Raw genomic sequence first — 57,671 nt, 5'->3', positions numbered from 1 at the left:
GAAAAGTGCCGGCCAGCTCGGAAGGATTTTGTGTTGCTATGACAAAAAAAGGTTCCGGCAGTGGACGTGTTTCACCGTCCAGTGATACCTGCCCTTCCTCCATGGCCTCCAGCAACGCGCTCTGCGTGCGCGGCGTAGCCCGGTTGATCTCATCGGCCATCAGTACCTGACAAAACACCGGGCCCTCATGAAAGCGAAACTGCCCACTGGATGGATCGAACACCGAGCCTCCCAGAATGTCAGCTGGCAGTAAATCACTGGTGAACTGAATACGCCGAAAGGACAGCCCCATCACACCTGCCAGCGCATGTGCCAGCGTGGTCTTGCCCATACCCGGCAAGTCCTCCAGCAGCAGGTGCCCACCGCTGAGCAGACAGCATAACGCCAGACGAATCTGTTCGTCCTTGCCGAGCACGGCGCGACGGGTCTGCGCGAGGGCTTTTTGAATCTTGTCCTGCATCGAGTGTTTTCTCCTGTGCTAACGGAAGTGTAGCCCGAGTCAGAACATCAGTGTTAGCATCATCGTAACACTGTGGGTAACTGTCAGAAGTAATATTCAGGAAGCGAAACGCAGACCTGGTGGTATCGCCAGTCACTGCTGCTTTCTGTTCTGGTTATGGAGGATACGATCATGCCGCGTGGAAGCAAAGAAAAATACACAGAAAAACAGAAACGAAAGGCCGAACACATAGAAGAGAGTTATGAAGAGAAAGGCGTAGCGCCCGAGGAGGCTGAAGCCAGGGCCTGGGCCACCGTGAACAAACAAAGCGGCGGCGGTGAGCGCGCAGGCGGTTCCGGAAAACACAAAAGCGACAAACAGAAGTTTCGCGACAGAAGCGACTCTGCCAGGCAGGCCGCGGCAACCCGCCAGGGCGAAACCGAACAAGGTCGACTGGAGAACAAAACCAGAGACGAATTGATGCAAGAGGCAAAAAAGCGGAATATCCGTGGCCGCTCAACGATGCGGAAGCAGGAGTTGATAACCGCGCTTAAATCGTCCAGATGACGCCAGCTGGTATCACGATGAAATACCAAGCTCGGTGACGTATCAGGCCCAATGACATACCTAGAGAATCCGATGACAAAATTCCCGCCAATCCTCGCATGGCTGTTGCTCGTTCTGCTGGCGAGCATTAACCAGCCAGCTGCTTTGGCGCAACCGGGCCAGGGCGAAAATCCGGTCGCATCCGCGCAGAGCCTGAACCCTGAAGATATGGCGTTGCAGGAACGCCTGGCTTCGATTTTTGCCGTGCTCGAGCCCTTGCGTCGGGTCGAGGTCCAGGTGACGGGAGGCGTTGCGCTGCTGTCCGGCGCCGCGCCCAACGAAGCCCAGGCCGAGCGCGCATTGACGCTCGCATCGCAGATACCCGGCGTCGTTGCTGTCGGTGACAGTATCGAGCGCCGTCTGGATGTGCAGGGTAATGTCTCCCCGATGATGGATGCCATGCGAACCAACGTGAGGCAGTGGCTCAGGGCTTCGCCACTGGTCGCCCTGGCGGCTTTTATTTTTATCCTGATCGTCTACCTGGGCTACGCGTTGGCACGTTGGTCATCGTTATGGCAAAGGCTAACCACAAATCCGTTTCTCGTCGAACTGATCGGACAGGGTGTGCGCATTACCGCAGTAGTCGCCGCGCTGGTGGTGACACTGAATCTGCTTGGAGCGACGGCGCTGATGGCAACCATCCTGGGCGGCGCCGGCGTGCTGGGCCTGGCCATTGGTTTCGCAGTGCGTGACACCATGGAAAACTATATCTGCAGCATTCTGATGAGTATACGCCAGCCCTTCAGACCCAATGACCATGTTGTGATCAATACTCATGAAGGCAAAGTAGTTCGCCTGACCTCACGTGCAACCGTGCTGATGACATTGCAAGGCAATCAGTTACGGATCCCCAACGCGACTGTATTCAAGGCCGTCATTCTCAACTACACCCGTAATCCGCAACGTCGCTTCGAATTCGAACTCGGGGTGGACGCTGCCGACAATCCGGTGGCTGCGATGAAAGCTGGCGTTGACGCCATGAAGGCATTGCCGTTCATGCTGTCTGATCCGGCGCCCGGCGGTACCATCAAGACCATAGGCGACTCCAACATCATACTGTTTTTTACTGGCTGGATTGATCAACGCGAGACCGATTTCCTCCGCGCCCGGAGTTTGGCCATCCGCGCCGTCACCACGGTACTGGACGCAGAGGGATTCTCCATGCCAGAGCCGATTTACCGCCTCAGGTTTGATGCTGGCCAGAACACGGGCGCGCTGCCAGAACAGCTTCCGGTCAGTGCCGCCAGACCGGCGCAAACAAAGCAGGATAGCGACGCTATCGACAACTCTGCTGGACCTCGTCGCGATCCCGGACCGGATGCTGACGAACTGCTGGACACCCGACCTGATACCATTATTGAAGATATGGTCAATGAGGAGCGCGCAAGCCAGGACGAAAGCGACCTGCTCGATACCAATCGGCCCGTGGAGTAGCGGCGGGCCCGGCCACCGGGACTAACCACAGAAAGTTCAGCAAGACCTTACTTCAGCAAGCCAATCTCAGCCAGCCGTTGCAATAGATATTCATTCGCGCAGATGCTGTCCGGGTATCGGTCTGGTCGCTCAACGCTCACACAACAGGGCAGCGTACTGATGACAAAATCCGGGTTGGGATGCAGGAAAAACGGTATCGAGTAGCGCGAATGCTGCGCGGCCTCACCATCGGGATTAATCACCCGGTGAGTGGTTGACGGCAGCACATTGTTGCTCAGGCGCTGCAACATATCCCCGATATTGACCACAATGGCATCGCCGTCGGTGGTCACCGGCAACCAGCTACCGTCCGCGCGCAATATCTCCAGACCCGGCTCGCTGGCGCCGACCAGCAGTGTGATCAGGTTGATATCCTCATGCCGCCCGGAGCGGATGGAGCCACCCGAACTGCCGGAGACCGGCGGGTAGTGAATGGGTCGCAATATTGAGTTGCCATAACAGATTTTATCGGCGAAGTAGTTTTGGTCTTCGCCCAGATATAATGCAAGCGCCTGCAGCACCCGCTCACCCAGTTGCCTGAGTGCCTTATACAGCGCCAGCGAGGCAGCCCTGAAACCGGGCACTTCAACAGGCCAGCAGTTGGGGTAGAGGCTGGGGTGTGGCGGTGTCGGGCCCGCTTCCGGGCCCACATGCCAGAACTCCTTCAGGTCGGGATGACGACTGTCGCGCGCGGTTTCAATACCGAAACCGGTGTAACCGCGGGCGCCGCCCAGACCGGGCTGATGGTAGCGCTGCTTGTCAGCCAGCGGCAGCGCGAAAAACGACTTGATGACCTGGTAACAATTGCTGATCACCGTGTCCGGAATGCCGTGACCCCGGATGCCGCAAAAGCCGAACTCTGCATAAGCTGCGCCCAGTTGCTCGACAAAAAGCGCACCGTCCGATTCGAGTCGACGTATATCCAGTGTTGGCACCTGTCCCGCCACTACAGTAACCCTCAGATCAAGGAAAAGAATACGCCGGCGATGGCCGCGCTCATAAGGTTTGCCAGGGTAGCCGCCAGCAATGCCTTTAATCCCAACTCGGCAATATCGCTGCGTCGGTCCGGCGCCATGCCTCCCAGTCCACCAAGCAAAATGGCGATAGATGAGAAATTGGCGAACCCGCACAGCGCGATAGTGACAATTATCTGCGTTTGCGCACTCAGGTCATCCTTGTACTGAACAAAATCCAGGTATGCCACAAACTCATTGATGACCAGTTTCTGTCCAATAAAACTGCCCGCCAGCTGCGCCTCGCTCCAACTGACACCAAGCAACCATGCCAGCGGCTGAAACAGATATCCGAATAGCAGCTGCAACGTCAGGCCATCGACGCCAAAAAGACCCGCAAACCACCCCAGCAGACCGTTTAACAAAGCTATCAGGCCAACAAACGCCAGCACCATGGCCCCGACATTCAGCGCCAGCTTCATGCCATTGGCAGCGCCAGCTGCTGCCGCATCTATGACGTTGGTGTAGCCTGGTTCGGAGACAACTTCAGTCAGGTCATTTTTGGTAGCTTCAGTTTCGGGCAATAGCATTTTGGCCATCAGGAAGCCACCCGGTGCTGCCATAAAGCTGGCCGCAATCAGGTATTTAAGTTCTACCCCCAAGCCGGCATAGCCGGCAAGAACAGAGCCGGCAACCGAGGCCAGCCCGCCCACCATGACAGCGAACAATTCCGAGCGACTCATGGTGCTGATGAACGGTTTGACCACCAGCGGCGCTTCTGTCTGTCCGACAAAAATATTGGCGGCAGCAGACATGGATTCAGGGCGACTGGTGCCCAGCACTTTCTGCAAGGCGCCGCCGATCAGTCGAATCGCCCACAGCATGACACCCAGGTGGTAGAGCACAGCGATCAGTGAAGAGAAGAAAACAATGACACTCAGCACATGGACAGCAAAAACGAACCCTTGTGAAAAATTGCCAATCTCACCGAAGACAAAAACAATGCCGGCATTGGCGTAACCGATGATGGCAGCCACTGCCTGTGTGACCTGATACAGCACCTGTTGTCCGAACGGCAGGTAAATGACAAAAGCACCAAGAACAACCTGTAAGGCAAATGCGAGCCCGACTGTGCGCCAGTTGATGTTGCTTCTGTTAACGGACAGAACAAAGGCAACCAATAGCAACAGCGCGATCCCCAGCAATCCCGTCATGATACCTACCTTTCAAGTCACTTGGCGTATGGAGTACGCCGGTCTGTTGCCTCATGCCTGGAGCAAGCGATGAATCCTGTTTTTTACCATTTCCACGGCCGCATCATCCTGGTCTTCATGCGTTACTATCATGTCGGCGTATTCCCGCGAGGGATTAACGAAAGCAAAATATGACGGCCTCACCGTTCGCTCATACTGCTCTATCACGGACGCCAGAGATCGCCCGCGCTCTTCCATATCACGACGAATCCGACGCATGAGACAAATATCCAGCGGCGTATCGACGAACACACTGAAATCAATAATCTGCCGCAGCGGTACACTGCTCAACAACAGAATGCCCTCAACCAGAATGACCCTGACGGGCCGCACTGCCACTGAACCGGACATCCGCGTATGTCGGCAAAAATCATACTGTGGCATCTGAATCTCTCGCCCGGCGCGCAACTCAAGCAAATGACCGGCCAGCAATTCATGGTCAAACGCGGATGGATGATCATAGTTGGTCTGCACCCGTTGCTCCATCGGCAGATGAGACTGATCACGATAGTAGGCGTCTTCAGCCAGTATGGCGAGATGATCGTCACCGAATTCGCTTTCGAGCTGCTGACGCAGGGTGGCAGCAAGCCAGCTCTTGCCGGACGCCGAGGCGCCGGTTATCGCTATAACGGTAGCAGGTACGGATAGTTTGTCAGGCACAAATCTTTCAGCCCAGTCAGCGGAAAAGCGGCATTATCACCAATTATCGAACAGGAAGGTATGACAAATTGATGACATTGCGAAGCCAGACCAGACACAGCATGATCTAACAGGCTGCCAGCGAACTAAAGTCACCGGGGTCATTGACGTTGAGCATGGCCTGTATGTCCGCTCCGGTCATTTCATGGCATGAAACGTCGGTCACCCACTGCCCCGATAACCAGTTTGCCACTGATCGCTGACCACGGCCCAACGTATCGCGAATTGTCGGCAATGCTTGCTGCGGCCACATCGCCAGGCACAGGTGTTGGCGCCGCCGGCCATCGTGCAACACTGCAATGGACCTTGAGTTCGCCAGCACCGGCTGCAACAACCGGTCTGGTAATCTTTGCGGCAGCAGCGGCATGTCACACGGCACCACCACTACCGGCTGATGGCATGGCGCCTGAGCCAATGTCGCCTCCAGCCCGGCCAGTGGCCCCTGAAAACCAGCGCGTAGATCAGGACATACCTGTGCATCCATACGGTTATATTCATCATGATTGCGATTGGCACTGATCAGGACATGATCTGCACCCGGCACAGTGCAGCGCAAGCGCTGCACCAGAATTTCGACAAAGGAGTGTTCCCCGAAGGGCAGCAGTCCCTTGTCGCAGCCACCCATGCGGGAACCTTGACCGCCGGCCAGAACAATCAGCGTATAAGCTGTCGCGGAAGCTGACATTCAGAACCTCGCCTCTGCGGTTATCCAGAATTTCTGGCTATCGGTGCTGTATCGCTCGGCCTGATAATCAGCAAATTTGACCGCCAGTGTGTAACGCGAGGCAAAGGTTTTTGCCACCTGCAGATTCAACTCCTGACCCAGGTCCAGGCTGCCCGTATCTGACCGGTAATCATGCCAGACCAGCACTACGTCAGCACTGGCGACCTTGCCAGTTAACGTGAAAGCGGTATCGCGAACGCCAAAGACGGGCGTATTCAGAAATTTATCGGCCCAACCCTGAAACGCATGCAAGGTTGCCAGCGGAGTCTGCATGGCAACGCCAGCGCTTTTGTCAGCGCCCATCACCTCGTGGGACATGGCTGCACGTATGCCGCTGACCTTGACACCAGCCGTCGCCAGCATATAGTCGGCGCTGTAGGCGATGGGATTATTGCGATAGTCAGATTGCCTGGCGTATTCAACGCGGTAGTCAACCTTGACGTCAGCCGTGGCATCAAGTTCACCGGTAACAGCGAGCCCCAACGTAGCCGACGACAATACCGGCGCATCCTCGAACGCCAGCGAATAACTGTACGCACTGAGGATAAATGCCGGACCGGACTGCCAACGGGCGTTCAACAAATGATGATCACTGTCCAGTGCCTGTGGTGGATTGCCGGCATCTGGTCCGAAAATACGCTGGGTATCGTCTATCCAGGCGTAGTCCAGTTGAACATTTGGCACGGGCGCCAAACTGACAGTAACAGCATCGAAGGTCTGCTCATTCTGACGCCACCCCACACTGCCGATAAAGCGCTGATTGTCACGCAGCAGGCGCTGTCGTCCCAGTGTTGCGCTGCCTTTATCGACACGATACTGCACCGCGGCCTGATTCAGATCCACGCCATCGGGATCGGGGACGACCGGGTAGCGGGTCTTTGTGTTGCGCGTGTTGTTGAATCGTTCCTCGCCCAGGTAGCTGACATTGTCCATCTCCAAGAGCAGATTGAGATTTTTCCAGTTGCCACTGCGCCAACTCAGACGTGTACGCAACGTATTCGCTGCGGCATCACTGATAAAGCCGGCATCGTCAACCTGTTCGCTGCGCAGGCGGAATGTTACGTTAGTACTGCCCGTGGTCAATGCAGCGGTCAGACCAGTTTCCGCCTGCGCCATTGCAGAATTGCCCAGCGTAATCGCCAGTGCGGCAATAACAGTTGATAAAAAAGTAGTCTGTTGTGGCTTCATTGCTAGTCCTTTTGGCTGGTAGTCACACGATTAAAGGGTTGGCTCTGTTACTTTGCTCTTTTTTGCTGAGGGCTCTTTCTCGCTGAGGGCTCTCTATGAATCTCACGCACTAAGGGCATCCACTGTTTGTGCGGTGTTGTTGTTTTGTGCTGCCAGTGCCACGACGTCGCCGATAACCAGCAGACATGGACTTTTCAGTTTATGGTTGCGTGCGACGCGCTCGATATCGGCGACAGTGCAATAGCAGCTTCGCTGATCATCGCAACTGCCGTTTTCGATCAACGCTGCCGGGGTCGATGCGGGCATGCCGTGTTGCATCAACGCACTGCGGATTTTGCCCAGGCTGGACAGTCCCATATAAAACACCAGCGTGCGCGATTTGTCCGCCACCAGCGATTGCCAGTGGGTATGATCCTGCTCGTCGGCATAGTGTGCCGTGGTCAGACAGACACCGGATGCGATATTGCGTTGCGTCAACGGAAATCCGGCGGTCGCAGCGCAGGCCGAGGCAGCAGTGATGCCCGGTACTACGTGCACAGTGACACCAGCGGCCTTCAGACTCATCATCTCTTCACCACCGCGGCCAAACACAAACGGATCACCGCCCTTGAGCCGCACCACCGACCGGCCGGCACGGGCATGTAGCAGCAACAATGCTTCAATCTGAGATTGCGGCACCGGATGGTGTCCCGGGCGTTTGCCAACGTCAATCATCAGTGCCCCGGCGTGCGCCTCGGACAGTAATTCACTGGACACCAGCCGATCGTAGATCAGCACATCCGCCTGCCGAATCAGACGCAAACCCTTGACGCTGATCAGCTCCGGATCCCCGGGCCCCGCACCCACCAGCCAGACTTCGCCTGCCGGCAGCTTGGTTTGGTTTGCCTTGATCAGCGTCAGCATAATGATTCCTCTTTTGCGGGGGGGGTGTCGGGCCCGGCAAACTGCCCGGGGACTTCAGATTTCAGCAGTTTGTCGAGCTCCGGAGTGCAGGATCCGCAATTGGTGCCTGCTCGGGTTTTTCTGCCGATGTCTGCTGTATTGTCGCAACCCTCATGGATAGCAGCGTTTATTGTCACGTCATAAACCTGGTGGCATGTGCAGATCAATTTGCCTTTGTCACGGGTCTGGCTACCGGATGGTCTTCCCAGCATCAAGTCACGTATGGAGACTTCTGCCTGCTGCCAGCTCGCTATCAACCAGTCTTCATCGACATCAGGTACACACGTCGTTTGCATGGCAAACCAGATTTGTACCCCGTTATCATCTCGTCCAATCAGGCGCAGGGATTCGTTGTGGCTATCTTCGACTTGCGCCCAGCGAGACGCCGAGTCAGTCCATAGCGACATCAGTGTATTGGCGTCTGTTCCCTGATCACCCGCCAGTACAGTAAAATACAATCCATCCAGATAACGTGTGCACCAGTAGCTTGTTTCGGGCAATGACAATCGACGCGGCGAGATCAGGCAGGCGTACCACAGGGCGGGCAAACGTGACACTGACACCGGGGTTTGTTTAAACGCCGGCTGACCGGAAACCGGGTCACAAATGGCGGACACCAGCTTGCCCACGCGCGCACTTGATGCAAAACAGTCATTCCAGTGAATTGGCATGAACACAGTGCCCGGCGTCTGGCCGCGCTGTTCGTGCACACGTACCACACACTGACCATGACGACTGTTGACAGATGTCAAGTCCCCCGCCTGCAATCCACGCAACTGCATGTCCGCAGGATGCATCTCGACAAACGGCTCAATGGTATGCTTTTGCAGCTTGCTGCTCAGGCCAGTGCGCGTCATGGTATGCCACTGATCGCGAATACGGCCGGTGTTCAGCCACAACGGATATTCGGCATTGATTGTCTGTGGCAACGATGCAGGCTCGACCGCGATGAACTGTGCACGTCCCGATGGCGTAAAAAATTGGCCATCGGCAAACATTCTTTTTTTCGACAGTGGCCATTGCAGTGGCTGCATTTCTTCATATTGCGAGTTTTCCAATTGCGCCAGCGCCCCAATATCAAAATCGCGTGTGCCATTGTTGCCAAATGCTGACAATGCTGCATGTTCCCGAAAAATATCAGCGGCGCCCTGATAGTTGAATGCCTGTGCAAAGCCCAAACGTTTCGCGATTTCGCTGACAATCCACCAATCCGGTTGTGCGTCTCCCGGCAGCGGAAGAAACCCACGCTGCCGGGAAATGCAGCGCTCCGAATTGGTGACCGTGCCCGACTTTTCTCCCCAGGCCGCAGCCGGCAAAAGCACATGCGCCAACCGGGTGGTATCGGTGTCAGCCACGCAATCCGACACCACGACATGCTCGCAGTTCTGCAGAGCTGCGCGCACCAGATCTGCCTCCGGCATCGAAACCACCGGATTGGTTGCCATGACCCAGATGAAACGGATGTTGCCGTCAGCGACAGCGCGAAACATATCGACAGCTTTCAAACCCGGCTTTGTTGCCAGGGTCTGTGTTTGCCAGAACTTACTGACCAGCGCGTGGTGCAAGGGATTTTCGATATCCATGTGCGCCGCCAATTGATTGGCCAGGCCACCGACCTCGCGGCCGCCCATGGCGTTAGGCTGACCGGTGATGGAAAAAGGACTGGCTCCGGGCTTGCCAATGCGGCCGGTGACCAGATGGCAATACAGAATCAGACTGGCCTGGTCGACGCCGTATGCCGACTGGTTGATGCCCTGGGAAAACACCGTGACCGTTTTTGCGGTGCGTACAAACCACTGATAAAAAGTGCGCAAAAGCTCCGGATCCAGTTCGCATTTGTCTGCGATACTGTCAATTGCGTTTTCGCGTTGCCGACACTGCGCCACCAGCCCGGCGAAGTTCTCGGTGTGATTGTCAATAAATCCGGCGTCCAGTGCCGGCGAATCCAACAGCCATGCCAACAGACCATCAAACAGCCAGATATCTGACCCGGGCGCAATCTGCAGGTGCAAATCAGCCAGTTCGCTGGTAGCCGTTTGCCGCGGATCAATGACCACGATCTTCATCTGCGGCCGCGCCTGTTTGGCGGCCACAATACGCTGATAAACCACCGGGTGCGTCCAGGCCATATTGGAGCCGGTAATGACCAGCAGATCCGCCAATTCCACGTCCTGATAACAACCCGGCACGGTGTCACTACCCAGGACACGCTTGTGTGCGGCCACCGCTGTGGACATGCACAGGCGGCTGTTGGTATCGATATTGGCTGTACCGATAAACCCCTTGATCAGTTTGTTGGCGACGTAATAGTCTTCCGTCAACAATTGACCGGACACATAAAAAGCGACCGAGTCGGGGCCATACCTGGCGATCGTGTCTTGAAGACGATGCGCAACGGCGCTCAGAGCGTGATCCCAGCTTGCCTGCAGTCCATCCACTCTGGGATTGAGCAGGCGTGATTCCAGGCCCAAGGTCTCTGCCAGGGCGCTGCCTTTGACACAAAGCCGGCCGGCGTTGGCCGGATGCGTGTAATCGCCCTTCACTGACACCTCGTGGGTGTCATCATCGACGGTAACTGACACGCCACAGCCGACACCACAATACGGACAAACGGTATCAACGGCTTTCATTGCGGCACCAGCCCGGCCGGATTCAACAAAGCCTGTGGCGACGCCTGCACAGGCGCCCGATTCTCAATCAGACTCTCGTAAATACCGCTATCATCGACATCGCCGAACATCACCGCCGCCTGCAGACAATCACCTTGCCACCACAGGCGTCGATACTCCCCGGCGTTTTTATCGCGCCACGCCAGGCTGCGTTGCGACGGCGACGTCTGATGACCGGTCTCATCCAGCGTGCCCGCGGAAAAAACGTGAACACCGCTAACCTTTAGCCGGGTCGGCAACGATTGCCGCGTATACGGTTCAACATCAGTCAGGCTGGCATCGGGTCCGGATTCTGCGCATCGTTGCAGCACCTTTGCCAGCACCTGGGCCTGTTGGTAAATCGGGGCCACCAGACCAAACTGTTCACCATCGATTTCGCAACATTCACCCAATGCAAAAACACCGTGCTGGCTACTGCGCAACCAAGCATCAACATTGATGGCACGAGCAACTGACAGATTTGTTTGCCGGGCCAAAGATACTTCCGGGGCAATGCCAACGGCCATAATAACCAATTCGCAGGCCAGCAATTCCCCGTCACCGAGCTGCAAACCAGCGACGCTTTGGCCGTCCGCGGTTGCAACAAACCGTTTGCACTGCGCGTCACTGATAAAGCGAATATTGCGCGCGGCCAGCGTCGCCGCCAGATACTCGCCCGCTTCACTGTCCAGTTGCCGGTTCATCGGCCAGCCCGCGTTGTGAACCACGGTCGTTGTGACGCCCCGGTTCTGTAATGCACAGGCGGCTTCCAGTCCGAGTACGCCGCCACCAACAACAACGGCACGACGAACCCTGTCGTCGTCCGCCTGGCCAGTGCTACCAATTCGCGCCATCACCGCCTCGGCATCATCCAGCGTGCGCAGGCTGACAATACCGGAAAGATCAACACCGGGCAGCGGCAATCGTGCCGCCCGCGACCCTGTCGCCAGCACCAGCATATCCCACTTATGGCAGGCGCCGGACGCCGTGCTGGCGACACGACTGTCAGTATCAAGTGCGATGACCGGGTCACCAGTATGGACAGCAATATCTTGTGATCGGTACCAGGACGCTGAATGCAAGGGCAACAACGACGCATCAGATTCACCTGCCAACAGCGGCGACAATAGAATGCGATTGTAGGCTGACTGCGATTCCTCTCCGATCACGCTAGTGTCGAACAGACCTGGCGCCTGCAGTGAAATTTCCTGCAACAGACGCCCTGCGGCCATACCGAATCCAACAATGAGCAATCTGGGTTTGGGCCGATGCATCATGCCTCCCCCACCGCGGCCACGAAGACCCGCCCATCGCGCTCCACCACCGGGTAACTTTGCACTTTCTGCTGGTCGTCCTCCAGACACTCGCCGGTCTTCAGGCAAAAATGTTGTTTATAAACCGGCGACGCCACCACCAGACGGCCAGCGATGTCACCGGTGAGTCCGCGACTGAGCACATTCGCGTCACTGAAGGGGTCACGGTTGTCCAGCGCAAACAATCCGTCATCGGTTCTGAACACAGCGATCTGTTTGCCCTCGACGCGCACGGCAGCGCCGGTGCCAGGTATCAGATCATCCAGCGCACCGATTTCGACCCATTGAGTTGAGTTCTGCATCACACTGTCTCCAATACGTCAGCAGGTGATTTTTCGTCTGCACGCGCCGGGCGCTTCTGGCCGCGCTCACGCACATAAACAATCTGTTCGTCTGGCTGATCATCATTCAGGAAAGGTCGGAAACGTTTCAGGGCCACCGGGTCTTCGATGGTGCGCTTCCATTCACAAACATAGGTGTCGATTACTGACTGCATCTGAGATTCCAGTTCGTCAGCAATACCCAGCACGTCATTGATGATGACGTCCTGCAAATAAGCCAGGCCGCCTTCCATGTTGTCGCGCCATACCGACGTGCGCTGTAGCCGATCGGCAGTCTGGATATAGAACATCAGCAAACGATCGATATAACGAATCAGGGTCTGGTCATCCAGGTCACTGGCAAACAGCTCTGCGTGGCGCGGGCGCATGCCGCCATTGCCACACACATAAAGGTTCCAGCCCTGCTCAGTGGCGATGATACCGACATCCTTGCTTTGCGCTTCCGCACATTCGCGCGTGCAACCGGACACCGCCATTTTCAGTTTGTGTGGTGAGCGCAAACCCCGGTAGCGCTCTTCGACGTAAATCGCCATGCTTACCGAGTCCTGCACACCATATCGACACCAGCTTGAGCCGACGCAGGATTTTACGGTGCGCAATGATTTCCCGTAGGCGTGACCCGACTCAAAGCCGGCATCCACCAGGTCCCGCCATATGGCCGGCAACTGATCTACCCGTGCACCAAACAGATCGATACGTTGACCACCGGTAATTTTGGTATAGAGATCATATTTCTGTGCCACCTGGGCCAACACCAACAGTTTCGTGGGCGTAATCTCGCCGCCGGGCACACGCGGCACGACAGAATAACTGCCGTCTTTTTGCAGGTTGGCCAAAAAGTTGTCATTGGTGTCCTGCAGTCCAACATGGCGAGGATCCAGCACATAGTCGTTCCAGCATGAAGCGAGAATGGACGCAACCGCTGGCTTGCAAATATCACAGCCCTTGCCGTGGCCATGCTGTGACAGCAGCTCGGCAAAAGACCGGATGCCATGAACGCGAACCAGGTGATAGAGCCCCTGCCGGGTATAGGCAAAGTGCTCACACAGATCGTTGTTGATCTCGATACCCTGGCTCTTGAGCTCTGCATCCAGGACCTGTTTCACCAATGTCGCGCAACCACCACAGGTGGAAGAAGCACGAGTTTCTTTCTTGAGCGCGCCAATGGTGGTGCACCCGGCGCTGATGGCACTGCAAATCTCGCCTTTGCTGACATTATTGCAGGAACAGATCTGCGCTGACGCCGGCAAGGCATCAACACCAAGCATGGGCTTCTCACCCGATGCCGGGGCGATCAGGCTGATGGGCGATTCCGGCAACTCCAGCGCGTTCAAAACATATTGCAACAGTGCGTCATAGTCGCTGGTGTCGCCCACCAGCACCGCACCGACCAGACGTTTGCCGTCCTCGCTCAGCACCAGCTTTTTGTAAACACCGCTACCGGCATCTTCGATAGAGCAGACACGGTATTCAGGCGCTCCGCCCTGAGCCATGCCAATGGATCCGACCTCGACACCCAGCAGCTTCAGCTTGGTGCTCATGTCGGCCCCGGTAAACGCAGCAGTCAGGTCACCGCAAAGTTGAGCGGCCAGCTTGCGGGCCATGTCGTAACCCGGCGCCACCAATCCGTAAATCCGGTTCTGCCACAATGCCACCTCGCCGATGGCAAAGATGGCCGGGTCAGAGGTACGACACTGATTATCAACGACCACACCACCGCGCTCTCCGATTTCCAGGCCACACTCCCGTGCCAACTGGTCGCGAGGTCGGATACCGGCCGAGAACAGGACCAGATCGGTCTCCAGTTCGCCCTCAGCAAACACCAGACGATGACGGTGTGAGCTGCCGTCCTCAATACGTTGGGTGGCTTTACCGGTATGCACGGTCACGCCGAGCGCGGAAATCTTGCTGCGTAACATCTCGCCGCCACTGGCATCGAGTTGCATCGCCATCAGACGTGGTGCGAATTCGATGACATGGGTTTCCAGCCCCAGGTCTTTCAGGGCCTTGGCCGCCTCCAGGCCCAGCAAGCCACCACCAACAACTACACCGCGCCGACTGGTATCGGCAGACGCTTTAATCGCCACCAGATCGTCAATGGTCCGGTACACATGACACGCTTCGCGGTCACTGCCCTCAATGGGCGGCACAAAGGGATAGGAGCCTGTCGCCAGCACCAGAGCGTCGTATGAGTACTGGGTGCCATTGCTGCCGGTTACCACTCGGGCACCACGGTCAATAGCGACGACTGCCTCACTGCACAGAAAGCTGATGCCGTGCTGCTCAAAAAACTCGACGCTGCCCAGCGCCAGGTCGTCAGCAGTGGCACCACTAAACCACGCACTCAATTGCACTCTGTCATAGGCCGGGCGACTTTCTTCACAGAACACCGTGACCTCAAAGTCATGCTCCAGCTCAACCAGCTCTTCCAGGAAGCGCTGGCCTACCATGCCGTTGCCAATTACCAGTAACTGACGCTTGTTCATGCATTTGCTCCTCTTTCCTGCAGGCATAAAAAAGGCGCCCATCACACGACTGTTGTCGTGTCATGGGCGCCATTGCCCTGAAACCTTTATGTCACCGCCAGTGGCTTCAGAATCGCCTTTGATTCGGGCCGGGCATGTGACTTGTAGTAAGACCAGAGCAAGAGCTGTGCCAGTAATTCAAAAGCATCGGGCAATAGTATTCGAAATGGCTATTTCATTGACCTTTAGCGTTGCTGCCAGTGTCGGTGGCGCGAATTGCTCTTTGCCTGACAAGACGGATTTTTGCCTTATTTTCGAGCGCCACGCACCGAAACAAGGCAGTGAAATCGGTTGCTCAGTCACATCACCGACTCGTTGCCCGGGCACATACATTACAAAATCCCATTGCCTTATAAGGACGCACCTACCCGTATGAACAGACCAGGCTGCCTCTGGCACAGTTCATGCATTATCTGTTTAGACCGACCGTAGCGATTACCCAAAGATGGGTTACCTGCTACGTTTTAAGGGCAATGGCGTCCGCACGCGAATAACAGGCTTTTCTGTTACCGCGAGTGGGCGCTTTTTTTTTGCACGTTTATTTGATCGTTGTTGCAAACAGCAAAGGAGTATCGACATGCTCAGCACATTAAGGACATTCCGTGGTTCCGCCATTGCACTCTTGCTGACGGGCAAGCTGCTGACCGTTTCTGCCAGCGTCGCCGCCGATGTCGGTTGGCCGGAGAAAGAGGACCTGACGCTGGGTTTCATCAAGCTGACAGATATGGCACCGCTGGCAATTGCCTATGAAAAACGATTCTTTGAAGACGAGGGCCTGTATGTGACCCTGGTGCCGCAGGCGAACTGGCGGGTTCTGCTCGATGGCGTCATTGATGGCAGGCTGGATGGTGCGCACATGCTGGCCGGCCAACCCTTGGCTGCAACCATCGGTTATGGTACCGAAGCGCATATCGTGACACCCCTGAGCCTGGACCTGAACGGCAACGCCATTACCGTATCGAATGATGTCTGGTCCATGATGCGCCCGCACATACCGCAACAGGACGGACGTGTTGTCAGACCGGTGAGTGCCGAGGCCCTGAAGCCGGTCATCGACAGTTATCACGCACAAGGCAAGCCGTTTAATATGGGTATGGTCTTCCCTGTATCGACGCACAATTACGAACTCCGATACTGGCTTGCCGCCGGCGGCATCCATCCCGGCTACTACGCGCCGGCACGAGGCGACACCTCCGGCATGCTGGACGCAGACGTCATGATCTCAGTGACACCGCCGCCACAAATGCCCGCGACACTGGAAGCCGGGACTATTGTCGGCTACAGCGTGGGGGAACCGTGGAACCAACAGGCGATCTATCGTGACATTGGCGTTCCGGTTATCACTGATTACGAAATATGGCAGAACAACCCGGAGAAAGTACTGGGCATGACACAAGCCTTTATCGAGGAGAACCCGAACACTTCAATAAGACTGGTCAAGGCGTTGTTACGGGCTGGCAAATGGCTTGACGAAAACAACAACGCCAACCGTGAAGAAGCGGCCAGGATCCTGTCACGAAGTGACTATGTGGGCGCCGACTATGAGGTGATCGCCAATTCCATGACCGGCACTTTTGAATACGAAAAAGGTGAGGTGCTGCCGGTACCGGACTTCAATGTCTTTTTCCGTAACCATGCCACCTTTCCCTACTACTCGGATGCGGTATGGTTTTTGACGCAAATGCGCCGCTGGGGACAAATTGCCGAACCCAAAAATGATGACTGGTATCACCAAACGGCTGCCAGCGTCTATCGACCGGATATTTACCGCATGGCCGCCGAGTCGCTGATTGCCGAGGGCAAAATGACGGCAGAAGATTTTCCAGACTTCGCCGATGAAGACGGCTATCGACCCGTACAAACGGAATTCCTTGATGGTATTCCTTATGACGGCCGCCAACCCAATGCCTATTTGCAATCACTGGCAATTGGCTTGAAGGACGAAACACTTTAAGGGATTTCAGCATGCTGGACAGTAACAAACAAACTGGATTTACCGCTATGGCTACTCGACTGAACAAACTACGCAGCGCCATGCCCGTGTCGCTGAACATTGACCTGGCGCCGGGCTCGAAACTCGCCACACTGATGCGCGCCTGGTTGCTTTCACTGGTGGGATTGATAGTGTTCGCATTGCTGTGGCAGGGAGCAGCCAACAACATTGACACCTCGCTGGGCAAATTCCCGGGCCCGCAAGAGGTATTGGAGCAAAGCAAAAACCTGTATAGCGAGTACCAGCGCGACCAACAAAATGAACGTGATTTTTTTGCCCGACAGGAAGCGCGCAACGCGGACCGGCTGGCCAGTGATCCGGATGCCGATGTAAGCATCCGCCCCTATACCGGTCGCCCTACCTTTGTTGATCAGATCGGGACCAGCCTGCTCACTGTGGCATTTGGTTTTGTCATTGCGATGATCGTTGCCATACCTTTGGGAATATTCTGCGGTCTCAGTCAGGCCGTCTATAGCGCGATCAACCCTATCGTGCAAATATTCAAACCGGTGTCACCCCTGGCCTGGCTGCCACTGGTCACCATGGTCGTCAGCGCCCTGTATGTCACGGAGAGCACTCTGTTCAGCAAGTCATTTATAACCTCTGGCGTTACGGTTGCGTTGTGCTGCCTTTGGCCCACCGTCATTAACACCACGGTTGGAGTCGCCGGCGTCGACAAAGACCTGATCAATGTCAGCCGGGTCATACGCCTACCACCTTTGCAGCACGTCAAAAAAATAGTGTTGCCATCTGCCATACCCATGATCTTTACCGGCATGCGTCTGTCGCTGGCAACCGGTTGGATGGTGTTGATCGCAGCGGAAATGCTGGCACAAAGCCCCGGACTGGGAAAATTCATCTGGGATGAATTTCAGAACGGCAGTTCAGACTCGATGGGCCGCATTATGGTGGCCGTTCTGGTCATCGGTATTCTGGGATTTATTCTGGACAAACTTATGCTGATGGTACAACGCTACGTCAGCTGGGATAAGACCAACACTTTGCGCTGAACGACACCCGGTATCAGGAGATATGAACATGCAAAATTATCTGGAACTCAGTAACGTCGGCATTGAATTCAAAACAAACAACGTCCCGTTCAAGGCCCTGGATCAGGTCAACCTGAAAGTATCCAAAGGGGAGTATATTTCCCTGATCGGACACTCCGGCTGCGGTAAATCTACCATTTTGAATATCGTCGCGGGTCTGTATCAGGCCACAGAAGGCGGCGTCATTCTGGAGGGTCGACAGGTCGACTCGCCGAGTCCGGACCGGGCGGTGGTTTTTCAGAATCACGCGTTACTGCCCTGGCTGACCGTATACGATAATGTGGCACTGGCGGTAAAACAGGTATTCAAAGGTAAAAAAAGTCGTGCAGAAATGCATGACTGGATTACTCATAATCTTGAACTGGTACATATGACTGACGCCAGGGACAAACGGCCTCATGAAATATCCGGGGGCATGAAACAGCGCGTGGGCATCGCACGGGGACTGGCAATGGAGCCCAAAGTGCTGCTGATGGATGAACCATTTGGCGCGCTGGATGCCTTGACTCGCGCGCACCTGCAAGAGGAAGTGATGCGCATACATGCCACGCTTAACAATACGGTCATCATGATCACGCATGATGTCGATGAGGCAGTGCTGCTTTCCGACAAGATTGTAATGATGACTGTCGGCCCGTCAGCCACCATTGGCGAAGTCCTGCATGTCGAGTTGCCGCGACCGCGCGACCGTCTGGCGCTGGCCAAGGACGCTGACTACAACAACTACCGGCAGGCCGTGCTGCGCTTCCTGTACGACGGGCACCAGGCCACTCACTGACCCTGCCAGACCGCCGCCATGTCGATCACCGAGCGGGCGACGTCAATCAGTCGCCGGCTCTGATTCATTGCCATGTTCCTGAGTAGCTTGTGCGCTTCCTCTTCACTCATCTTCCGGTGCGTCATCAGCAGCACTTTGGCGCGCTCCAAAAGCTTGCGCTCCTCCAGGGCCGCGCGCGCCTCAGCCAACTCATTGTTTATTTGTTGCAAACGCTGTGACTGATACTGCAACAGATCCATCATGGATTTACCCGCAACCGTCACATCGGAACCGTCGTTCAGCAATGGTTTGGCCCGGACCAGCACAAAAGGTTCCGAGCTGAAGCCTGCGTGGCTGCCCAGGCTTCCCAGCGCCAACTGATTCTGGTGCAGACAGGTCCGCGCCTGCGCGAGCCTGTCGATACACAGCTGCGACAGGTAATGTTCCAGCGCATCCTCTACCTGCTTCATGGCATCAATGCGCGATGTCATCAGGGCAAACCACCGGTCTGCCAATTCCGGTCCGCGTGTCACTGACCCAGCAGGGGCAGTGGCACTGCGACGCATGCGCTCGATTTCCAGCAATTCCGGCGCTTGCTGCAGTGTTGCCCAGCGGGCGGACGACTGCTCATCAGCGAATTGCAGGAATATCTCGAAACAACGTTCCTGCGCCTCTATCAAATGCACAAGCAAGGCGCTGCGCTCGCTATCAAACCGCTGGCTGGCAAATCCGGCGGAGCCCGCTGCTCTTTCCTGGCCTGCCAACTCCTTGCCCTGCATCAGATTGAACATGGCCACTAAGGCTCGTGCAATCTCCGGGTCAGCAGCGATATCAGCGGTCTCAAACACAATCAACAACAATGCCTGTATCACAGCACTGTAAGCCTGCGTTACCAGCACTGCATCCAGTTGTAATGCGCTAACCTTGGCGCGCAGCACGTCCAGTTCCGACAACGCATGCACGGCATAGGCCAGTCCGTTGAACATGCGGGTGCCGTCAGCCAGGTGCTCAAGATGGCCATCAGCGGCGTTCAACGTGTCCTGAAAGGCACCCCTCTCGATATCGGTTTGTTCGCGGATACGCGCAATTTCCTGCCCGAACCGGTTACCGCCCGAACCCAGAAACAGATTCGACGCACCACGCTCTCGTTGCAGGGCGTGCACCAAATTGCCGCACGCTACCACCAGTTCGCACAGTGACAACAACGATTGCAGGTTTCGGATCTCACATTGTTTTGAGGCGGTCAGATAGTCGGCTGCCGTCCTGAAGCCGCGTTCCGAGGCAGTTTTATCCATAATCATCGAGCTGGCCCTTTATGTCGCAAATTGCGGGGCCGCCGAGCCAGCATCCATGTTCTGACTCTGCGGACCGGTTTTAAAACACTCATAAAGGCTCAAGCAAGATGCAGGCCACTCGGCCTCCACTCAAGGCGCTGGCGTATACGATTCATGAATACCGGTTCTTGCTTCCAGGGGTGCACCAATGTTCAGGTATTGGCTGTTCTCCTCAGTGTAGGCCGGCCACTGGACCAGACCCTCGACACTGGGATCACCGGTCCTGGCAAATTGCGCCCAGAGCGAAGACGCCTGGTCCGATACCGTCATATCCACGGCATCGGTTATGGGCTCGCGGGAGGTACAACCACCGCCGGCAGACAGGAATAACATTGTCGGTGAATCCACTCCCGTTGGCACCGAGCCAAACACGTACGGGAGCTCCAGACCGTGGAACGCCACACAGTATTCGTCGCGCCAGGTTTTCGGCAGTTGCGAAAAGCTGTAAACGTAGGTCGGCGAGCTCGCGGTCGCGCTGTGCAGATTGGCCATCAATGGCACGCTACTTTGCAGCATGCTTTCCCCCGCATTGGCGCCAACAATCAGGGGCACATCACTTTGATTGCCCGCACGGAACACATTGTGCACGGTATCCGGAATGACATACCCGTCGACTACAACATTCGCTCTGAAACCAACCTCTTCGCTGGAGGCCGCGGCAATGATGTCCTGCCAGCTCAGCGCGCGCATGGCCGCCAGTACATCATCCTGGTCGGCAACACCCAGGGCTTCCGCCAGACGCTCACCGGTAGCTTCTGCCTCGTCCAGCATGGTCACCCGTTGCTCGGAAACCAGCGCAGAACCGCTCTGCACAATCGCTTTATGAAACAGGCCCGAGGCCAGCGGTGTTGCCATCTGCGAAATGGTCTTGGTGCCACCACCGGATTCACCAAAAATCGTGACATTACCGGGGTCGCCGCCAAACGCGGCAATATTGGCCTGTACCCACTGCAGAGATGCTGCCAGATCCAGTGTGCCGTAGTTACCCGACCCGCCATTTTCTGCTTCCGCAGTCAGCGCCGGATGCGCCAGATAGCCGATCGGTCCCAATCGACTGTTGACACTCACCAGCACCACACCCTTGCTGGGCAACATGGGATGGTTATAGATCGTGGAATTGCCGGTGCCGGTGGTCAAACCACCGCCATGGAAGAACACCATGACCGGGAGTTGAGCATCGGTGGATTCTGCCGCTGTCACTACATTCAGGTACAGGCAGTCTTCACTGATGGCACTGCCCTCACCCATACTGCTGTCGCCCTGAGGACAACGATCCGCCCATTCGGTGGCATCACGCACCCTCTCCCAGGCGGTGGCGGGCTGCGGTGGCTGCCAGCGCAGTTCGCCCACAGGCGGCTCCGCGTAAGGTACGCCACGGAAGATGCGTGCTGATGCATCCACAGCCTCATCTGTAATAGTTTCACCGCGAACAGCACCCCATTGGGTATACACCACATCAGCCACAGTTTCTGCCAATACCGGGTCGGCCGCCGCAGCGCCTCTTTCTACGGTCATGCCGGCCGGTTCCGGCGCAGGCTGCTCCGGGGCCTCTGAGTGTTGTTCGTCACAGGCGCTCAGCATTGCCGCCAGCACCACCGCGGTCATCATTGGACGATTCCAGTTTTTCATGGTCTTCACCTATGAATTGTCGTGATTTTAGTATCGATGACACCATTATTCAGTGTTGCGGAGGACATCACAAGTTGGTCTGAGCAGACCACCGGACAGGGCATCCCGGAACCGGCGGCATTTTCGAGGTCTCCGCCAATAATCATTTGCTATGGTCACGCAAGGAAAACGCGGGTTTCCCCGAGGTCACCGAATTGAAACAACGGGTGCGTGATGTTATCGCCCCTGAGCACTACCTCGGTCATGTGGACAGGAAAAAAGGTGGGTAATGATAAAAAGCTCAGCGTTTCCTGGCCAATAATCGCGCCAGGGCAACAACGCTGCCGTCGGGATCCGTGGTCACGCCCTCGGAATAATCAATCATATCCAGATCATCGGCGACGCTCGCCAATGTACCCGGCGCAACTCGAAAACGCTTGCTGCCAGGACCTGTCACGGATACGTCGGTCTGTAAATGCACTTCCGCCAGCACATAACCACCCTTAACCAGATGTTGAGTAGCCGCTCGCAGCAGAGCGATATCAAGATACCGGATCATGATGATCAGCCCGTACTGATCCGGGCGCACAGGCAAGCCAGCGTCCAGATCGTGTTCGTACCAGCAAATATTATCCAGCCCTTCATCGTCGGCAGATGTTTTGCCTCGCGCGAGCCCTTCGGCAGCGATGTCGACGGCGTCTACCTGATAACCTTGCCTGGCCAGAAACAGGGCGTTGCGACCAGCGCCGCAAGCAAGATCAAGGGCACGGTGCAACGGCGGCGCAAGTGTCGGCAAGTGCTGCTGCAGATACACAGATGCGTGATGGCGCGAAGCATAGGCACCTTCACGGTACTTGCGCTGCCATTTTTCGCGATCTTCATGACTCACAGGTGAACCTCCACAGAAAGCCCGCTACTGTCCCCTTGGTAGCAGCATCGAGCCTATTCACGGTATCATCCCGCCAAACGTTTTCACAGCGACCACGTATCAGGCACAGGAGACTTTATGTCCTACACCCTCAAGATCAACGGACAAAACCACGAACTGGATGTGGACGGCGATATGCCGCTGCTCTGGGCCGTACGCGATCACCTGAAATTTACCGGCACCAAGTTCGGCTGCGGCATGGCACAGTGTGGCGCCTGCACCCTGCATATTGACGGTGTGGCGACCCGCAGCTGTGTTCTGCCCGTGGCAGACGCCGTCGGCAAGGAAATCACCACGATCGAAGGCCTGGCTTCTCCTGCAGCCAGGGCAGTACAGACGGCCTGGGTTGAGCTGCAGGTGCCACAATGCGGCTACTGCCAGTCCGGTCAGGTTATGTCAGCCACAGCTCTGCTGGAGCAGAACAATGCCCCCAGCGACGCCGATATCGACTCAGCGATGTCTGGCAACATCTGTCGTTGTGGCACTTATCCGCGTATCAAGGCAGGTATCAAGCTGGCCGCCGATCAGATCAAGAACGCCGGAGGTGTCGCCTGATGAATACAAATCGATTTTCTGTCAACAAGCAAAATGCCGACGTGGATACAGGACGCAGAACCTTTCTTAAAGTCGCTGCTACCGGTTCAGCAGGACTTACGCTGGGTATCAGCCTGAGCGCTGGCGCTCAGTCCCGGGCAGTCGCCGACACCGCATTGGAGTACAACGCATTTGTCAGCATCACGCCTGACAATGCGGTTCGCATTTATATCAAGCATCTGGAAATGGGCCAGGGTGTTTACACCGGGTTGGCTACCTGCGTGGCAGAAGAGCTGGACGCCGACTGGGCGCAGATTGTCTGTGAACACGCGCCGGTAGATACCGCCAAATATGCCAACCTGCTGATGGGCCAACAGGGCACCGGCGGCAGCACCGCCATGGCCAACAGCTTTATGCAGCTTCGCCGCGCCGGTGCCGCCGCCAGGGCCATGCTGGTGGCGGCCGCAGCCCAGCGCTGGCAAGTGCCCGCTGACGATATCAAGGTCAGCCAGGGCATCGTATCCCATGCGTCGCACAGCGCCACATTTGGTGAATTGGCGATTGATGCTGCCCGACAAACGCCGCCCGCCAATGACAACCTCAAATTAAAGACACCCGACCAGTTTCAACTAATAGGCAGTGAGTCGACGCTACGCAAGGATGTCGGCAAACACAACGGTACCGCCATTTACACACAGGACGTGCAACTGCCCGGCATGTTGACAGCGGTGGTGGCGCATGCGCCGCGTTTTGGCGCCCGCGTCAGATCCTTTGATGCCACAGCGGCCCTGGCACGCAAGGGCGTGCACCAGGTCTTTGAAATCGACACCGGCGTTGCCGTCGTCGCGGACGACTACTGGTCGGCCACCAAAGGCAGAGAACTGTTGCAGATTGAGTGGGATGAAACCCGCGCCGAAACCCGCAGCAGCGAAACCTTGTTACAACAATACCGTAGCCTGGTGGAAACCGGGGGTACAATCGCCGAGCAACACGGCAACGCCGTTACCACCCTGACCAATGCCAGCGACACGATGGAACTGGTTTTCGAGTTTCCATACCTGGCGCATGCGCAGATGGAACCGGTCAACTGCGTCGCGCAGGTCAGCGGCAACAGCGCCGAACTATGGTATGGCTGCCAGAGCGCAACCGGCGATCAGATGGCGGTGGCACAATTGCTGGGCGCTCGCCCGCAGGATGTGAAGATCAACACGGTATTTGCCGGCGGCGGTTTTGGTCGACGAGCCAATCCGATGGCGGATTATGTGCTGGAGGCGGTACGCATCGCCCGGCAGGTGCCGGATACAGCAGTGAAACTGGTGTGGTCGCGCGAAGATGATATGCAAGGCGGTTTCTACCGCCCGGCCTATGCCCATAAGCTCAGTGCGGCGCTTGATAGTCAGGGTAACCCCACGGCTTTTCGGGCACGCATTGCCGGTCAGTCGATCATGGCAGGCACTTCCATGGCTGCGATGATGGTGTCCAATGGCATCGACAATACCTCGGTGGAAGGCCTTACCGAGTTCGCCTACGACGTACCAGAGCGCCAGGTCGAACTTCACACCACCGATGTCGGCATACCCGTGCAGTGGTGGCGTTCAGTGGGCAATACGCACACCGCCTTTAGCAAGGAAGTATTCATCGACGCACTGGCCCGCAAGGCTGATATTGACCCGATTGAATACCGCCTGTCACTGCTTGGCAACAACCCGCGCGAAACCGCGGTATTAAAACTGGCTGCAGAGAAAGCCGGCTGGGGCACTCGCGAACTGCCCGAGGGCTGGGGCCGGGGCGTTGCCGTGCATACGTCGTTCGGATCGACAGTTGCGGAGATCGCCGAAGTCTCGGTGCAAGGCAACAACTTCAAAGTGGAACGTGTGGTGGCGGTGATTGATTGTGGTATTGCCGTCAACCCTGGCGTTATTCGCGCGCAGGTTGAGGGTGCCATCGCCTATGGTTTGTCCGCTGCCTTGCAGGATGAACTGACACTGACCGATGGCGTCGTTGATCAGAGCAATTTTCACAACTACCAGGTACTGCGAATGAACGCGATGCCGATAGTCGAGACACATATTCTACCGTCAACCAATGCGCCCTCCGGTGTTGGTGAACCGGGTACCCCACCGATAGCACCGGCGGTGGCCAATGCGCTGGCAGATGCCACCGGACAAAGGCTGACACGTCTGCCGCTCCGGCTGGCGTAAGGCATGACCCTGAAGGTACTGCACACCTCCGACTGGCACCTTGGCCGTAGTCTCTACGGCCAGCGTCGCTATCCGGAGTTTGATGCGTTTCTGGCATGGATGCTGGACACTTTGCGCGATCAACAAGCAGACGTGTTGCTGATCGCCGGCGATATCTTCGACACTACCGCACCTGGCAATCGTGCCATGCAGCAGTACTACCAGTTTCTGCGTCAGGTGGCCGACACCGGTTGCCAACATGTGGTGATCATTGGCGGCAACCACGACTCACCGACATTTCTGAATGCACCGCGCGACATTCTGAAAATGCTGAACGTGCATGTGGTTGGTGCCAAAACCGATGATCCCGCGGAGGAAGTGCTGCGTCTGGATGACAGCAACGGCGCACCCATGCTGCTCGTGTGCGCCGTGCCCTACCTGCGTGATCGTGATATTCGCACGGCAGAAGCTGGCGAAACCATCGACGACAAAGAGCACAAATTGCTGGATGGCATCAAGGCCCATTACCAGGCGGTGACCGCGGCCGGCGTGCAGCAGCGTCAAGAGTTGCAGAAGCAATTTGCATCTGACATCCCGCTGATTGGTATGGGGCATTTGTGGGCGGCAGGTGCGCGCACGGTCGAGGGTGATGGTGTACGTGATCTCTATGTCGGATCACTGGCCCATGTAGGCACCGATATTTTTCCGGATTCGCTGGACTATGTGGCGCTGGGTCACCTGCACGTGCCGCAGGCAGTCGGCAACCACACCCATATCCGCTACAGCGGTTCTCCCCTACCCATGGGTTTTGGCGAAGCCATGCAACAAAAGTCCGTTTGCGTGATTGGTTTTGACGGTCACCAACCCGAGCTCAGCCTGCTTGATATACCCTGCTTCCAGCGATTACGTCAGCTCACTGGCAGCCTGGCGAGCCTGCAAACTGAGTTGCAGGCGCTACTGGCCGATGGCGAAGCAACCTGGGTGGAGATCATCTATACCGGTGCCGATATTGTGCCGGATTTGCGCGAGAAGCTGCTGGAAGCGTTGGCAGAGGACACCGGCGGCCTGATTACTTTGCTGCGGGTAAAAAACCAGCGTATTACCGCACGCACACTGCACGCGCAGGATACGGAACAAACGCTGGATGACCTGAGCCCGCAGGATGTATTCCGGCGCTGCCTGGATGCACACGAAGTGCCTGACGAGCAACGGCCGGAACTGCTGCACCTGTATCAGGATATCCTCAGGCAGGTGCAGGAGGCAGACCGGCAGGCGGACTAGCAGCCTGCCAGGCAACATTACAGCGCCGGATAACTCTCCAGCATTTCTGTGAATGCATTACTGATCTCGGGACGCGCGCCATCTTCATGCATATATTCACCGGGCAATACCGTATGAATGCGATTGATGCGACCCGCCCAGACCTCACGGCCGGTATCGGATTCACGCATTTCCACGACAATATTGGCCACATAGCGCAACATTGGCTCCCCTTCTATTCTTCGCTCAAAGGGATCTATCTCCTCCTGCTCGGGATTCAGGTTCACGTGACGATAGGACATTGTTACAGTCAGGTCATTAAGTCGATCATTGCGTACCAGGCCTTTTTCCTGCAAGGCGGTATCAAACTCAGCGACCATGTAGTCGCTGAGAAAGCCCGGCATATCCTGCAGCTCAAGACCGTAGGCGCGATAGTTGTCATAGTTACCCGGGCAACACAGGGTTACGGTGTGGCCAACCTGCGGGCCGCCTGATACACAAGCAGCCAGCAATAAGCCTGCCACCATCATAAGTAGGGTCTGTCGGAGGATCTGCCGCATAGTGATTCCTTAAGAGCATTGTCGATTATTCCACTTAACAATACACTGCGCTTCGGCACGCCAATATGCGCCAGATCAACTGTTACGCTTTTAGTTCTCCGCCTCCTGCTGTTCGTAATGTTCCTGCCAGCGCCGACCAGCCAACGCCCCGACAATGGAGTAGTTGCCCTCGTGGCAGGCGTACTCATAAATATGACTGTGCGGCGGCAGACGCCGCATCGGCACCTCTGCCGTCCACGGCCGCCCGAAGACCTGGTCATCACTCATGATCACCTGGTAAATAATCTGGCCGTCGGCATCAAACCTGAACTTCTCGGTTGTCGTCAAAGCACCGGTTGATCCGCGGAATGACTGCTGTGGATGAATATTGCGGGTGCTTACCACCAGGGTATCGCCCTCCCAATGCCCGACTGAGTCACCCATCCAGCGATGGATGGCTTCGGGTTGATGCTCATCATCGATACGGACAATACGCACATCGTTGACCATCTCTGCCATGATCATCAGATAATCGGCGGTCTGCACAATACGGTAGTTGCTGTTGTATGACATGGGCAACATGGGCGGACCGGCAGTAGACAATACCGACAGCAGACAGCGTTCACCTGCAGGGCGCAATTCAGGGCCGTCATAAGCTTCCACGTGCGGCCGCGCAAGCTGCTGTGACACCCAGTCCCGGCCTCGACCATTCTCTGCATAGGGAATCTTGCCGTCGGGTGGATCAATGACCAATGACGTGCGAAATTCACCATCCACATGCGCCACATAACCGGTCGAAAAAAACCAGTCGGCCTCCAGACGGATCGGCGCACCCTTGGGTGGTGGACCACGATCAGGGTCCAGTCTCTCCTCAACAGTAAGGTCAGTGAGGCCGGCAGCAGACCCGGGGCGCCAGGCGGCAGCCTCCTCCGCTGTCATGGTCTGGCGGCCAGAAAATTGCGCCGGGCGTTCGACCGGCGTTTCTGTCTCATTGGTCCACAATCCCTGGAAATCCGGCCGGCCCTCATCGGTGCGCGGGATCTGGGCATGCGCCAGGCTGCTGCCAGCCAGACTGCCACTGATAAGCAGTGCTGCGTTGATCAGGAACGACGTGGATGATTTTACGCGACGCATACATAAGTCCATGGTTTGGCGGCTAGGCAATGTCCGATTGTAACCAGATTGGCGCACTTCGGGATTGTCAATTTGTCACAAAATGCCTGAAAGCTCACCGATAATTGATATGCATCAAATCGGGGCGAGCGCCAATAACGAAGACAACTCCGGGTGCCATAAAAACTCCCTTTGCCGCTATACCGTTCGTCCTGTATGGCCTCAATCCTGTATAGTCACTTCTGGCCGGCTATCAAGCTGGCACCGGTCTGAATACAATTGCATGAGGCACAACACACGATGCGGATCCTGGCTATCCGGTTCAAGAACCTGAACTCTCTGGCAGGCGAATGGGAAGTGGATTTCACTGACCCGGCCTATACCAGTGATGGCATATTTGCTATCACCGGTCCGACCGGGGCCGGTAAAACCACGTTACTGGATGCCATGTGCCTGGCACTGTACCGGCAAACCCCTCGACTGGGCGACATTACCGCAACCAGCAATGAAATCATGACCCGACAGACCGGCGAGTGCTTCGCCGAGGTCACTTTCAGTACACAAAACGGCAACTACCGGGCACACTGGTCGCAGCATCGGGCACGTAAACGACCCGATGGCAAGCTGCAGGCCGCCAGACATGAAATCGCCGATACCGACAGCGGCAAGATCATTGACAATAAATTTGGCACCGTCGACCAGCGCATCGTCGAGATCACCGGCATGGATTTTAGCCGCTTTACCCAGTCCATGCTGTTGGCGCAGGGTGGCTTTGCGGCATTTTTGCGCGCCGGCGCCGATGACCGCGCGCCGATCCTGGAAAAGATCACCGGTACCGCTATTTACAGCGTCATATCCATCAGCGTACATGAACGCCGCCACCAGGAAGAGCAACAATTGAACGTGCTGCTGGCCGAGCAGGAAGGCATGCGACTGCTATCACCAGAAGTGGAGGCCGAACTGCGAACCGACGAGTCTGCGCTCGCGGCACAACTGAGCATTGAAGCTGAGCTGGCCAATTCGCTACGCGAACAGCATCAGTGGCAACAGCGTTGCCAGCAGCTGCAGCAACAGGAAACCAGACTTGCGCAGGAGCTGGTGTCCTGGCAACAACAGGACGACGCCTTTGGCGACCAGCGCGAACAACTGATGAATGCCACACGCGCGCTGGAGCTCAACGCGATGCACGCTACGCTGACAAATCTGCGCAAGGCACAACAGGATGAAAAACAGACGTTGACGCAAAGCCAGGCGAAGCTGCCGGAGCTCGCTGCACACCTCGAGAAGCAGCAGACACAGGTAGAACACCTGGGCAAAACCCTGGCGGACGCTGAACTGCAACTGGGCAGCGCCCGTCCGATACTGAAAAAGGTACACGTGCTCGACAGCCGCCTCGCTGACAATCGGCAAAACCTGCAGTCACAACAGAGCATGCTGGATCAGAAACTGGTCTCATTGCGTCAGCACAAAGCCAACTTTGACCTGGCAACGCTAGCCGATGACCAACAAGCCGAGCAACATTATCAACGTGCGCTGAAAGCCGCCGAACAGGCGCAACAACAGCTCGACAACATCGCACAGGGCAGCAGACCGGCACAATGGCGTGAGCAGCGTGACGAACTCGGCGATCAGATTACCCGCACCGATACCCTGCAACAGCGCCTAGGGGAGCGCACACAGCAGCTACAGCGACTCGAAGACCTCGCTTCCGACGTACAACGCAATCAGGCAGAGCTGGTGCGCAGTTCCGACACATTGACACAAGCAGAAAAAATACTGACTGCTCACAAAGCCACACTTAAATCCCTGCAGGACCAACGGGTCCTGCAACAACGTATCATTGACCTGGAAACCCTGCGCACTGAACTTGAAGCTGGCGATCCCTGTCCGTTGTGCGGCGCCAGCGACCACCCGTTCGCGGAGCATGCACCGGACACCGACATCAATAACCTGTCACAACAGATCCGGGCGCAGGAAGAGCAGGTCAGCGCCAGCGAGCAGGAACGCAGTGCAGCGCAAACCGCACAGGTTCAGCAAAGCACAACCATCAGAAATCTTGATACCCAACGCCAGCAGCTTGAACACACAGGACAAACTCTGACGCAGGAAATTCAGGCTTTGTGCCTGCAACTGAACGTCCCCGACAATGCTGAAGCGGTGGCAGAACGTCAGCAGGTCCTGCAAAAACGCAAACTGGAAATCACCAGAACACTGCAGCAAATTGATGACCTGGAGGCCGCGCTCAAAACCTGTGAGCGTGATCAGAACCTGGCAAAACTGATCAGGGAAGCGGTTGCTGTGCGCAACAGCCTGCAGCAACAGCAACAAAAGCTGGATGCCCTGCACACTGAACGCTACGCCCTGCTGCAGGACAGGGATCCGGATAAGGAAGAGGCCCGGCTGCAGGCGCTTGTCGACAACGCACAACAGTCTGTGACAACAGCCCGACATCAACTACAGCAACTGCAAAATCAGCACCAGCAGCTGCGACAACACATTGAGACACATGAAAACAGTATCAGGCTGCGCGCGGAAAATCTGACACAGGCAGAGCAGGCGTTTTCAGAAAAACTGCAACACCAGCATTTCCCGGATGAACAGACATTTGTCAGTGCCCAACTCCCCGAGTCCGAACGCAAAGCGCTGGAAGCCAGGTCACAGGCCTTACTGCAACAGGGTATTGAGCTGCGCAGCGCGCTGTCGCGAACGCGTCAGGAACTGGACGCAGAAATGACCCGGGCGCTTACTGATGAGTCGCCCGAAGAGCTTGAGCACCGATGGCAGGCACAGGAAGCCGTGGTCAGCGCTTTACGGGAGAAACTGGGGGCATTGCGGCAACGCCTGAAAGACAACGATGACACCCGCGCCCAACAAAAGTCGTTGGCGACCAGGATCGATCAGCAGAAAAGCGAAACTGAACGTTGGCGCCGATTGCATATTCTGATCGGCGCCAATGATGGCAAGAAGTTCCGCAACTTTGCCCAGGGACTGACCTTTGAACTGATGATTCAGCACGCCAACGTTCAGTTGCAGAAAATGACGGATCGCTACCTGTTGCAGCGTGATCAGCAGCAACCACTGGACCTCAACGTCGTCGATAACTACCAGGCGGGTGAGGTGCGCTCAACAAAAAATCTGTCGGGCGGCGAAAGTTTTATTGTGTCACTGGCGCTCGCGCTGGGGCTGTCGCGCATGGCCAGCCATAATGTCCGGGTAGACTCGCTGTTTCTGGACGAAGGCTTTGGTACGCTGGACGAAGACGCACTGGATACGGCGCTGGAAACACTGAGCAGCCTGCAACAGGAAGGCAAACTGATCGGCGTTATCTCTCATGTGGCGGCTCTGAAGGAGCGCATCGCCACGCAAATCAATGTGGCGCCGCTGGCTGGCGGGCGCAGCACCATCAGCGGGCCGGGGTGCCGGGCGCTCGCATGAACGGCGAAACCGTCACTGCAACAGCGGATACATGGAGCCCAGCAACAACACTGCCATGCTTATATTAAAGAGCCGGGCACGACGTGTATCCTGCAGAAACCGTCGCAACGATGCACCAAACAGATTCCAGGTGCTGATGCACGGGATGCCGACAACGGCAAACAGGAGCGCAATAACCGCCAGACTGCTCAGCATGGTTGCCGGTTGTGTGTAGGTGGCGATGGCAGTAATCATCATCAACCAGGCCTTGGGGTTCACCCACTGGAACATGGCTGCTTGCCAGAAAGTCAGCGGTTTCGCGACTTTAACCTCACCCGCGGCTGGCAGCACCTTGGTCGGACGCACCAGTGTCCATGCCAGATAGACCAACGCCAGACCGCACAGAACTTTCAGCACGACATCAAGCCAGGGGTAGCGAATCAGTAACTGCCCTATTCCCAGCGCCACGGCCAACAGCAGCACCTGACAACCCACGGTGATACCAAGAATATGCGGCATGGAGCGACGAAAGCCGAAATTGGCCCCCGACGCCAGCAACATCATATTGTTGGGGCCCGGTGTTCCTGTCATCACCACAACAAAACCAACCAGGGCCAGCAGCTGTTCCAGCGGCATCACGTTCTCCTCCAAACCAGACCGTGGCCGCGGCCAGGGAACCTCTGAATAAATCTAAGGTAACTCTGGCATTCAGGTACCCAGGCGATAACGCAGCTTCACCACCAGTTGGCTTGCCAGGGGATCGTTCCAGGCGTTGTCAAACTGCTCATTGAAGTTGATCAGATTGTCGCGCTTGTTGCCATTGCGGTTATACACAATAAACAGATCCGACAATGGCGCCAGTTGCCATCGATAACGCAGCTGAAAATTCATCTGCGAAATCGAGAAGTCACCGGGTGTCCGCGCGTGCTGATCGACTTCCACCAGGTCCCGGTTGCGCGTCGGCGCATCGGCCGGCAGATTAAAGTAGCGATCACCGGCGGCCTTGATACCGACCCACTGCAGACCGGCACTGAGTTGCTGTTTCGCGGTCAGGTAGTATTCGAAGCGGAAACTGGTTTCCCACTGGCTGGTCTCAAAAGCCGTAAAGTTCTGCCCGCCCTGGTGCAGCAGCCAGCCATCACGATCCTGATATTTGACATCACCGGTCAGGTTGATATTGGGAAGCGGGCGCCAGTTCAGACCCGCTTCATAGGCCTCGCTGTAACCTCCTGCCAGTTCAATCGATCTGCCGACCTGACTGTACACGCTGACTTCCCGTGCGGTATTTGTCGTATACCTGGCGCTGTAATTGGTGCGTTCACGGGTCGAGAAAGTACCGTTACCAAAACTGTTCAGGTCATCGTAGCGCTTGGGGAAATGCTGCAGGTTGATATTGACCCGGTCCAGGTTGTTCAGTGTTATTGCAGTACTGATCACCGGTATCGCATTGTTGGTGCGATCGCCCTGCAGGTTTTCTTCATAGCGCAGAAACGATGACACGCGCAGGTCTCGCACACGGGTCAGGCCGGTTTTCACCCATTCGAAGCGGTACCAGGCTTCCTTGGCATTGTTACGATCCTGATAACCGAAATCGTTGACGTCGAGATCTTCATCGAAATAGGTCAGATGCAAGGTGTGGGTGAAGCCCTGTTGCGGTGAGTAAACGATGTCGGTGAAGGCGCCGAAACCCTGGTCACCATCGTCCACATCCGAGGTCACTACCTGACCATCAAAACTCCAGATGCCACCTTGAGTCAGGTAGCGAAAATCGATTGCATGCACCTGGGCGTCTGAATCCGGATGCGCAACCAGCGTGCCGATGTAACCGATACCGCGATACGCAGCTCCGGTATTGCCACCCTGATCTTCATACAACAGGCGGAATGCCGTGAAATCCCGTCCTTGCTGCTCAATGCGCTGGCCGGGCAGGCGATACAGAGTGTCGTCTTCGGAGGCAGCCAGAACACCGTAGCGGAAGCTGCCGATCTGTCCGGTTGCCTTGGCTGCGCCTAGCAGGTCGGCGGTCTGGATACGCTCACGAGCTGGCAGTGAAATACCGTCAGGCAAGTCCGGGGAACGAGGGCGTCCGCCGATTCGGCGCGTGTTCAGGATACTGAAGCGTTTGCCGATGCTGCCATTGGAGCGCGAAGTGGTGTTAAAGATTTCCTGACCTTCCTGGAAAAACAGCCGTTTTTCCGGGAAAAATACTTCGGTCGCAGTCAGGTTGACCACCACATCATCGGCTTCGGCCGAGCCGAAGTCAGGATTCAATGTGGCCGTCATCTGGAAGTTGCTGGAAGGACGCCAGAATACATCGACACCGGCGCGATGTTCCCAGTCAGCGTCAATTTCATCATAGGTGGAGGCAAAAGACGGGAACAGGCTCCATTGCTGTTGCGGGTTGACACCTTCCAGCTCAAGCAAAGGGAAATTACTCAGGAAGATAGGGTCCGACTTGGCAATGGGTGGCCATGCCCAGTTCTGGTTCAGGTGAGCAACCACACGCTCGGCGTAGAAACCGATCTGCCGCCTCCCCTCGCGTCCCGGCATCGCCAGCTGGCCCCAGGGAATATAGAACTCGGCACTCCAGCCATTGTCATTTTCGTTGGTTGCGCCATACCAGGCGCCGTCCCACTGACTGTTGTACTGGCGCTCGGGCAGAATTGTGCCGTCAAGCTGATTGTCACCCAACGCCAGGCTCATCCAGTAACCATATTGACCTTCACCGGAGGTATCCAGCGTAATGGAGACACGATCACGACTCACCTCACGGTTGTCACGCGCCGTGATGCGGCGCACCAGGGTGTCCGCCGGCTGTTCCATATCAACAGCGATATAAACACCGTCCTCGGTGTAAAACACCTTCATGGCAGTATCGTAAGGCGCCCGCGCCAGGGTTTCCGGCTCCACCACCCACATGCCGCTTTGTGCCGGCACCTGTGCCCAGACCGCCTCATTCAGCTGGCCATCAAGGTTGATCTCGACATCTTCTGGCAGGCGTTGCAGTGGAATGACCATTTCTCTGCCGAAACGTGCCTGCACGCCGGACGGGGCCGGATTAATGCCATTAATACCCGGTTGGGCCTGGGCAGCGGCATGAAGACAAAAGGACGACAGTCCCACAATCGAGAGTCGGAGCAAGGAGTTCAAAACGGATTACCTGTGGTTGTTATTCGGGTGACAAAAATGTAACCGCGGGAGTATAACGGCAACAAATTGTGATGGCATCAATGTTTTGCAGTAAAGTTTGACAGATTGTAATCCCGGGCACCAATGTCAGCGTTGCACGGGCGCCTTGTAAGGCAGGGATTATTGGTCAATAATCGGATGAAGACACTGTTTTTAGCGGGAGAATAACAATGATGAACCGACAGAAACCGACGTTTGCCGCCTTATCCCTGGCCATTGCATTGATCAGCACTCAGGCCCTGGCCCAGGACGACCTGCCACGCACGCCTGATGGTAAACCCGATCTGCAGGGCGTATGGAGCAATGCCACCCTGACACCGCTGACCCGTGACCGCGAGCTGGGAGAAACCCTGGTGCTCAATGCTGATCAGGTGCGTGCCATGGAAGGTGGTCATCAGGAGTTTCTGGAGGCGGAATACGCCGCCAGCGACCCCGACCGCGAACCCGGCGCCGGTGCTCAGGGCGGCGATGACGGTGACACCAATGACGGCTACAACGAATTCTGGAAAGAAGTCGGTGATCGCATTCAGGTCATCAACGGTGAACCTCGCGCCTCCATCATTGTTGACCCGGCCAACGGCCAGATCCCGTTTGCCGGCGACCCGCGCGCCCGCTTTGCCCGCGCGCCCGGCGCCCCGGCAGCCAATGATGGCCCCGAAGGACGCCCGCTGTCCGAACGCTGCCTGATTTCCTTTGGCACACACTCCGGTCCACCCATGTTACCGGTGATGTATAACAACAATTATCAGATTGTGCAGACCGAAGACTACGTCATGATCCTGGCCGAAATGATTCACGATGCCCGCATTATTCGCATTGATGATGAACCCATGCCGCACATGCAGAAATGGATGGGGGATTCTGTCGGGCACTGGGAAGACGACACCCTGGTGGTCTCCACAACGGGTTATCACCCGCAACACACAGTGTTTGGCGCCTCGGAAAATCTGACCGTCACCGAGCGCTTTGAACGGGTATCAACATCGGAAATCGTTTACACCTTCACCGTAGAAGACCCGACTGTCTTCAGTCAGCCGTGGACCGGTGAACTGTTGTTCAATGCCAAGTCAGCAGACGAACCAATGTATGAATATGCCTGCCACGAAGGCAACTATGCCCTGCCCGGGGTGCTTGCCGGTGCCCGGCGCGCTGAAGCCGAAGCCGCGAATCCGTAACCCGGGAATACGGGAGTGCTGGAATTATATGCCAGCTTTGAGCTGACCGCCTTCAGCACTGCCATACGCGAACTGTGGTGGGTTTTCCCCACCATACTCGTGTTTCACTCCCTGAGCATGGGCCTGATGGCCGGCATAGGGGTGGTCTGCGCGTTGCGCGCACTGGGTTTTGCCCGGCAAATTCCACCGCCCATGCTGCGCAAGTTTCAGCCGCTGCTCTGGTTCGGACTGGGCGTCGCCGCGACATCGGGTTTATTGTTACTCGCCGGCTATCCGGCCAAGGCATTAACCAATCCCCTGTTTTTTATCAAACTGCTGATGCTTGCCGCGGCTATCGGGCTGACGCTGCGACTGACCGCACCAGCGCAGCGCTTGCCGGCCCGGGGGAAATCACCGGCCCGTTTACTCGCCCTGTTCACAATCGCGCTTTGGTTCGGCGTGATTGCATCGGGCCGCTTTCTGGCCTACACCCACAGCATATTGCTTGCCTCCTGGCTGGTGGGAGTGCCCTGATTATGGTCGAATTTCTCAGCAGCATCGGCCACAACATCGGCATTTTTGCGTTCATGAACACGCAATGGGGCTGGCCCGCTATTGAATCACTGCATTTTATCGGCTTGACGCTGTTGCTGGGGACCGTGGGTTTGTTTGATCTGCGCCTGCTCGGTGTTGGCCGCGGCATCGAGATCGCCGCCCTGCACTCCCTGGTGCCCTGGGGCGTTGCCGGATTCTGCCTGAACGTCACCACCGGTTTTATGTTTCTGGTCAGCGATCCGGGGCAGTATGTCTACAATCCGGCGTTTCAGATGAAGCTGCTGGCCATGTTGATTGCGGGCACCAATTTGTTGGTGTTTTATACGCTGCTGGCGCCGCAGGTCCGCGCCCTGCCCAACGCTGTTGTGGTGCCCCGGTCGGCACGGCTGGTAGCGCTGGTGTCGTTGCTGTGCTGGATCGCTGTCATCAGCTTCGGGCGTCTGATTACCTTCTACCGGCCGCCGGAATTCTGGTGCTTCTGGTGCCTGTGACGTCAGGCAGGTTTTGTCGCGACCACAATGGCATTAAAGCTTTCCCCGGTCCAGGGGGTCAGGCGTTCATAGTCATGCTCCAGCAGGATTGGCTCAAACCCGTGGGCGAGCAACATCTGCTCCAGTTCCGGCAAGGTAATCGCCGTCATGGTGTGATGGTCGTGCCATGTCTGCGTGGTATCGCCTGTCTCACGGCGAATGCACAGGTGCAGGTCAAGCACCTCTCCCTGACCCCGGTAGTGCCATCCCGACGTAAAAATGAGTTCACCATCAACGGTCTGTTCGCGGGTCACAACATTGTGCTGCCTGCGTGCACCGTTGGCATCAACGGCGTTGAATACAAAAACGCCGCCGGGTTTGAGCGCCTGCCAGGCCCGCTTGAGGGTTTCAGTAAAATGGCTGAGTGGATGGCTGTAATGAATTGAATACAAAAAACAGGTAATCAGATCAAACCCGGCCACCTGATCAAATGCCGCCAGATCGCACAGCAACAGCTGCGCCTGTGGGCATCTTGCCCGGGCCTGCGCCAACATTGCCGGACTGTTGTCGAGGCCGGTGGGCACAAACCCCAGACGTGTCATTTCCTGCAAATGTTGCCCGGTACCGCAGGCAAGATCCAGGTAGTCCCGAGCGCCGGAACGCGCAAAACCGTCAAAAACGCGGGCCGCAAATGCGCATTGGCCGGCGTAGTCTACCTGCGCGCAGAACTGATCGTAATAACTCGCAAGATCCGCATACAGCGCACCATTGCCGATTTGCTTTGCAGCGGGGGTTGCGGTTTTCTGGTTTCCTGTATCAGACATGCTGGCAGACTCATGGCGTTCACGACGGGAAAAACCCGCGCAGATTACACCAGACCCGACCATAACGCACCATACCAATCGCCGCCAAAAGCCTTATACTCACGATGATGACACACAGACAAAGTCAGGGACGAATACAGGTCAGTCAATGAACCCAGCAGGAACCGAGAATACCACTCCGCAGTCGGCTGCAGTGCCCATACAGCCGGGTTTCATGGTGTTGCAAAGCAACCGGCTGGAGCAGCTTCGTCAGGTGACCGTCACCTGGCTGGGGCGCCACCCGCTGACGCCGCTGGAAAACGAAACCCTGCTGGTGCAAAGCAACGGTATTGCCCAGTGGTTAAAACTGGCGCTGGCCGCAGATGCCGACGCCGAGGAACCCGGCTGTGGCATCGCTGCCGCCATGAATATCAGCCTGCCCGGCCGTTTCCACTGGCAGGCCTACCGTGCCGTGCTGGGCAACCTGCCGGAAACATCACCTTACGACAAGACCCTGCTCAGCTGGCGTCTGTTACGTCTGCTCCCGACCTTGCTGGCGGAACCCGAGTTTGAGGCCCTGCATCACTTCCTCAGCGAAGACAGTAGCCAGCGCAAGCAATTCCAGCTCGCTCAGCGTCTGGCCGACCTATTGGACCAGTACCAGATATACCGTGCTGACTGGCTACAGGATTGGGCCCGGGGGGTAAACCGGATTACCCGCAATAATCAGCCGATTGCGCTCCCCGGTGAACAAAGCTGGCAGGCTGAATTATGGCGACGGTTATTGCACGATATCGCTCCCGAGGCGCGCAACAGCGGTCGTGCCCAGGTGCACCAGCAGTTTCTGGAAGCGTGTACAACGTTGACGCCGGAGACACGGCCGGTAAATCTGCCACGCCGCGTGGTGGTGTTTGGCATATCTTCGTTGCCTCGCCAAAGTCTGGAAGTGTTGGCGGCAATCGCTCGCTGCACCCAGGTACTGTTGTGTGTGCACAACCCCTGCACGCACTACTGGGGCGACATCATCGAGCCGCATATGGCACAACGCCTGTTCGCCAAACCTTACAAGCGGACATCCCCGCGGGCCGACCTGCCAGCGATCACCGAGACCAGCGCGGTCGATGAGCTGTTTCTGCGCGGCAACCCACTGCTGGCAGCCTGGGGCAAACAGGGTCGCGACTATATTCGCCTGCTCGACGAGCATGATGAACGCGCCGCCTACGAACAGATGTTCCATGACAACAAACTCAACATAGATCTGTTCGAAGAGCCCTGCGAAGATACACTGCTGGGGCGCATCCAGAGCGACATTTTTCATTTACGCAGTATCGACGAAGCCCGCGCCGCCAGCGCAGGCATTGACGTCGGCCAGGGTCTGAGCTTTCACATCGCGCATAGCACACAGCGCGAAGTGGAAATTCTGCAGGACCACCTGCTCGGGCTTTTCGCCAACGACCCGACCTTGCGCCCCCGGGACATTCTGGTGATGGTTCCGGACATCAATCAGTTCGCGCCACATATTCAGGCGGTGTTCGGTCGCATCAATCGTGACGACAACCGTTTTATACCATTCACCATCTCCGACCAGGGCAAACGCCACCAGGCGCCGATTTACCTGGCCCTGTCCATGCTGATGAATTTGTCATCGTCGCGATTTGCTGTCAGCGAGCTGTTGGACCTGATGGACGTGCCGGCACTGCAAAAAGCGTTTGACCTGGATGTTGCGGACAAAGCCCTGTTACACCGCTGGGTGGAAGGTGCCGGCATACGCTGGGGTCTGAACGCGGAGCAGCGCGTCGTGCAAGGCATGCCCGCCGCACTGGACAGGAACGCACTGGAGCAAAACACCTGGCACTTTGGCCTGCGCCGCATGCTGCTCGGCTACGCGGTAGGCGATAGCGATGCCTGGCAGGATATTGAGCCCTTTGCCGAAGTCGGCGGCCTCAGTGCGGCGGTAACCGGCAAACTCACGCACTTGCTGCGGGTGCTGGAACATTACTGGCACCTGTTCCGTCAGCCCGCGGACGTCCATACCTGGAGCACCCGCATCAGCGCCCTGCTAAACGAATGTTTTGTGGCGGCAGACGATCGCGACGCGATGTTGATCAGTCGCGCCGAACAACGTTTGCAAAGCTGGACGGATGCCTGTGCACAAGCCGGTTTCAGTGATGTCTTGCCCATTGAAGTGGTGAGCGAGTTTTTCCTCGAGTCGCTGGACGAACTGGACCTGAGCCAGCGTTTTCTGGCAGGCGCGGTAAACTTTGCCACGCTGATGCCGATGCGTGCCATCCCCTTTCAACATATCTGTCTGCTGGGCATGAACGATGGCGACTACCCGCGCCAGGTCACCTCTGTTGATTTCGACCTGATGCGACAGGACTATCGACCGGGAGACCGGTCGCGGCGCGAAGACGATCGATATCTGTTCCTGGAGGCGTTGCTGTCTGCCCGCCAATCGCTGAGCATCAGCTGGGCCGGACGCAGTATCCGTGACAACAGCGAGCGCCCCCCGTCAGTGCTGGTCGCGCAGTTGCGTGACTATATCAAAGACACGGTCACCAACGGGCAACAGGCACTGGACAACATCACCCACGAGTATCCGTTGCAGCCATTCAGCGCTGCCTACTTCAACGCCGGTTCCACGCTGACGACCTATGCCGCAGAGTGGACACCGGACACCGGAACAACGCCGGGCACACGCTCTGAATGGCTAGCGTCCGATGAAAACTCACCGCAGGTCATCGGCCTGCAGGCGCTCAGCGCACTGCTGCGCAACCCCGCGGCAGTATTCTTTGAAAAGCGTCTGGGCGTAGTGTTTGCCAGTGATGAGTTGACCGGAGATGATCATGAGGCGTTTGCCATAAATGGCCTGAGCCAATGGCAGATACAGGACCAACTGATTCACGACGCACACCGGCACTTACGCACCAGCGCGCCAACACAGGACCTTGATATTGAAGCCTTGCTGGACAATCTGATCAGCAAACAACAACGTCAGGGTGGCTTGCCAATGCCGCCATTTGCGGACCTTTACCATACGACGTTGACGCAACCCTTGATAAAACCATTGCAGCGCTGCCATGACCTGATCTGCGCCAGTACTGAGGTAGAATCGCTGCCCGTTCAGGTCGGCCTTGCCGATAACACGCTGTTACTGGAAGACAGCATCACCGATGTCCGCAACAACGCCGATGGCAGACGCTTGCGTTACGTCATGTTAAGCGGCCAGATCTGGGCCGGCAAAAGCGGTGGTCCGGGCAAGACAAAAAGCAAAGTCAAATGGCATTACCTGGCACGACACTGGCCTGCCCATCTGGCGGCACAGTTACACGGCCCGGTGACCACGCACGTGCTGGGGCCGGCCACCAACGAAGTGCTGGCACCACTGGATGCCGGTACCGCGCAGCGGATACTGGTTAAACTGCTCACCTTGTACCGGCAGAATCTGCAACAGCCATTGGCCGCGGAGGTCAAAACCAGTTGCGTGTATCTCACTGCAGATCCTGACAAGGCGCCTCTGAGCGCGGCGCAAACGGAGTACGAAGGCAGCTACAGTGCTACCGGCCAGGTGCAATCCAGCGAAGCATTGTCACGCCTGTGGCCGGATTTCACCGACCTGCTTGGCGGCCAACTGCCAGGCGCAGCACCCTCATCCGGGGCCGATGCTGTTACCAGTGCATTTGTCAGACACAGCACTGAGTTGTATCAGGATCTGATCCAGCACTGGCAACTGCATCGCGAGCACATCCGGTCTGACGAGGAGGTCGAGTCATGAGCCAGCCTCTGGATATCCGCAGCTTTCCGTTGCGCGGCAGTCAATTGATCGAAGCCAGCGCCGGCACGGGCAAAACCTTCACCATTGCGCTGTTATACGCCCGCCTGATTCTGCAGCACGGTCACGAGTCGGCATTCCCGCGAGCACTGAGCCCGGAAGACATTCTTGTCGTCACCTTCACCGACGCCGCTACCCAGGAACTGAAAGACCGCATTCGCGCCCGGCTGTCGGACGCGGCGCGTTGTTTTCTCAACCCGGAAGAAACCGGCGACGACGTCCTGCGCGCCCTGCGCGACGACTATGACACCAGACAATGGCCACAGTGCGCGCGTTTACTCAGTCTGGCGGCACAGAGCATGGATCAGGCTGCGGTATCGACAATCCATGGGTGGTGTTATCGCATGTTGCGCGAGCACGCCTTCGACAGTGGCAGTCTGTTTCAGCAGACCCTGGTCACCAATCAACAGGACATGTTGGCTGACCTGATACGCGACTACTGGCGCCAGCATTTTTATGTCCTGCCAGCGGCTGCTGTGCATATCATTGCGCAGGAATTCGGTGATCCGGACGCGCTACTGCATGCAGTGCTGCCGCTGATAAACAAAACCAACACTGAGCTCACGTTCGCCGGCCACGCACTGCCGGACATCACCGACCTGCAGCAAGCGCTGTCTGCTTTTGCCAAACAGGCACAGGAAATCGCCCGCCTGCAGGACCGCGCCCGCGATGCATGGTCTCAAGGCAGCGCCGAACTTGAAGATTTGCTCGATACCCTGCAACCGGTACTGAACAAAAACGCCTATGCTGAAGCCAAGAATCAGGACGACTTCGCTGGTTTGAAACAGAGCCTTGCCGCTTGGGCACAGGGCGAAGAGGCACCAGCACGCATGCCTCGCTTCGCACAGAATCAGTGGAAACTGACCGGGGGTAAAAAAGCCCCGGACCAGCCGCGACATGCTGCACTGGCAGCGATTGCCGACTGGATGGACGCGGTCGAAGCGGCTGCCAACAGCACTGGACCCGACGTTCGCGCCGTGGTGCTCAGCCATGCCCGCCGCTGGCTGGAATCAGCGCTCCAGAAGCGCCTGCAGGAAAAAGCCGAGCTGGGTTATGACGACCTGTTGCTGCAACTGGATCGCGCCCTGCAGGGCCCGCTCGGCAACAAGCTGGCCGCGCAGATTCGCAGCGATTATCCGGTCGCCATGATTGATGAGTTCCAGGATACCGATCCGCTGCAATACCGTATCTTTGACAAGATCTATCAACTCGGCAGCAACCTGCAGGACAGCGCCCTGATCATGATCGGCGATCCCAAACAGGCCATTTACTCTTTTCGCAATGCCGATATTCATACCTACCTGGCAGCACGTCGGGCGACAGTCGGACGCCATTTCAACCTGGGCACCAACTATCGTTCAACCGCTGGTGTAGTCGACGGCATCAACTATCTGTTCCGGCAGGCCGAGGCCTTTCCCGAGGGCGCCTTCCGGTTCCGGAAAGAGGATCTTGATCCACTGCCATTTCTGCCGGTAAACGCCAACGGTCGGCAGGAAGTCTTGCTGATCAGTAACAAACCCGCACCGGCAGTCACCCTCTGGCATCTGGGTGCCAGCAGTGACGACAGCGATGACATTGAGGACCGCATAGAAACCATCGCCGTGACGCGCTTCCGCGAAGACATCGCCTTGCGCTGCGCCAGCGAAATCGCCAGCTGGCTGCACGACACTGAAACCGGCTTCCGGTCCGACACCGGATTTGTCCGCTTGCGCCCGCAAGATATTGCCATCCTGGTGCGCCATCGCGGGGAAGCTGATGAAATCCGCGCAGCCCTGCAAGTCTATGGCCTGGCCAGTGTCTACCTGTCTGACCGGGAATCCGTATTTGCCAGCGCCGAGGCCGCAGATGTTCTGCGCTGGCTTCGTGCCTGCGCCGAACCGTCGGATGAGCGTAAATTGCGGGCGGCACTGGCCACTGCTTCACTCGACCTGCCACTGACACGGCTGGAACGACTGAATCGGGATGAATTGGCGTGGGAAGCGGAGACCGAACTGTTCCGCCAATTGCACCGGCTCTGGCAAACCCAGGGCGTGCTGCCCATGCTGCGTCGACTGATGCAGTTCCACCGCTTGCCACAGCGTCTGGTCAATGCCAGCGGCGGCGAACGCAGTTTGACCAACCTGCTACACCTGGCGGAGTACCTGCAAAAAGCCAGTGTGCAGCATGAAGGTGAACAGGCCCTGATTCGCCATCTGGCTGAGCAGATACACAATCCGGGCGACGAGGAAGTGTTACGCCTGGAAAGCGACAATGATCTGATACGCGTGGTCACCATTCACAAGGCAAAGGGTCTGGAATACCCGCTGGTATGCTTGCCGTTCGCGCCTGCCCTGAAACCGATCGACAACCGGGTCAAACAGGTAATGATCGTCGGTGACGACCAGGGACAGACCCGGCGACTGGAAATCGCCGGCAGCAAGCTGGATGCGGATGCCTGGCAGCAGGCTGACCATGAGCGCCTGTCCGAAGATATGCGGCTACTGTATGTCGCATTAACACGCGCCCGCCATGGGCTTTGGCTCGGCGCCGCGGCCATCAGTATCGGCAACAGCCCAAAAACGATCAACCACAAAAGCGCCCTGGGTTATCTGATGGGCGGCGGTGAGCCGCTGCAAGCCATTGATGTCGCCAATGCCCTGCAACGTTGGGATGAGGGCTGCGACAATATAAAATTGAAAGCTGCACCGACAGTCCGTGACCCGGACGCTTTTCTTCACGCCTCGTCAGCGATACCGGCAAGCGCTATCAAACCGGCGCTGGTGTGCCATCGCAGCCCGGTCGAGAACTGGTGGATAGCCAGTTACTCGGCGTTAAAAACCGGTGCCGCCGATCCTCGTATCAATGTCCTGTTCCCGCGTGAACCGGAAGCGCCACAGGATGACCAGGCGCAGGAAGAGCATGCGACCGTCCGCGAACAATTGTCTGCCGGCGATGACAGTGCGCGCCGTGAATTTAGCCGCCAGGCACCTGGTCTGCACGGTTTTCACCGCGGCCCCAAACCGGGCACCTTCCTGCATGGCCTGTTGGAATGGGCAGAAGCCGAAGGGTTTGCCAATGCAGTAGACAACGATGAGGCGCGGCGGCTGATGCTGGATCTGCGCTGCACCCAACGTGGCTGGCAGGACGATGTATCACGCCTAGACAGCTGGCTAACAGATTTTCTGAACACACAATTTACTCTGCCCGGGCAAACCCCTTTGCAATTGACTGCGCTTCACGCGCAACAGGCCGAAATGGAGTTTCTGTTTGCCAGCCACCAGGTAGCCGTGCAGGAACTGGACGCACTGTGCCAACGTTTTATTCAACCGGGCACTGCCCGGCCGGCGCTGCTGCCGGCAAAACTGAACGGCATGATGAAAGGTTTTATCGACCTGGTGTTTGAACATCAGGGCCAATATTACGTTGCCGACTGGAAGTCCAACTATCTGGGACCGCGCGACAGCAGCTATACGGCACAGGCGTTGGCACATGAAATTCTGCACAATCGTTATGACGTACAATACGCCATCTATCTGCTGGCCCTGCACCGCCTGTTGCGCAACCGCCTGCCTGACTATGACTATGAAAAGCATGTGGGCGGCGCCCTGTATTTCTTTTTGCGTGGCCATGCTGCTCCGACCCAGGGCCTGCTGGCTGACAAGCCTGCGCTTGAATTTATAAATGCCATCGACATGCTGTTCCGCACCGGACAGTCCGCACAGTCCGCACAGTCCGCGCCGGAGCAACAGGAGATCGTGATCTGATGACAGCACAGTTTGATCCCGGAACGCCGGCATTGCCCACTGATAGCAACTCGGTTCTGGCTGACACCCGGCAGTTCCTGCTTATTCTTGACGATTGGGCACGTGCAGGCTGGATACGCTGGCTGGACGCCGAATTCGCTGTATTCCTCCACCGGCAGGTACCGGAGGCCTCTTCTGCATTGCTGCTGGCCGCGGCGTTGACCAGCCATCAGAATGGCCATGGCCATGTCTGCCTGGATATCGGGTTTTGCCTGGCTGAACCCGATCGGGCGTTGTCGCTGCCTCCCGAGTCTCCGGCACACCAACCGGCGCTCACACCACAACAGTTGCTGGCAAGCCTTACTGTCGACCAATGGTTATCCGACCTGCAACATACGGCTCTGATCGGCGACAACAACCAGCCTCTGGTGCTCGATCACAGTAGTGGCAGAGCGCTGCTATATCTGCGGCGATTCTGGCACTACGAACAAACGCTGGCCATCAATATCCGGCAGCGCCTGATGTCGCCACCGGCTATTGACGGGGACAGACTGGCAAAGACCATCTCTGGCGTTTTCAACCGGTTGTCTCATAACAAAGCAATCACAGACGAACCCGATAAAGCACGCACCGATTGCGACTGGCAAAAGATCGCCTGCGCCCTGGCCACACGAAACCGTTTTGCCATCATTACCGGAGGCCCGGGCACCGGTAAAACCACCACCGTAGTCAAGTTGCTGGCAGTGCTGCAGGAAATGCATGAGACGAGCTCAGGTCAGCTCTTGCGGATCAGGCTGGCGGCGCCCACCGGCAAGGCAGCAGCACGTCTGAGTGTATCCATCACGTCACAGTTGGCACAGCATGATCTGCAGGACATATCGGGTGAGGTCAGTACCGTGCATCGCCTGCTCGGCCCCATTCGTAACAGCCGCTTCTTCAGACACCATGCCGCCAATCCGCTGCCGGCAGATGTTGTGGTAGTTGATGAAGCCTCCATGGTTGACGTGGAACTCATGGCCCTGTTACTGGACGCCCTGCCCGAAAAATCCCGCCTGATCCTGCTCGGTGACAAGGACCAGCTTGCTTCTGTCGAAGCCGGCGCCGTGCTGGGCAGCCTGTGCCAGCGTGCCGGACAAGCGCACTACACACCGCATACTGCTGCCTGGATAACACATGTCACCGGACAGGTTGTGCCCGAATCCATGATCGACACCAACGGCAGTGCACTGGACCAGTCCATCACCATGTTGCGCTACAGCCATCGTTTTGGTGCCATACCGGGGATCGGAAAGTTGGCTCAGGCGGTTAATACCAGCGCCGGTAGCCGGGCGCTAAATGCCTTCTTTGACGGCAGCTTCGCCGAATTGAACAGACTTAAAACCAGCAGCACTCAGGACCCTGCGTTTGCCCGCCTGATCTGCAACGCGGAGACTGGCTATGGTCACTATCTGCAGCGAATACAACAACACCCGGCATCCGACGCAGACCCGGATCAATGGGACGCCTGGGCACTGAGCGTTATCAGGGCGCACGGACAGTTTCAGTTGCTGGCGGCTTTGCGCAAGGGCGAGTTCGGTGTTGAGGGCTTGAATGAACGTATAGCAGCAATCCTGCGCAACGCCGGTATGCTGTCAGCGCCGCGCGATGAAGCTATATGGTACGCGGGACGCCCGGTGATGGTGACACGTAACGATTACAACCTTGACCTGATGAACGGCGATATTGGGATCACGCTGCCCTTTCCCAGATCAGTACCAGAGGGTCTGGAATTGATGTTGCGAGTAGCTTTCCCCGGTGCCGAGCCGCACACGCCGGTACGCTGGATACTCCCCAGCCGGCTGCAGTCGGTGGAAACTGTGTTCGCGATGACTGTCCATAAGTCGCAGGGTTCGGAATTTGCGCATACAGCATTGTTATTACCGCAATATGAAAATCCGGTGCTGACACGGGAGCTGATTTATACTGGCATTACCCGTGCAGCCCGACAATTCACACTGATTGATGATAACCCGAACATCTTGCCACAAGCCGTCGCCAGTAGCGTTTTCCGGACCAGTGGCCTCCTGCATGCCATTAACAGCAAGTCATTGGCAGAAGGTCACTGACCCGGCTGATCGCTCAGACGCCTTCTGCGGACTGGATTTCCCCGGCAATTCGCTGCACGTCATCCAGTACCCGCAGCACATTGCCGCCCCAGATCTTGGCAATGTCTTCCTCGCTATAACCGCGGCGCACCATCTCCAGCGTCACGTTGAAGGTCTCTGACGCATCGCCCCAGCCGGTGACACCACCACCGCCATCAAAGTCACCACTGATACCAACATGATCGGCACCGATCAGATCCACCATATAATCAATGTGATCAACAAAATCACTAACATCCACTGGCGGGGCAACCGCATCGACCTCGGCGGCAATGCGGGGCGCAACCAGCGCATTAATATCAGCCAACTGCTGCTGATAGGTATTCAGTGCCGCCGGCTCCAGCGCTCGCACGTCGGCAGATTCCAGCAAGGTGAAACCGAGGTCGTCTGCCACGTCAGCCCGCAAATTGCGCAGAGCCTCTGCATAGGCTCGCTGCTTCTCGGAATCCACGTAACTGCGGAAAGCAACTGCCTGAACCACACCACCGTTGTCGCGGATCGCCAGCAGCTCATCATCATAGAGGTTACGACTGACACTGGGGTCCAGTGCCCTCGCGGACGAATGTGATGCCATCACCGGCGCACGCGACAGTTCAATGGTTTCTTTGTTGGACTCATACGATGGGTGTGAAACATCAATGATGATGCCCCATTTGTTCATTTCGGCGATGGCCTGCCGCCCCAGATCGCTGAGACCATTGTGCAGCCAGACATCATCACGCTCGCCGGTATTGGAGTCGGCAAATTGACTGTGGCCATTATGCGACAGCGACGCGTACCGCGCACCCAGCTCGTAGTAGCGACGCACATTGCTGATATCCATACCCATCGGGTACGCATTTTCCACGCCGATCATGGCGACCTTTTTGCCACTGTCGACAATGCGGCGCACATCGTCCGACGTGTAGGCCAGTTCGATCTGATCTGGTGCAATTTCAGTCACCAGACGCTGAATTGCACTGAATTTGTCCATGGCATTGGCTTCAGCTGCTGCGAAACCTTCGTCAGTGAGCGGCCCCTGTCCTGTGTAAACCACGAACCAGGCGACATCCATACCGCCGGCCTGCATTTTGGGCAGGTTGACCTGCGTATCGAGATCCTGAATATAGTTGGTATCGGGTGCAAAATTCGCAGTATTGATATCAACATGAGTGTCCATGACGATGACACGCTCGTGAATACCGCGAGCGCGCTCGATCAACCCGGCCTCGCTTTCGGCGGCGGACTCACTGGTTACCGGCGCGGCGGCAGCGGGCTCAGGCGTGGTGGTGGCGGGCGTATCCGCTGGACCACAGGCCGCCAGCAGGACTGACGAGGCAAACACTGCCGCCAAAGCCAGGCGCGAATGCAAAACAGCCCGCGAACGCGTTGTATTACCGATTGCTCGGTCAGATAGTTTTATGACGTTGTCAAACACAAGTATTACCTCCGGAAAATGAATCGGGAAATCGTTTTTTCTATCAGCCCAGGGGCTGCCAGCCACCTGCCAGTATCGGCACCAATCCAGGCACCGGCGGATTATAGAGATACACCCAGGCGGCCCCATGGCGGGTGTTAAACAGGCGTCGATCATACAGGCCACGGGCCGGGGCCTCGGGCTCATACTCTTCCAGTACGTCAAGCGCCTGCAACTGTTGTGCCGTCACCGAAAACACCTCCACCTCGACACCGGATGACGGTTCGGCTTTGGCACCCGGATAGGGGCCCAGATCGTACAGCGAAATCGTGTGCAGGGTATCGCTGCCCAGGTACGTCGCTGCCTGCAAATAATGGTTATTGCTGAGCCCTCGTTTGAGGGTTCCGTACACAGCAACCAGCGTAGACATGTTTACTTCTCTGTGGGATAGTTGGGCAAAACAAGCACCCCGATACAATAAAGAAGAACACGCGGGAGAACAAGCATGTCGAAAGACTTCATGGCAGCGTCATTACTGGCTGCGGTGTTTGCAGTAAGCCTGGGAGGCACCGGCTCAACGGCCAACGCACAGGGCGGGGACATTCCTCGGACAGCCGACGGCAAACCGGATATGAATGGCCTGTGGCAGGCGCTGGGCAGCACTTACTGGAACCTCGAACCCGGTGCCGCAAAGGCCGGCCCCGATTACCGCATGGGCGCCAACGGCGCCATCCCCGCCACGCTGGGCGTCGTCAAAGAGGGTCCGATACCCTATACCCCCGAAGCGCTCGAAACCCGAAACCGGAATGCCGGAGACTGGGCTGCGCTCGACCCGGTGGGCAAATGCTACATGCCCGGCGTGCCCCGCGCCAACTATATGCCCTACCCGTTCCAGATTGTGCAATCTCCCGAACACACCGTCATGGCCTACGAATTCGCCAGCGCCATGCGTATTGTGTATATGGATCAACCGGATTTCGACGGCCCGGTACCAGCCTGGATGGGTCATTCACGTGGCCACTGGGAAGGCGATACGCTGGTGATACGCGTCACCGATTTCATGCCCTACACCTGGTTTGATCGCGCCGGCAACCACCACAGCGATCAGCTCGAAGTCATCGAGCGCTACACGCTGGAGAATCCCAACCTGATCATGTATGAAGCTGAAATCCGCGATCCCGAGACCTTCACCCGCCCCTGGACACTGAGTCTGCCGCTGTACCGGCGCATGGAAGAAAACGCACAGTTACTGGAGTTCAAATGTGTGGAATTTGCTGAAGAACTGATTTACGGCTACCTGAACAAGGATGCGCCACCAGACCGGGAGCCGCCCCGCGGCATGCCCTTCACCATTCAGGAACCGGTCACCCAATAATTCGGACGTGGAGTACATCATCATGAAACCATCGTTGCAGCAACCGGCCCTGTTAGTGCTGCTATGCGCCAGCAGTTTCTACAGTTTCGCTCAGGACTCCGACTGGCAGGTCCCTCGCACCATCAACGGTCACCCCAACCTGCAAGGCGTCTGGGCCAACAACAGCAGCACGCCACTGGAGCGTCCGGAATTTTTTGGCGACCGCCCCGAACTGACCGCAGAAGAATTCGCCAACCTGCGTGCGCAAGCTGAAGAAATCGCAGCCAGCGGCGGCGATGCGCTATTCGGTGACGGATTTCTCAATGCTGTGGTATCGGGCGAAGTCGAATCCTACGACCCCGCCACGGGCAACTACGACGCCGCCTGGATGGTTGACCGCAACCTGGAAAACCGCACCTCACTGATTGTCGACCCGCCCAACGGCCGCATTCCGCCCATGACCGAAGAAGGCCGCGCCCGCATGCAGGCTCGCGCCGCCGACCGCCCTGGCGCCACTGACTCCTACCTCGGCCGCCCGCTGCAGGAACGCTGCATCACCTGGGGTATGCCCTACATCATGGCCGGCTACAACAGCTACTACCAGATCGTGCAAAGCGAGAACTCCGTCGCCATCATTCAGGAAATGATTCACGACGTCAGAATAGTACCGCTGAGTGACAAACCCCACGCTGATGAGCGCATCGAACTGTGGCACGGCGATTCCCGCGGCTGGTGGGATGGTGACACGCTTGTTGTGCAAACCAGAAACTTTTCCGATGACAGCACGTTTCGCGGCGCCGGCGCCAACCGCCTGTTCACCGAACGCTACACCCGCACCGCCGACGACGTATTGGAATATCAATTCACCGTCGAAGACCCCACCACCTGGGAACGCCCCTGGACCGCGGTCATCAACTACACCGCCAGCGACGGCCCCATCTACGAGTACGCCTGCCACGAAGGCAACTACGCATTGATGGGCATCTTATCCGGAGCCCGTGCCGCAGAACGCGACGCACAGAACAATTAAGAAAGGAATCAAACACTAAAGCCGGCAGAGGGTGCCAGTGTGGAGGGTGTATCGCCTCGAAGCGCATGTCGCGAGAGCCGATCACCCTGTGCGATGACCTCGGATCCAAAGCCAGCTGACACCCGATCCACTCTAGCATCACCCTCGCAGAGGACGTCAGTGTGTAGGGCGTATCGCCTCGAAGCGCGTGTCGCGAGAGCCGATCGGCCTGTGCGATGACGTCCGATCCACCACCAGCTGACGCCTGACCCACTCAAGCATCACCCTCGCAGAGGGCATCAGTGTGCAGGGCGTATCGCCTCGAAGCGCATGCCGCGAGAGCCGATCACCCTGTGCGATGATGCCCGATCCACTGATTCTGCAAGGGATTTACCGCGCAAGCTCCCTCGGCATCCGGAACACAATATTCTCCTCAACCCCGGGCACCTCCAACGGCGCCTGCCCCGAAATCTCCCGCAACCGATCAACCACCTGCTGCACCAGAATTTCCGGCGCCGACGCCCCCGCCGTCACCCCGAACCGCTTCTTGCCCACAAACCACTCAGGTTTCAGATCATCCACCCGGTCGATCAGATAGGCCTCACAGCCCATACGCTCCGCCAGCTCACACAAACGATTGGAATTCGAACTGTTCGGCGAACCCACAACCAATAACAAATCCGACTCCAACGCCAATTGCTTGACCGCATCCTGCCGATTCTGGGTGGCGTAACAAATGTCCTTTTTACGTGGCCCCTCGATGTGCGGAAAGCGGTCGCGCAACGCGTCAATGACCTTGGCAGTATCATCCATCGACAAGGTTGTCTGTGTCACATAAGCCAGCCGTGCCGGATCATGAACCTCGAGTTTCTGAACATCTGCAACCGATTCTACCAAATAGATACTGCCACCCTTGTTGCTATTGTACTGCCCCATGGTGCCTTCCACTTCCGGATGACGGGCATGGCCGATCAACACACACTCACGGCCTTCAGCGCTAAAACGCATGACTTCAAGATGAACTTTTGTCACCAGCGGACAGGTGGCATCAAATACCTGAAATCCGCGTGCAGCGGCTTCCTCCTGAACCTGCTGAGAGACGCCATGAGCGCTGAATATGACGATTGGCTGCCGACCCAGGCTATCCTCTATCGGCACATCATCCAGCTCGTCGACAAATATTGCGCCGCGCTGGCGCAAGGTATCCACGACAAACTTATTGTGCACCACTTCATGACGCACGTAGATGGGCGCGCCATAAACATCCAGTGCCCGGTTCACGATATCAATCGCCCGATCCACACCGGCGCAGAATCCGCGCGGGTTCGCCAGCCTGATTTCCGCATCAGGCGAAACCTCGACATCAAACAATTGCACTGCACTCATGTTTGTCTCCTGAAGTCCGGATCGCCGCTACGACGACACGGCACTGCCCGGTCTTAAAGCTGAATTTTGACGGCGTCGGTGCCAGGCGCAATGACCGACAGGATATCTGCGGTAAACAGAATTTCGCGTCCGGCCAACGGGTGATTAAAGTCTATCACCACATGCAATTCGCCGATTTGCCGGAGCACACCGGGTATCTCATTGCCACCGGCATCGGCGAAGGATACCACAGTGCCTTCCTCTACCGGATCCGTGGTATTGGCCAGCAGCCCGGCGAAACGTTGGCGGGGGAAGGACTGCACATTCTCCGCATTGACCGCCCCGAACGCCTGGTCCGGCGGCAGCACCACTGACACCGATGCACCCTGCCCCGCACCCATCAAGGCCGCTTCAAAGCCCGGCAGCAGATTACCGTCACCGACCCTGAAAGTCGCCGGTGCCTTGCCGTAGTTACTGTCTATCTCGGTGCCGTCGGGCAATGCCAGCGAAAAATGCAGGGTAACGCGAGCACCCTCACAGACCACAGCGTCAGACTTGCCCGGTGCGGCGGTGTCATTATCCGAATCATGCATAATGTCGCTGCTCACCATCGCCACTGATATTGTCCACACAGCGACCGCACAATTCAGGGTGCGATGCATGGGTGCCCACATCCGGTCGGTGGTGCCAGCATCGTACACACTTCTCGTGTGCAGACGGCGTTACCTGCAAACGCAACCCGACCAGTTCAGTCGCCACCGTTTCGGCGTCATTGCTGTCAGCGATAGGCCGCAAGCTTGCCGCAGACACAATCAGGACGAAGCGCAGCTCATCCTGCAGCGCCGACAGGCGCTTCAACAATGCGTCGTCACAATACAGCGTTACCTCGGCGGACAGAGCGGCACCCACCTTCTTCTCCGCGCGTTGCTTCTCCAGCTCCTTGTTGACCGCAGTTTTGACCTCGATCAGCTCGCGCCAGAATGCATCGCTAAAATCATTACGCACCGGCAACACTGGCAGGCCTTCGTCAAATTGCGCCAGGAACACCGAATCGCTGCGCTCACCGGGCACGAATTGCCAGATCTCATCGGCGGTAAAACTCAGGATCGGCGCAATCAGCCGCACCAGCACTTCCGTGATGTGATACATCGCGGTTTGCGTTGAACGGCGCGCCAGTCCGTCAGACTTGGCGGTATACTGCCGGTCCTTGATGATATCCAGATAAAAACTGCCCAATTCGATAACACAGAAATTATGAACTTTCTGGTATACATTCAGGAACTGATAGTTCTCATAATCCTGCTTCACCTGCTCACGCAGTTGTTGCGCCTGACGTGTGATCCAGTAATCCAGCGCCAGCATATTCTCTGGCGCGACGGCATCAGTAACCGGATCGAATCCGTTCAGGTTGGACAACAGGAAGCGCGCAGTATTGCGGATACGGCGGTAAGCATCAGCGACACGTTTCAGGATCTCCGGCGACACCGCCATCTCACCACGATAGTCAGTCGCCGCTACCCACAAACGCAGAATATCGGCACCGTACTCCTTGAATACTTCCTGCGGGGAAATCGTGTTACCGATGGATTTCGACATTTTGCGACCGTCAGCATCGACGGTGAATCCATGTGTCAGCACCTGCTTGTACGGCGCTGTGCCATTCATGGCAATTGCTGTTTTTAATGAGGACTGAAACCAGCCGCGATGCTGATCAGAGCCTTCCAGGTAAAGGTCAGCCGGATAGCCCAGACCCTCACGCTGTTGCAAGACAGAGAAATGCGTAACACCAGAATCGAACCAGACGTCCAGGGTGTCGGTTACTTTATTGTAGTGACGGGCATCATCACCGAGCAGATCTTCAGCACTGGCCTCAAACCAGGCATCAATGCCTTTTTTCTCGATGCGCTGTGCAACCTGTTCGATAAGACCAGCCGTGTCCGGATGCAGCTCGCCCGTTGTCTTGTGCACAAACAACGTGATGGGCACACCCCAGGTACGCTGACGCGACACACACCAGTCCGGACTGCCTTTTAACATCAACTCGATACGCGCCTGCCCCCATTCCGGCACCCACTTCACACCCTTGACGGCGGCAAGCGATGCATCCAGCAGGCCTTTCTCGGTCATGCTGATAAACCACTGCGGCGTGGCACGGTAGATCAATGGTGTTTTGGTGCGCCAACAATGCGGATAGCTGTGACGGATTTTCTCCATCGCGACCAGGGCGTTTTCGCGTCGCAGTATGTCCAGTATCTGCTCATCTGCCTTGTATACATGCACACCAGCCAGCTCGCCGGCCGCTTCGACGAATACGCCGTTTTCATCGACCAGATTCAGCGTACCCAACCCATAGGTCTGGCCGGCGATGAAATCTTCCATGCCGTGATCCGGCGCCGTGTGCACAGCACCGGTACCCGCGTCAGTGGTGACGTGATCGCCCATCAATACCGGTACCTGACGATTGACAAAGGGATGCTGCAGGCGCTGGCCTTCAAGCACTGCACCCTTGGCAATACCCAGACGCTCGACATTGTCGCAGCCATAACGCGCCATGACTTCGTCCTGCATATCGGCGGCAATGATCAGCAACTCTGCACCTATCGCAACGTCAACCGTGCAGCGCAACAGGGCATATTCCAGGTTTTCGTTCAGGCAAACCGCCTGGTTTGAAGGCAATGTCCAGGGCGTTGTAGTCCAGATAACAAGGGAGATGTTGTGACCGGCCGCTGTCTCTTCATTCACGGCAAACGCGGTCAACCATGACGCTGGCTCCAGCACCGCGAAACGGACATCAATGGCAAACGAGGTTTTGTCCTGATACTCAACTTCCGCTTCGGCCAGTGCCGAGGCACCGACGACACTCCAGTAGACCGGTTTGAACCCTTTCACCAGATGGCCATTGCCTGCAATGCGCCCGAGTGCTCGAACGATATTGGCCTCGGTATCAAAGTTCATGGTCAGATAGGGATTGTCCCAGTCGCCAAAAACACCGAGGCGAACAAAATCCTGCTTCTGATTTTCCACCTGCTTCGCCGCGTAGTCACGACAGGCCTGACGAAATTCAGCGTGACTGATCTTTTGCCCCGCCTTGCCTTTTTTCTTTTCCACATTGTGTTCGATGGGCAAACCATGACAGTCCCAGCCGGGCACATACGGCGCATCAAAACCGGCCAACGTCCGCGACTTGACGATGATGTCTTTCAGGGTTTTGTTGACTGAGTGACCCAAATGCAGATCACCGTTGGCGTAGGGCGGACCATCATGCAGAATGAACGACGGGCGACCGGCGCTGCTTTCGCGAATCCGACGATACAGGTCCATGTCTTGCCAGCGGGCCAGCATACCGGGTTCCCGCTGAGCCAGACTGGCTTTCATGGGGAAGTCGGTAAAGGGCAAATTCAGAGTCTGTTTGTAGTCAGTCATCTCGTCTCACTCATGGAACAGGTTGTTCCTGTCATTCGTCAATTTTAGCGTCCGCTATTGTGTTGTCTGAACGCAACTGTAGTCTTTGTTGCAACTGCCGGAGCCCGCCATTGCGCTCATTGATTGCCGCCCCGGCTTATTACTGCCTGAAGCGTGAGAAGTATTGTTTAACCTCCTCCACATCCAGCGCAATACGGGATTTGAGCGCTTCGAGCGACTCAAACTTTTGTTCCGGCCTGACCCGGTGCCGGAACGTCACCGATACCCTGGCACCATAGATGTCCTGATCAAATTCCAGCAGATGCACTTCCAGCAGCGCTTTGCCGGCCTCCTTTACCGTGGGGCGATAACCAATATTGGCCGCGCCAACAGCATCCATGCGCTCGCCCTCGCCGAGGATGATCTCCACGGTACAGGCGTATACACCGTGCAGTGGAATATTGCGTCTGTTCAGGGCCAGGTTACAGGTCGGAAACCCAAGATCACGCCCCAATTGCTGCCCCCGTACCACGGTGCCGGAGATTGTATACGGCCGACCGAGAACCTCTGCCACCCGGTCGAAGTCCGCTTTGGCCAGACACTCACGCACGTAGGTGCTGCTGACACGCACACCATCCGATTCACAACTGGCGGTTTCCACCACATCAAAACCGGCCTTCTCACCATAACGACACAGCAACTGAAAATCGCCGCCACGCTGATAACCAAAGCGAAAGTCATTGCCCACAATCAGGCATCGCACATTCAGGCCAGCCACCAGCACATCGTTTACATAAGACTCGGGGCTCAGCCGACTTAGCTCGCGATTGAACTCCAGCAGGTAAACATAATCAACGCCCAGGGCACGCAGCAATTCGATTTTCTCACCCGCCTCACTCAGACGCGGCGGACAGTCACGGGGATCTCTGGCAAAAAACTCCTCAGGGTGAGGCTCAATAACAATCACCACGGAGGGCACAGCATAAGCAGCCGCTTTTTCCAGCAACTGACCCACAATCCGCTGATGCCCCAGATGGACACCATCAAATTTGCCGATCGTCGCCACGCAGCCAGTATGCTGCTGCAGGAAACCTTCAGTACTGTGGATGACTTTCATTGCCGGAAGCTGCCGAAAAACGCGGATTATAACGCGTCAGGCCCCAGCTTCCCACCGCCACTTGCCACTGTTCCTAACACAAGCCAGACCCCGACCCGCCGCTGCCCCGCCAGAGGGCTCCAAAGCATGGGGTGTATCGCCTCGAAGCGCATGCCGCGAGAGCCGATCACCCCAAGCTTTGGCGCCCGATCCACTGACCAAAGCCCGATCCACTGACCAGAGCCCGACCCACTGCCCAGCCCCTGACCCATCAGAGGGCTCCAGAGCATGGGGTGCATCGCCTCGAAGCGCATGTCGCGAGAGCCGATCACCCCAGGCTTTGGCGCCCGATCCACTGACCAAAGCC

Annotated in this window: 43 protein-coding genes and 1 pseudogene (1 of these 44 running past the window's edge); 18 read left to right on the top strand and 26 right to left on the bottom strand. The window is 57.0% G+C overall.

Annotated features, from left to right (window positions below; translation table 11 throughout):
• Positions 1–460, bottom strand: the 5' end (the start) of a protein-coding gene (locus tag ENH71_RS10595; RefSeq protein WP_294135532.1) for an AAA family ATPase. It extends 491 nt beyond the left edge of the window; 460 of the gene's 951 nt are visible here — the first part of the coding sequence; the start codon lies at positions 458–460; its stop codon lies off the left edge, out of view.
• Positions 461–631: 171 nt separating this feature from the next.
• Between ENH71_RS10595 and ENH71_RS10590 the strand changes: the two genes are divergently transcribed.
• Positions 632–1,006, top strand: coding sequence for a Rho termination factor N-terminal domain-containing protein (locus ENH71_RS10590; protein ID WP_294135535.1), 375 nt, complete (start codon positions 632–634; stop codon positions 1,004–1,006).
• Positions 1,007–1,078: 72 nt separating this feature from the next.
• Positions 1,079–2,479 (top strand): mechanosensitive ion channel domain-containing protein, encoded by a 1,401-nt coding sequence (locus ENH71_RS10585; protein ID WP_294135537.1) that lies wholly within the window; start codon positions 1,079–1,081, stop codon positions 2,477–2,479.
• Between the two features lie 47 nt (positions 2,480–2,526).
• On the opposite strand, the gene ENH71_RS10580 is transcribed toward ENH71_RS10585, so the two are convergent.
• From ENH71_RS10580 to nirB, 10 genes are all read right to left on the bottom strand, one after another.
• Positions 2,527–3,453: an isopenicillin N synthase family dioxygenase gene (locus tag ENH71_RS10580; RefSeq protein ID WP_317622408.1), complete on the bottom strand. Its 927-nt coding sequence runs from the start codon at positions 3,451–3,453 to the stop codon at positions 2,527–2,529.
• 23 nt (positions 3,454–3,476) lie between these two features.
• Positions 3,477–4,685, bottom strand: coding sequence for a NupC/NupG family nucleoside CNT transporter (locus tag ENH71_RS10575; protein WP_294135541.1), 1,209 nt, complete (start codon positions 4,683–4,685; stop codon positions 3,477–3,479).
• A gap of 51 nt (positions 4,686–4,736) precedes the next feature.
• Positions 4,737–5,384, bottom strand: a complete 648-nt coding sequence (gene udk, locus ENH71_RS10570) for a uridine kinase (RefSeq protein WP_294135543.1) — start codon at positions 5,382–5,384, stop codon at positions 4,737–4,739.
• Between the two features lie 106 nt (positions 5,385–5,490).
• Positions 5,491–6,108 carry a molybdenum cofactor guanylyltransferase MobA gene (gene mobA / locus ENH71_RS10565; RefSeq protein ID WP_294135545.1) on the bottom strand — a complete coding sequence of 206 codons (618 nt, stop codon included), beginning with the start codon at positions 6,106–6,108 and terminating at the stop codon, positions 5,491–5,493.
• Positions 6,109–7,335 carry an alginate export family protein gene (locus tag ENH71_RS10560; RefSeq protein WP_294135547.1) on the bottom strand — a complete coding sequence of 409 codons (1,227 nt, stop codon included), beginning with the start codon at positions 7,333–7,335 and terminating at the stop codon, positions 6,109–6,111.
• A gap of 102 nt (positions 7,336–7,437) precedes the next feature.
• Positions 7,438–8,238: a uroporphyrinogen-III C-methyltransferase gene (gene cobA, locus ENH71_RS10555; RefSeq protein ID WP_294135549.1), complete on the bottom strand. Its 801-nt coding sequence runs from the start codon at positions 8,236–8,238 to the stop codon at positions 7,438–7,440.
• Positions 8,232–10,907 (bottom strand): nitrate reductase, encoded by a 2,676-nt coding sequence (locus tag ENH71_RS10550; RefSeq protein ID WP_294135550.1) that lies wholly within the window; start codon positions 10,905–10,907, stop codon positions 8,232–8,234. Before ENH71_RS10550 ends, cobA begins: the two co-directional genes overlap by 7 nt.
• Positions 10,904–12,202, bottom strand: coding sequence for an NAD(P)/FAD-dependent oxidoreductase (locus ENH71_RS10545; protein WP_294135552.1), 1,299 nt, complete (start codon positions 12,200–12,202; stop codon positions 10,904–10,906). Before ENH71_RS10545 ends, ENH71_RS10550 begins: the two co-directional genes overlap by 4 nt.
• The gene (nirD, locus tag ENH71_RS10540) at positions 12,199–12,540 is read right to left on the bottom strand and encodes a nitrite reductase small subunit NirD (protein WP_294135555.1); all 342 of its coding nucleotides are present in this window, start codon (positions 12,538–12,540) and stop codon (positions 12,199–12,201) included. Before nirD ends, ENH71_RS10545 begins: the two co-directional genes overlap by 4 nt.
• On the bottom strand, positions 12,540–15,065 hold the full coding sequence (nirB, locus tag ENH71_RS10535) for a nitrite reductase large subunit NirB (RefSeq protein ID WP_294135557.1): 2,526 nt from the start codon (positions 15,063–15,065) through the stop codon (positions 12,540–12,542). The genes nirD and nirB overlap by 1 nt, the downstream gene beginning before the upstream one ends.
• 616 nt (positions 15,066–15,681) lie before the next feature.
• On the opposite strand from nirB, the gene ENH71_RS10530 reads away from it, so the two are divergent.
• From ENH71_RS10530 to ENH71_RS10520, 3 genes are read left to right on the top strand one after another with little or no spacing between them, the layout of a single operon-like run.
• Positions 15,682–17,058 (top strand): CmpA/NrtA family ABC transporter substrate-binding protein, encoded by a 1,377-nt coding sequence (locus ENH71_RS10530; RefSeq protein ID WP_294135559.1) that lies wholly within the window; start codon positions 15,682–15,684, stop codon positions 17,056–17,058.
• A gap of 47 nt (positions 17,059–17,105) precedes the next feature.
• Positions 17,106–18,107 (top strand): ABC transporter permease, encoded by a 1,002-nt coding sequence (locus tag ENH71_RS10525; protein WP_317622409.1) that lies wholly within the window; start codon positions 17,106–17,108, stop codon positions 18,105–18,107.
• 28 nt (positions 18,108–18,135) lie between these two features.
• The gene (locus tag ENH71_RS10520) at positions 18,136–18,924 is read left to right on the top strand and encodes an ABC transporter ATP-binding protein (protein WP_294135561.1); all 789 of its coding nucleotides are present in this window, start codon (positions 18,136–18,138) and stop codon (positions 18,922–18,924) included.
• Here ENH71_RS10520 and ENH71_RS10515 read toward each other — a convergent pair.
• On the bottom strand, positions 18,918–20,204 hold the full coding sequence (locus ENH71_RS10515) for a nitrate regulatory protein (protein WP_294135563.1): 1,287 nt from the start codon (positions 20,202–20,204) through the stop codon (positions 18,918–18,920). The genes ENH71_RS10520 and ENH71_RS10515 overlap by 7 nt on opposite strands.
• A gap of 123 nt (positions 20,205–20,327) precedes the next feature.
• Positions 20,328–21,866, bottom strand: coding sequence for a carboxylesterase/lipase family protein (locus tag ENH71_RS10510; RefSeq protein ID WP_294135565.1), 1,539 nt, complete (start codon positions 21,864–21,866; stop codon positions 20,328–20,330).
• Between the two features lie 107 nt (positions 21,867–21,973).
• On the opposite strand from ENH71_RS10510, the pseudogene ENH71_RS10505 reads away from it, so the two are divergent.
• Positions 21,974–22,135: pseudogene (locus ENH71_RS10505) on the top strand (Rdx family protein); the annotation flags it as partial.
• An 11-nt stretch (positions 22,136–22,146) separates the two neighbouring features.
• Here ENH71_RS10505 and ENH71_RS10500 read toward each other — a convergent pair.
• Positions 22,147–22,734 (bottom strand): methyltransferase domain-containing protein, encoded by a 588-nt coding sequence (locus tag ENH71_RS10500; protein ID WP_294135567.1) that lies wholly within the window; start codon positions 22,732–22,734, stop codon positions 22,147–22,149.
• 117 nt (positions 22,735–22,851) lie between these two features.
• Between ENH71_RS10500 and ENH71_RS10495 the strand changes: the two genes are divergently transcribed.
• Genes ENH71_RS10495 through ENH71_RS10485 form a run of 3 tightly spaced genes read left to right on the top strand, consistent with a single transcriptional unit; the run spans position 22,852 to position 26,768 of the window.
• Positions 22,852–23,328, top strand: a complete 477-nt coding sequence (locus ENH71_RS10495; protein ID WP_294135569.1) for a (2Fe-2S)-binding protein — start codon at positions 22,852–22,854, stop codon at positions 23,326–23,328.
• Positions 23,328–25,508 (top strand): xanthine dehydrogenase family protein molybdopterin-binding subunit, encoded by a 2,181-nt coding sequence (locus ENH71_RS10490; protein ID WP_294135572.1) that lies wholly within the window; start codon positions 23,328–23,330, stop codon positions 25,506–25,508. Before ENH71_RS10495 ends, ENH71_RS10490 begins: the two co-directional genes overlap by 1 nt.
• Positions 25,509–25,511: 3 nt before the next feature.
• Positions 25,512–26,768: an exonuclease SbcCD subunit D C-terminal domain-containing protein gene (locus ENH71_RS10485; RefSeq protein ID WP_317622410.1), complete on the top strand. Its 1,257-nt coding sequence runs from the start codon at positions 25,512–25,514 to the stop codon at positions 26,766–26,768.
• A 17-nt stretch (positions 26,769–26,785) separates the two neighbouring features.
• Here the strand turns inward: ENH71_RS10485 and ENH71_RS10480 are convergent, their stop codons facing one another.
• Complete coding sequence (locus tag ENH71_RS10480) at positions 26,786–27,307, bottom strand: DUF4136 domain-containing protein (protein ID WP_294137802.1); 522 nt, start codon at positions 27,305–27,307, stop codon at positions 26,786–26,788.
• A gap of 90 nt (positions 27,308–27,397) precedes the next feature.
• Positions 27,398–28,420 carry a hypothetical protein gene (locus ENH71_RS10475; RefSeq protein WP_294135577.1) on the bottom strand — a complete coding sequence of 341 codons (1,023 nt, stop codon included), beginning with the start codon at positions 28,418–28,420 and terminating at the stop codon, positions 27,398–27,400.
• A 279-nt stretch (positions 28,421–28,699) separates the two neighbouring features.
• On the opposite strand from ENH71_RS10475, the gene ENH71_RS10470 reads away from it, so the two are divergent.
• A complete protein-coding gene (locus ENH71_RS10470) occupies positions 28,700–31,834 on the top strand; it encodes an AAA family ATPase (protein WP_294135580.1) in 3,135 nt (1,044 codons plus the stop codon).
• 12 nt (positions 31,835–31,846) lie between these two features.
• Here the strand turns inward: ENH71_RS10470 and ENH71_RS10465 are convergent, their stop codons facing one another.
• A complete protein-coding gene (locus ENH71_RS10465; protein ID WP_294135583.1) occupies positions 31,847–32,449 on the bottom strand; it encodes a LysE family translocator in 603 nt (200 codons plus the stop codon).
• 72 nt (positions 32,450–32,521) lie between these two features.
• On the bottom strand, positions 32,522–34,963 hold the full coding sequence (locus ENH71_RS10460) for a DUF5916 domain-containing protein (RefSeq protein WP_294137798.1): 2,442 nt from the start codon (positions 34,961–34,963) through the stop codon (positions 32,522–32,524).
• Positions 34,964–35,172: 209 nt separating this feature from the next.
• Here ENH71_RS10460 and ENH71_RS10455 point away from each other — a divergent pair, with 209 nt between their 5' ends.
• The 3 genes from ENH71_RS10455 to ENH71_RS10445 are packed head-to-tail and all read left to right on the top strand — an operon-like array spanning position 35,173 to position 37,202.
• Positions 35,173–36,177, top strand: coding sequence for a hypothetical protein (locus tag ENH71_RS10455; protein ID WP_294129720.1), 1,005 nt, complete (start codon positions 35,173–35,175; stop codon positions 36,175–36,177).
• Between the two features lie 15 nt (positions 36,178–36,192).
• Positions 36,193–36,690, top strand: coding sequence for a hypothetical protein (locus ENH71_RS10450; protein WP_294129722.1), 498 nt, complete (start codon positions 36,193–36,195; stop codon positions 36,688–36,690).
• Positions 36,691–36,692: 2 nt separating this feature from the next.
• Positions 36,693–37,202, top strand: a complete 510-nt coding sequence (locus tag ENH71_RS10445; protein ID WP_294129723.1) for a DUF6644 family protein — start codon at positions 36,693–36,695, stop codon at positions 37,200–37,202.
• 2 nt (positions 37,203–37,204) lie between these two features.
• Here the strand turns inward: ENH71_RS10445 and ENH71_RS10440 are convergent, their stop codons facing one another.
• The gene (locus ENH71_RS10440) at positions 37,205–38,005 is read right to left on the bottom strand and encodes a class I SAM-dependent DNA methyltransferase (protein ID WP_294137795.1); all 801 of its coding nucleotides are present in this window, start codon (positions 38,003–38,005) and stop codon (positions 37,205–37,207) included.
• Between the two features lie 148 nt (positions 38,006–38,153).
• On the opposite strand from ENH71_RS10440, the gene recC reads away from it, so the two are divergent.
• The 3 genes from recC to recD are packed head-to-tail and all read left to right on the top strand — an operon-like array spanning position 38,154 to position 47,643.
• A complete protein-coding gene (gene recC / locus ENH71_RS10435; protein WP_294136579.1) occupies positions 38,154–41,759 on the top strand; it encodes an exodeoxyribonuclease V subunit gamma in 3,606 nt (1,201 codons plus the stop codon).
• Positions 41,756–45,559: an exodeoxyribonuclease V subunit beta gene (recB, locus tag ENH71_RS10430; RefSeq protein ID WP_294136577.1), complete on the top strand. Its 3,804-nt coding sequence runs from the start codon at positions 41,756–41,758 to the stop codon at positions 45,557–45,559. The genes recC and recB overlap by 4 nt, the downstream gene beginning before the upstream one ends.
• Entirely contained in the window at positions 45,559–47,643 is a 2,085-nt protein-coding gene (gene recD / locus ENH71_RS10425; RefSeq protein ID WP_294136575.1) for an exodeoxyribonuclease V subunit alpha, read from the top strand. The genes recB and recD overlap by 1 nt, the downstream gene beginning before the upstream one ends.
• A gap of 13 nt (positions 47,644–47,656) precedes the next feature.
• Here recD and ENH71_RS10420 read toward each other — a convergent pair whose 3' ends face one another.
• Together ENH71_RS10420 and ENH71_RS10415 are read right to left on the bottom strand one after the other, a co-directional pair.
• Positions 47,657–49,099: a dipeptidase gene (locus ENH71_RS10420; protein WP_294136573.1), complete on the bottom strand. Its 1,443-nt coding sequence runs from the start codon at positions 49,097–49,099 to the stop codon at positions 47,657–47,659.
• 43 nt (positions 49,100–49,142) lie between these two features.
• A complete protein-coding gene (locus tag ENH71_RS10415; RefSeq protein ID WP_294136571.1) occupies positions 49,143–49,508 on the bottom strand; it encodes a gamma-glutamylcyclotransferase family protein in 366 nt (121 codons plus the stop codon).
• A 75-nt stretch (positions 49,509–49,583) separates the two neighbouring features.
• Between ENH71_RS10415 and ENH71_RS10410 the strand changes: the two genes are divergently transcribed.
• Both ENH71_RS10410 and ENH71_RS10405 read left to right on the top strand, forming a co-directional pair.
• Positions 49,584–50,453 (top strand): hypothetical protein, encoded by an 870-nt coding sequence (locus tag ENH71_RS10410; RefSeq protein ID WP_294136570.1) that lies wholly within the window; start codon positions 49,584–49,586, stop codon positions 50,451–50,453.
• A 22-nt stretch (positions 50,454–50,475) separates the two neighbouring features.
• Positions 50,476–51,462 carry a hypothetical protein gene (locus ENH71_RS10405; RefSeq protein WP_294137794.1) on the top strand — a complete coding sequence of 329 codons (987 nt, stop codon included), beginning with the start codon at positions 50,476–50,478 and terminating at the stop codon, positions 51,460–51,462.
• A 369-nt stretch (positions 51,463–51,831) separates the two neighbouring features.
• On the opposite strand, the gene ispH is transcribed toward ENH71_RS10405, so the two are convergent.
• From ispH to ENH71_RS10380, 5 genes are all read right to left on the bottom strand, one after another.
• On the bottom strand, positions 51,832–52,827 hold the full coding sequence (ispH, locus tag ENH71_RS10400) for a 4-hydroxy-3-methylbut-2-enyl diphosphate reductase (protein ID WP_294130822.1): 996 nt from the start codon (positions 52,825–52,827) through the stop codon (positions 51,832–51,834).
• A gap of 53 nt (positions 52,828–52,880) precedes the next feature.
• The gene (locus ENH71_RS10395) at positions 52,881–53,399 is read right to left on the bottom strand and encodes an FKBP-type peptidyl-prolyl cis-trans isomerase (protein ID WP_294130823.1); all 519 of its coding nucleotides are present in this window, start codon (positions 53,397–53,399) and stop codon (positions 52,881–52,883) included.
• The gene (gene ileS / locus ENH71_RS10390) at positions 53,392–56,229 is read right to left on the bottom strand and encodes an isoleucine--tRNA ligase (RefSeq protein WP_294130824.1); all 2,838 of its coding nucleotides are present in this window, start codon (positions 56,227–56,229) and stop codon (positions 53,392–53,394) included. Before ileS ends, ENH71_RS10395 begins: the two co-directional genes overlap by 8 nt.
• A 139-nt stretch (positions 56,230–56,368) precedes the next feature.
• Positions 56,369–57,325 (bottom strand): bifunctional riboflavin kinase/FAD synthetase, encoded by a 957-nt coding sequence (gene ribF / locus ENH71_RS10385; protein WP_294130825.1) that lies wholly within the window; start codon positions 57,323–57,325, stop codon positions 56,369–56,371.
• A gap of 26 nt (positions 57,326–57,351) precedes the next feature.
• Positions 57,352–57,671 (bottom strand): hypothetical protein (locus ENH71_RS10380; RefSeq protein WP_294137792.1); only part of this gene is annotated, 320 nt, incomplete at its 5' end.

This window comes from Pseudohongiella sp. (genome assembly GCF_011050365.1).
Taxonomy (GTDB): Bacteria; Pseudomonadota; Gammaproteobacteria; order Pseudomonadales; family Pseudohongiellaceae; genus Pseudohongiella.
Note: the sequence above shows the minus strand (reverse complement) of the source record. Positions and strands in the feature narration are given on the sequence as shown.

Bases quoted from the DNA above. Each gene is read 5' to 3' on its own strand.
- ENH71_RS10590 (WP_294135535.1), top strand. From the start codon at position 632: ATGCCGCGTGGAAGCAAAGAAAAATACACAGAAAAACAGAAACGAAAG.
- ENH71_RS10585 (WP_294135537.1), top strand. From the start codon at position 1,079: ATGACAAAATTCCCGCCAATCCTCGCATGGCTGTTGCTCGTTCTGCTG.
- ENH71_RS10575 (WP_294135541.1), bottom strand. From the start codon at position 4,685: ATGACGGGATTGCTGGGGATCGCGCTGTTGCTATTGGTTGCCTTTGTT.
- mobA (WP_294135545.1), bottom strand. From the start codon at position 6,108: ATGTCAGCTTCCGCGACAGCTTATACGCTGATTGTTCTGGCCGGCGGT.
- ENH71_RS10560 (WP_294135547.1), bottom strand. From the start codon at position 7,335: ATGAAGCCACAACAGACTACTTTTTTATCAACTGTTATTGCCGCACTG.
- cobA (WP_294135549.1), bottom strand. From the start codon at position 8,238: ATGCTGACGCTGATCAAGGCAAACCAAACCAAGCTGCCGGCAGGCGAA.
- ENH71_RS10550 (WP_294135550.1), bottom strand. From the start codon at position 10,907: ATGAAAGCCGTTGATACCGTTTGTCCGTATTGTGGTGTCGGCTGTGGC.
- ENH71_RS10545 (WP_294135552.1), bottom strand. From the start codon at position 12,202: ATGATGCATCGGCCCAAACCCAGATTGCTCATTGTTGGATTCGGTATG.
- nirD (WP_294135555.1), bottom strand. From the start codon at position 12,540: ATGCAGAACTCAACTCAATGGGTCGAAATCGGTGCGCTGGATGATCTG.
- nirB (WP_294135557.1), bottom strand. From the start codon at position 15,065: ATGAACAAGCGTCAGTTACTGGTAATTGGCAACGGCATGGTAGGCCAG.
- ENH71_RS10530 (WP_294135559.1), top strand. From the start codon at position 15,682: ATGCTCAGCACATTAAGGACATTCCGTGGTTCCGCCATTGCACTCTTG.
- ENH71_RS10525 (WP_317622409.1), top strand. From the start codon at position 17,106: ATGGCTACTCGACTGAACAAACTACGCAGCGCCATGCCCGTGTCGCTG.
- ENH71_RS10520 (WP_294135561.1), top strand. From the start codon at position 18,136: ATGCAAAATTATCTGGAACTCAGTAACGTCGGCATTGAATTCAAAACA.
- ENH71_RS10515 (WP_294135563.1), bottom strand. From the start codon at position 20,204: ATGATTATGGATAAAACTGCCTCGGAACGCGGCTTCAGGACGGCAGCC.
- ENH71_RS10510 (WP_294135565.1), bottom strand. From the start codon at position 21,866: ATGAAAAACTGGAATCGTCCAATGATGACCGCGGTGGTGCTGGCGGCA.
- ENH71_RS10495 (WP_294135569.1), top strand. From the start codon at position 22,852: ATGTCCTACACCCTCAAGATCAACGGACAAAACCACGAACTGGATGTG.
- ENH71_RS10490 (WP_294135572.1), top strand. From the start codon at position 23,328: ATGAATACAAATCGATTTTCTGTCAACAAGCAAAATGCCGACGTGGAT.
- ENH71_RS10485 (WP_317622410.1), top strand. From the start codon at position 25,512: ATGACCCTGAAGGTACTGCACACCTCCGACTGGCACCTTGGCCGTAGT.
- ENH71_RS10480 (WP_294137802.1), bottom strand. From the start codon at position 27,307: ATGCGGCAGATCCTCCGACAGACCCTACTTATGATGGTGGCAGGCTTA.
- ENH71_RS10475 (WP_294135577.1), bottom strand. From the start codon at position 28,420: ATGCGTCGCGTAAAATCATCCACGTCGTTCCTGATCAACGCAGCACTG.
- ENH71_RS10470 (WP_294135580.1), top strand. From the start codon at position 28,700: ATGCGGATCCTGGCTATCCGGTTCAAGAACCTGAACTCTCTGGCAGGC.
- ENH71_RS10465 (WP_294135583.1), bottom strand. From the start codon at position 32,449: ATGCCGCTGGAACAGCTGCTGGCCCTGGTTGGTTTTGTTGTGGTGATG.
- ENH71_RS10455 (WP_294129720.1), top strand. From the start codon at position 35,173: ATGATGAACCGACAGAAACCGACGTTTGCCGCCTTATCCCTGGCCATT.
- ENH71_RS10445 (WP_294129723.1), top strand. From the start codon at position 36,693: ATGGTCGAATTTCTCAGCAGCATCGGCCACAACATCGGCATTTTTGCG.
- ENH71_RS10440 (WP_294137795.1), bottom strand. From the start codon at position 38,005: ATGTCTGATACAGGAAACCAGAAAACCGCAACCCCCGCTGCAAAGCAA.
- recC (WP_294136579.1), top strand. From the start codon at position 38,154: ATGAACCCAGCAGGAACCGAGAATACCACTCCGCAGTCGGCTGCAGTG.
- recB (WP_294136577.1), top strand. From the start codon at position 41,756: ATGAGCCAGCCTCTGGATATCCGCAGCTTTCCGTTGCGCGGCAGTCAA.
- recD (WP_294136575.1), top strand. From the start codon at position 45,559: ATGACAGCACAGTTTGATCCCGGAACGCCGGCATTGCCCACTGATAGC.
- ENH71_RS10415 (WP_294136571.1), bottom strand. From the start codon at position 49,508: ATGTCTACGCTGGTTGCTGTGTACGGAACCCTCAAACGAGGGCTCAGC.
- ENH71_RS10410 (WP_294136570.1), top strand. From the start codon at position 49,584: ATGTCGAAAGACTTCATGGCAGCGTCATTACTGGCTGCGGTGTTTGCA.
- ENH71_RS10405 (WP_294137794.1), top strand. From the start codon at position 50,476: ATGAAACCATCGTTGCAGCAACCGGCCCTGTTAGTGCTGCTATGCGCC.
- ispH (WP_294130822.1), bottom strand. From the start codon at position 52,827: ATGAGTGCAGTGCAATTGTTTGATGTCGAGGTTTCGCCTGATGCGGAA.
- ENH71_RS10395 (WP_294130823.1), bottom strand. From the start codon at position 53,399: ATGCATGATTCGGATAATGACACCGCCGCACCGGGCAAGTCTGACGCT.
- ileS (WP_294130824.1), bottom strand. From the start codon at position 56,229: ATGACTGACTACAAACAGACTCTGAATTTGCCCTTTACCGACTTCCCC.
- ribF (WP_294130825.1), bottom strand. From the start codon at position 57,325: ATGAAAGTCATCCACAGTACTGAAGGTTTCCTGCAGCAGCATACTGGC.